Source organism: Promicromonospora sp. NPDC050880, assembly GCF_044456525.1.
Taxonomy (GTDB): domain Bacteria; phylum Actinomycetota; class Actinomycetes; order Actinomycetales; family Cellulomonadaceae; genus Promicromonospora.
Window position 1 is genome coordinate 1 of record NZ_JBITFV010000024.1, and the last position, 57,671, is coordinate 57,671.

Sequence of the window (57,671 nt, forward strand, 5' to 3'; positions counted from 1 at the left end):
AACGGGCGCGTGATGACCACCCCCACCACCCCCACCACCCGCTACCCCACCGCACGCCTCACCCTCGCCCAGATGCGCCGCAGCACCGGACGCCTGATGTCCGCGGGGGTGGCGATCACGATCGGCACCGCCTTCGTCGCGGCCACGCTGCTGGTCGGCAACGTCATCACGGGCACCACCTACGACCAGGTCGCGGCCCAGTACGCCGACTCCGACCTCGTCGTGTCCGACGACTCCGGCAGCCTCACGCCTGACGACGTCGACGCCGCGCGCGCCGTCGCGGGCGTCGCGGCGGCCGACGCGGTCCGGTCCGCCTTCACGGAGCTCAACCACGGCGGCCGGTCGATCTACCAGTCGCTCGTGGCCCAGCCCTCCGACCCGCGGCTCTCGCCGCTGGAGCTCGCGGACGGCGCGTGGCCGGCGGCCCCGGCCGACATCGCCCTGCCGGTGGACGCCGCCGAACGCCTCGGCCTCGCCGTGGGCGACACCGTCTCCTCCACCCGCTGGGTCACCGACGACGAGCCGACCGCCGCCCAGGACGGCACCGAGTACCACGACAGCCGTGAGGTCACGCAGGAGCTGACGGTCTCCGGCCTCGTCGACGACCCCCACCAGGCCTACGCCCTGAGCGGCGGGATGGGTGTCATCACCCCCGCGGCCATGGACCAGCGTCTCGCCGACGAGCTGGAGCCCGGAGCGACCGAGGCGTACCCGGCGATCGTCGTCGCGCTCGACGAGCCCGGCGACCGGGACGCGCTCGAGGCGACGCGCGACGCGCTGGCCGCGGCCGTGCCGGCGGCCGGCGACGTCATGACGACGCAGGAGTACGCCGAGGACGCCGTCGCGGGCATGTCGGGCGGCCAGAACATCGTCTTCCTCGTGTTCGTGCTGGCCTTCGCGGGTGTCGCCCTCGTGGTCGCGGGACTCGTCATCGCCAACACGTTCCAGGTGCTGGTCGCGCAGCGGTCCCGCACCCTGGCGCTGCTGCGCTGCATCGGGGCCGGCACCGGTCAGCTCTACCGCAGCGTGCTCCTGGAGGCCGTGCTCCTCGGTGTCCTGGCCTCGCTGGCCGGAGTGCTGCTCGGGAGCCTGCTGGTCCAGGCCGGGCTGCTGGTCGCGCCGTCGTTCGACCTCGGCGTGCCGCTGCCGGAGACCATCACCCCGAGCGCGTCCGTCGTGCTCCTGCCGCTCGCCGTGGGCGTGCTCGTGACCCTGGTCGCGGCGCTCACCCCGGCGCGGGCCGCCGCCCAGGTCGCCCCGCTCGCCGCGCTGCGCCCGTCGGACGCGCCGTCGCTGCGCGGCGCCGGCCGGTTCCGGGCGGTGGTGTCCGGGCTCGCCACGTTCGGCGGGCTCGCCGTCCTGGCCGGCGGCGTGGCCCTCGGCGCGGCCGGCCGCGCCGACATCGGCGTGCTCGCGGCCGTGCTGGGCGGCTCCGTGTCGCTGATCGGCGTCATCGTCGGTGCGGTGTTCTGGCTGCCCCGGGTCGCCGGCGGCATCGGCCGCCTCGTCGCCTCGGCCGGGCCCGCCGCCCGGCTCGCGGCGGCCAACACCCAGCGCAACCCGCGCCGGACGGCGGCGACGGCCACCGCGCTGCTGATCGGCGTCACGCTGGTCTCGATGATGACCACGGGCGCCGCGAGCGCCCGCGTCACCATGGACGACGAGCTCGACGCGCAGTACCCCGTCGACCTCCAGGTCGCAGCCACGTCCACCGACGACGCCGGGAACCCCGCCGTCGTGCCCGGTGCCGTGACCGACGCCGTCGAGGGCGTGGCCGGCCTGCGCGCCGTGGCCGAGGTGACCACGCTCGTCGCCGACGTCGCCGGTGACACCGGGTCCTCCGTGCTGCCGGTCGTCGCCGCGACCCCCGAGGCGTTGTCGTCGGTGCTGAGCACGCCGGACGCCGTCGCCCCGCTGCGGGGCGGCACGCTGCTGCTGCCCGAGCAGGTGGCCGAGGACTACGGTCTGGCGGGCCGTGACACGATCACGCTCACGGGCCCGGCCGGCGAGGTGACCCTGGACGTGGTCGGCAGCGACCTGCGGACCCGGCAGGCGTACCTGACGCCGCTCGACCTCGCCGGGTTCACGCCGGACGTGGGCGCGAACGCCCTGTGGGCGGCCGTGGCCGAGGGCAACGACCCCGTCGACGCCCTCGCGGACGTGCAGGACGCCGTCGCCGCGACCGAGGAGCCCGTGGAGGTGACCGGCGCCGCCGTCGAACGGCAGTCGTTCCAGCAGGTGATCGACGTGATCCTGGGCGTCGTGGTGGGGCTGCTCGCCGTGGCCGTGGTGATCGCGCTGATCGGTGTGGCCAACACGTTGTCGCTGTCCGTGATCGAGCGCACGCGGGAGAACGCGATGCTCCGCGCGATCGGGCTGTCGAAGGGGCAGCTGCGGGCGACGCTCGCGGTCGAGGGGATGCTCATCGCCGGGGTGGGTGCGGTGCTCGGCGTCGTGCTGGGCCTGGTCTACGGGTGGGCGGGCGCCACGGCGGCCCTGGGCAGCCTCGGCGAGGTGCCGGTCGTGGTGCCCTGGGCCGAGGTGGCGGTGATGCTCGGCGTCGCTCTCGTCGCGGGCCTGATCGCCTCGGTGGTACCGGCTCGCGCGGCGGTCCGTACCCGCCCCGTCGCGGCGCTGGCGGCGGAGTAGGCCGACCATGGCCACCGGCACGGCCACCTCTCCGTCCGTCCGCCTCGCCCTCGGGCAGATGCGCCGCAGCGTGGGCCGTCTGGCCGCCGCGGGCACCGCCGTCGTCATCGGCACCGCGTTCGTGACCGCCACGTTGCTGGCGGGCGGGATCGTCACCCGCACCACGTACGAGCAGGTGGCCGCGCAGTACGCCGACGCCGACCTCGTCGTCTTCGACAGCGCCGGCACCCTGACGCGGGCCGACGTCGAGGCGGTGCGGGCGGTCGACGGCGTGGCGGCGGCGGACGGGCTGCGCGGTACCTACGCGGAGCTCAACCACGACGGGCGGACGGTGTACCAGTCGTTGCTGGCGGCGCCGTCCGACCCGCGGCTCTCGCCGCTCGTGCTCGCCCGCGGGACGTGGCCCGACCGGGCGGACCGCATCGCGCTGCCCGTGGACGTCGCGCGGCTCTTCGGCGTCGGTGTCGGTGACACGGTCTCCTCGACCCGCTGGCTGCCGGGCGCCAAGCCGGCCATGGACGAGAACGGTCCGGAGCACGACGGCGGCCGGGCGGGTGCCGAGCGGCTGACGGTGTCCGGCCTGGTGGAGGACCCGCTGCGGGCCTACGCGGCGAGCGGCGGTGTCGCCGTCGTCTCGCCGGCCGCGCTGGAGCGGAGGCTCGCGGGCGAGGCGGGCGGGACGGTGCCGGGCCTGCGGACCGTGGTGGTCGCCCTCGCCGAGCCGGCCGGGGCAGCGGCCGTCGCGGCCGCGCGGGACGCGCTCGCGGCGGCGGTGCCGTCGGCGACCGGCGTGACCACGCCCGAGGCCTATGCCGAGGACGTGGTCGCGGGGATCTCGGACGGTCAGAACATCATCTTCCTCGTCTTCGTCCTGGCGCTGGCGGGCGTGTCCCTCGTGGTCTCGGGCCTGGTCATCGCCAACACGTTCCAGGTGCTGGTCGCCCAGCGTGCGCGGACCCTGGCGCTGCTGCGGTGCGTCGGCGCGAGCACCGGTCAGGTCTACCGCACGGTGCTGCTGGAGGCGGCGGTGGTCGGCGTCGTCGCATCGGTCGTGGGGCTGGCCGCCGGGTCCCTGTTCGTGCAGGCGGGTCTGCTGGTCGCGCCGGCCTTCGACCTCGGCGTGGCGCTGCCCCGGACGATCTCCCTGAGCGCGCCCGTGCTGCTCCTGCCGTTCGCCGTGGGCCTGCTGGTCACCCTCCTGGCGGCGCTGGCGCCCGCGCGCGCCGCCTCCCGGGTGGCCCCGCTCGCGGCGCTGTCCCCGGACGTCCGGCCCGACCCCCGCGGGGTCGGCCGCGCCCGGTCGGCGTTCGCGGGGATCGCGGGCGTGGGCGGGCTGGCGCTGCTGGTCGCCGGGGTCGCCCTCGGGATGTCGGGCCGGATCGACGTCGGGCTGTTCGCCGCGGTGCTCGGCGGTTCCATGTCGCTCGTGGGCGTCGTCGCGGGCTCGGTCTTCTGGCTGCCGCGGGTCGCGGCCGGGCTCGGCCGCCTGGTGGACGTCGCCGGGCCTGCGGCCCGCCTGGCCTCGGCCAACGCGCTGCGCAACCCGCGTCGCACGGCGGCGACCTCCACCGCGCTGCTCGTCGGCGTCACCCTGGTCTCGATGATGACCACGGGCGCCGCGAGTGCCCGCGTCACCATGGACCACCAGCTCGACTCGCGGTTCCCGGTCGACCTCCAGGTCGCGGGCATGACGCCGGCCCTCGGCGTGGGCGCGCCGGTGCGGACCGCCCTGGACGGCGTCGACGGCGTGCGGTCCACGGCCGAGGTCACCACCCTGTCCGCCCGGCGGGCCGACGGCGGGGCGCGCGTCCCGGTCGCCGCCGTCGACCCGGAGGCGCTGCGGTCGGTGCTGAACACGCCGGGCGACGCCACCCGGCTCCGGCCCGGTGTCGTCGTGGTGCCGGAGCGGGTCGCGACCGCGCACGGGCTGCAGGGCCGGGACACCCTGACGCTGAGGGGAGGCGCGGGCACGGTGACGCTGGACGTCGTGCACACCGGCACGCTCTCGGACCGGGCCTACCTGACGCCGCAGGACCTCGCGGCCTTCGCCCCGGGCCGGGCCGCCGACCAGGTCTGGGCCGGCGTCGACGACGACCACGACGCCGCCGCGGTGGTCGCGGCGGCGCAGCGGGCGGTCTCCGCCACGGGCGAGGCGGTGTCCGTGACCGGGATCGTCGCGGAGCGGGACTCCTACCAGCGGATCGTCGACGTGATCCTCGGGATCGTGGTGGGGCTGCTCGCCGTGGCCGTGGTGATCGCGCTGATCGGCGTGGCCAACACGCTGTCGCTGTCCGTCGTGGAGCGCACGCGGGAGAACGCCGTGCTGCGGGCGATCGGGCTGTCCAAGGCGCAGCTGCGGGCCACCCTCGCCATCGAGGGCATGGTGATCTCCGGGGTGGGTGCCGTGCTCGGCATCGTGCTGGGCCTGGTCTACGGGTGGGCGGGCGCCGCGACCGCGCTGTCGACGCTGGGCGAGGTGCCGTTGGTGGTCCCGTGGCCGGCCGTCGGCACGGTCGCCGTGACCGCGCTGGTGGCAGGCCTGGTCGCGTCGGTGGCCCCGGCCCGCGCGGCCACCCGCACGGCGCCGGTCACGGCGCTGTCGGCCCGCTGAGGGGCGGCCGCCCGGGAGCTGCGCCTCGGGAGGCTGGTTCGGGAGGCTGGTTCGGGACGTCAGGTACCGGGGCGGACCAGGCCGGTCTCGTAGGCCGTGACCACGGCCTGGACGCGGTCGCGGGCGTCGAGCTTGGCCAGGATGCGGCCCACGTGGGTCTTGACCGTCGCCTCGGCCACGAACAGGTCCGCGGCGATCTCCGTGTTCGACCGTCCCCGCGCCATGAGCACCAGGACCTCGCGCTCGCGGCCCGTCAGGCCCGCCAGCGCCTCCTGCGGGCCTGCGGCCTCCTCCGGAGGCAGCGCGGTGACCAGGCGTTCCATGAGCCGCCTCGTGGACGACGGCGCGATCACCGCGTCCCCCTGGTGCACCGTGCGGATCGCGGTGAGCAGCTCCTCCGGCTGGGCGTCCTTGAGCAGGAAGCCGCTGGCCCCGGCCCGGATCGCGTCGAGCACGTACTCGTCCAGGTCGAACGTCGTCAGCACCACCACGCGGGGGTCGCCCGCGGCGGCGCGGCCGCCGTCGGCCAGGAGCGCCCGCGTGGCGGACAGCCCGTCCATCCCCGGCATGCGCACGTCCATCAGCACGACGTCGGACGCCGTCGCGCCGAGCAGGCGCAGCGCGTCCCGGCCGTCGTCGGCCTCGACCACCACCTGGAGGTCGGGCTGCGAGTCGATGACCATGCGCAGGCCCGCGCGGACCAGGGGCTGGTCGTCGACCAGCGCGACGCGCACGGGTCCGTCGGGGGTGCCGGTGGGCTGGGTCATCGTGCTCCTCGTGTGTCGTGCAGGTCGGTGCCGGGGGTGTCAGGGGTCGGGCGGTCGTTCGGGTCGCCGGGGTCGCCGGTAGCGCCGGGGGCAGGGCCGCCGGCCGCGGCGTCCGCCGTGCCCGGGGAGCCCGCCGTGCCCGGGGAGCCCGCCGTGCCCGGGGAGCCCGCGGCGCCCGGGGAGCTTGCGGCGCCCGCGACGTCCGCAGGGTCGGCCGGGGCCGGCCGCTCCGGTGCCGGGTCCCCGGGTGCCGCGTCGCCCGGGGACCCGGGGACGGCCGCCCGCACGTCCCGGCCGGGCTCCTCGCCCGTTCCCGCGGCGAACGAGCTCACGGACGCCCGCGGGATCGGCACCACGAACCGGACCGAGAAGCCGCCGCCCCGGCGGGGCCCCGCCGAGAGCGTGCCACCGAACATCTCGGCGCGCTCGCGCATGCCGAGCAGGCCGTACCCCGGGGCGGGCGCGGGCTCGTCGGGGGCGGCGGAGCCGTCGGCCGCCAGGCCGCGGCCGTCGTCGTCCACGCGCAGCTCCACCTCCTCCTCGCCCCAGCGCACCAGCACGGTGACGGCGGGCCGGGGGCCGGCGTGCTTGCGCACGTTGGTGAGCGACTCCTGGCAGACGCGGTACAGGGTGAGCCCCACGCCGGGCGGCAGCCGGCGCTCCACCCCGACCCGGGCCCAGGAGACCCGCATGCCGTCGTCGCGGGCCTGCTCGACGAGCCGGCCGATGTCGGCGGCGTCGGGCTGCGGGCGCAGCGGGGCGGCCGTGCCAGGGGTCTCGGCGCGGCCGGCTGCCGTGCCGCCCGGGGTGCCGGGACGAGTGCGTGCGCCGGCGTCGGCTGCCGGGAGGCGACCCGGGCCGGCCGCCGGCCCCCCGCTCGCGCGCACCCCGGAACCCCGGGCCGGCGCGCCGTCGGGTGCGACCAGGCCCAGCGGGGTCATGGCGCTCGGCTGGTCGTCGCGCAGCACGCCGAGCAGCCGCCGCATGTCCGCCAGTGCTGCCCGCCCTGTCTCGGCGATGGTGCCCAGCGAGCGCTGCGCGGCCGCGGGGTCCGCGGCGGCGGCGTACCGGCCGCCGTCGGCCTGGGCGATGATGACGGACAGGGAGTGGGCCACGATGTCGTGCATCTCGCGGGCGATGCGGGCGCGCTCGGCGGCGGTCGCGATCTGCGCCTGCTGGTCGCGCTCGATCTCCAGACGTTCGGCGCGGTCGCGCATGGCCAGGAGCATCGTGCGGCGCGAGCGGCGCACCAGGCCGAACGCGAAGGACGCCGCGAGGATCGCCAGCGTGGGGACGGTCAGGAACAGGCTCTCGGGGGCCACCGCGACCGAGAGGCCGAGTGCCACCGCGCCGATCACGGCCAGGCCGGCGGCCGTCAGGTAGGCCCGCCGGGAGCCGTAGACCGTGACGCAGTAGACCGACACGACCACGACGGCGTCGGCGGCGATGACCGGGAGGTCGAACACCCACAGCTGCACCATGCAGGCGACGAAGACGGCGGCGGCCGAGGTGAAGGGGCGCGTGCGGCACCAGGGGAGCGGGGCGAGCACCAGGAGCGAGGCCACGACGATCGACGTGGGGTCGAAACGCTGGGCGTAGAGGGACAGCGCACCCGGTATCGCCACGAGGGCCGCCAGAAGGGTGAGCCCGAGGTCCATGAGGAACCGATACCGTTCCGACCACTGCGCCCACCGCTCGTACCACCCCATGCAGGTCAGCGTAGGTCGAACCGTTGCGCGGGCGCGTCATACCGTGGTAGCACTTGCGCCATGGCCACCTCAGCCGAAAGGATTCGGTGGGCGGTCATCACATCGGTGTCAGGATGGCGCCGTAGCGTCGGTTATGCCCTACGATGGCGAAATGACTCACGTACTCCTAGCCGAGGACGACCCGGCCATTGCCGAGCCGTTGGCACGAGCGCTCTCCCGTGAGGGTTACGACGTCGTCGTGCAAGGAACCGGCAAAGGTGCGATCGAGAGCTCGACCGGTGCGGACATCGTCGTTCTGGACCTGGGCCTTCCCGACATGGACGGGCTCGATGTCGCGCGCGAGATCAGGGCCAACGGCCTCACCGTGCCCGTCCTGGTGCTGACCGCCCGCGCCGACGAGGTCGACCTCGTCGTGGGCCTCGACGCCGGGGCCGACGACTACGTCACCAAGCCGTTCCGCCTGGCCGAGCTCCTCGCGCGCGTGCGGGCGCTGCTGCGCCGCTCGCACGGCGAGACCGGCGAGGAGGAGGAGCTGCACGCGCAGGACGTCCGCGTCGACGTCTCCGCGCACCGCGCGTTCCAGGGCGACCGCGAGCTGCACCTGACCACCAAGGAGTTCGACCTGCTGCGCGTGCTCGTGCAGAACGCCGGCTCCGTGGTGGTCCGGGACACCCTCATGCGCGACGTCTGGGGCTCGGACCCGGTCGGCTCGACCAAGACCCTCGACATGCACGTGTCGTGGCTGCGCCGCAAGCTCGGCGACGACGCGAACGCGCCGCGCTACGTCTCCACGGTGCGCGGTCTCGGCTTCCGCTTCGAGATCGGGGCGAGCTAGCCAGATGCGCGCCCGCGTACTGCAGGCGACCATCGCCGCGGTGGCGGTAGCCGTCCTGCTCCTGGGCATCCCGCTCGCGATCTTCGGTGCCCGGTACATCTACGACCAAGAGGTCCAGCGGGTCGAGACCCGGGCGCAGGACCTGCTGACCTCTGCCGTCAACTCCTACGAGCGCAACCGCTCGGCCGCCGAGGCCGGCTTCGTCGACCAGTCCGTGCTGGACCGGGCCGTCCAGCCGCAGCCCAACGACATCGTCGCGTACGTGACGGTGAACCAGCCGAACGGCGAGCAGCTCGTCTCGGGCGAGCCCGTGGTCGGTGCCACCATCGACCGGGGGCTCGCCTCCGAGGAGCAGCCCGTCATGGGCGTGGTCATCTCCGTGTCGGCCTGGCCCGCGTACATCAAGGCGATCAACGTCGTGGTGCTCGTCGTGTTCGGCAGCGTCGGAGCCTTCGCCGCGGGTGCCGTGACGGCCGCGTGGCAGGCCAACCGGCTGGCACAGCCCTTCGTGTACCTGGCCGCCTCGGCGGAGCAGCTCGGCGCGGGACAGGTGCGCCCACGGCTCGACCCCTCCGGCGTCGAGGAGATCGACCTGGTGGCGGCCGAGCTCGCCCGCAGCTCCGACCGGCTCGCGGCCCGGCTCGCGGTGGAACGGCAGTTCACCTCCGACGCCTCGCACCAGCTCCGCACACCGCTCACCGCGCTGACGATGCGCCTGGAGGAGATCACGCTCACCTCCAGCGAGCCCGAGGTGCAGGAGGAGGCCCGGATCTCGCTCGAGCAGGTCGAGCGGCTGGTCGGCGTGGTCGACGACCTGCTCGCCCGGTCGCGGCGCGCGCAGGGCGGTACCACGGAGTCCGTCGACGTCGCGGTGCTGTTCCTCCAGCAGGAGGAGGAGTGGCGCGAGTCGTTCGAACGGGCCGACCGCCACCTGAACGTCGAGGACTCCGGCGGGGCGCGCGTCCTGGCCACCCCGGGTGCCCTGGCGCAGGTGCTGTCCACCCTGCTGGAGAACTCGCTCAAGCATGGCGGCGGCACCACCACGCTGCGGATCCGCGAGGGCCAGCGGGGCGCCATGGCCATCGAGGTCACGGACGAGGGCGAGGGCGTGCCCGAGGACATGGCGGGCAAGATCTTCGAGCGCGGCGTCACGTCCGGTGCCGGCACGGGCCTGGGGCTCGCCCTGGCGCGGGACCTCGTCGCGGCCGACGGCGGCAACCTCCAGCTCACGCAGCGCACGCCCCCGGTGTTCTCGGTGTTCCTGTCGGGCGTGCCCAAGACGCTCGACCCGCACCAGGTGCTGCCGGTCGGGTCGAAGATCTCGACCCTCGGTCAGAAGAAGGGCCGCGGGCGCCGGTAGGCTTCACCGACGTGAGTGCACCACAGATCCGTGAGTCCGGGCCGCCCGTCGTGGCCGTCGTGGGAGGCGGGCAGCTCGCCCGCATGATGGCGCCGGCCGCCGGGGAGCTCGGCATCCGGCTGCGGGTGCTGGTGGAGGACCCGGCGTCCTCCGCCGCCCAGGTGGTCACCGACGCGCCCGTGGGCATCGCCTCCGACGAGGCCGCGATCCGCTCGCTCATCGCCCCCGCCACCGGGCAAGCGGCGTCCGTGCTGACGTTCGAGCACGAGCACGTGCCGAACGCCCTGCTCACGGACCTGATCGAGCACGGCACGCCCGTACGGCCCGGACCGCACGCGCTGGTGCAGGCCCAGGACAAGATCGTCATGCGGCAGCGGCTCACCGAGCTCGGCGTGCCGTGCCCGCGGTGGGCGCCGCTGCCGGCGTCGTCCCCCGAGGAAGGGCGGGCCGCCCTGGCGGCCTTCCTCGACGAGGTGGGCGGCAGCGCCGTCGTGAAGACCTCGCGCGGCGGGTACGACGGCAAGGGCGTCCGGGTGGTCACGTCCCCCGACGACGTCGCCGACTGGTTCGCTGCAGTGGCCGACGGCGGGCCGCAGCTGCTCGTCGAGGAGAAGGTGCCCTTCACCCGCGAGCTGGCGGCCCTGGTGGCCCGGCGCCCGTCGGGCGAGGTGCGGGCCTGGCCGGTCGTGGAGTCGATCCAGCGCGACGGCGTCTGCTCCGAGGTGATCGCGCCCGCACCCGGCCTGTCCGCCGCGCTCGACGCCCGGGCTCGCGAGATCGCCACCACCGTGGCCGAGGGGCTCGACGTGACCGGCGTGCTGGCCGTCGAGATGTTCGAGGTGCCCGGCCCGGACGGGACGCCGACGGTGCTCGTCAACGAGCTCGCGATGCGCCCCCACAACAGCGGGCACTGGACCATCGACGGTGCCGTGACCAGCCAGTTCGAGCAGCACCTGCGCGCCGTGCTGGACCTGCCGCTGGGTGCCACCGAGCCGACGGCGACCTGGACGGTCATGGCCAACGTGCTGGGATCCACGCTGGACGAGCTCACCGACGCCCTGCCGGGAGTGCTCGCCGCGTACCCCGAGGCGCGCGTCAACCTGTACGGCAAGGGCGTGCGGCCGGGCCGCAAGCTGGGCCACGTGAACGTGAGCGGCGCCGACCTGGAGTCGGTGCGGGCTCGTGCCGCGGCGGCCGCCGCGCTGCTGCGCGGCGAGGAGACGCCCGCGGGGAGCGCGGGCAGCACCTCGGCGGGCGGCGCGACCGGCACCGAGTCGGACGAGACCACCGGCGGCGAGGCCGCAGGTACCACCGAGGAGAGGGCGAACGCATGAGCACCACCCCGCAGGTCGGCATCGTCATGGGATCGGACTCCGACTGGCCCGTCATGCGGGCCGCCGCCGAGGTGCTGGGCGAGTTCGGGGTGCCGGTCGAGGTCGACGTCGTCTCGGCACACCGCATGCCCACCGAGATGATCGACTACGGCCGCGACGCCGCGGGCCGCGGGCTGCGGGCGATCATCGCGGGCGCGGGCGGCGCGGCGCACCTGCCCGGCATGCTGGCGTCCGTGACGCCGCTGCCCGTGATCGGGGTGCCGGTGCCGCTGAAGTACCTCGACGGCATGGACTCGCTGCTGTCGATCGTGCAGATGCCGGCGGGCGTGCCGGTGGCGACGGTGTCGATCGGCGGGGCGCGCAACGCGGGCCTGCTGGCGGCGCGGATCCTGGCCTCGGGCACGGACGCCGAGGCGAAGGTGCTGCGGGAGCGCATGGAGGCGTTCCAGGCGGAGCTGAGCGAGGCCGCGCACGCCAAGGGCGCCAACCTCCGCGCCCAGCTCTGACACTGGTCAGAACGCCTGCGCCTGCGTCTACGAGTTCGGTTCGCTGCGGCGCCTGCGTCTACGAGTTCGGTCTGCTGCGGCGCCTGCGTCTACGAGTTCGGTCCGCTGCGATACCCGCACCAACGACTTCGGTCCGTTGTCGGGGGGGGGGGGGGGGGGGGGGGGGGCCGCCCGCCCCCCCCCCCCCCCCCCCCCCCCCCCCCCCCCCGCACCGAAGTGAAAAGGCTCAGTCCATCAAGAGACCGAACGTGCCCGCCGGAGGGCCGTCAGGAGCCCGGCACGCCTCCGACCTTCTCGCCCGGCTGGTACTCGCCGTCCCGGACCTTCGCCCAGAACTCGCCGGTCTTCGTGTCGTCCAGCAGCACGGCAGAGGCGCCGGTGGGCGTCCGGTAGCCGATCGTGGCGATCGGCGGGGTGCCGGTCACGCCGTCGTCGCCGTTGGCGGTCCGGAAGGCCAGGCCGAGCATCGCGATGTCGATGATGCCGCTGTCGGTGTCGGTCACCACGGCCGCCAGGCCGGCGTCGGCGAGGCCCACCTGGTTCACCGGGTTGAGCAGCACCGCGGGGTCCGCGACCTTCTTGCCGATCTGCGCGATGACCTGCTGCTGACGCTCGGCGCGGCCGATGTCGCCCTTCGGGTCGGCGTAGCGCATCCGGGAGAACGCCAGCGCCGTCTTTCCGTCCGCGACGTGGCAGCCCTTGGTCCACTTGAGCTTCGACTTCACGTCGTGCACGTCGTAGTCGAGGCACAGTCGCACGCCGCCGACGGCGTCCACGACGCCCGAGACGCCGCCGAAGCCGACCTCGACGTAGTGGTCCACGGTGAGCCCGGTGAGCGTCTCGACGGCCTTGACCAGCATCGGCGCGCCGCCGTAGGAGTACGCGGCGTTGATCTTGTTGCTTCCCGAGCCGTCGGGCATCTCCGCCCAGGTGTCGCGCGGGATCGAGATGAGCGCCACCGGCCCCGACCGCGGCTTGTGCAGCAGCATGATCGTGTCCGTGCGGGCACCCGACGTGGAGTCGTCGATGCCGCCGCTGCCGCGCGCGTCCGAACCCGCGAGGAGGTACGTCGTACCGGGCGTGCCCTCGGCGCCCGACAGCGCCTCGACGTGCTGGATCTTGCCGTTGGCCCAGATCAGGAGACCGATCGGCCAGGCGAGCACGGCCAGCAGCACCAGCACCGCGATGACGCCGGCCACGCGGCCCTTGCGGATGCGGATGGTGCCGCCGCCCCGGCCGCGACCGCCCGAGGCGAGCGCACCGGCGGGGTAGTTCCCGCCACGGCCGCCGCCACCGCCGACGGCGGGACGCGGCGCGCTGCGCACCGGCGTCGGACGGACGGGGCCTGCGCTCGCGCGGACCGGGCGGCCCGGCGGGATGGACTGCGGGGGCTGACCGCCGCCCCCCGGCGGCACCGCCCGCGGCGGGATGGACCGGGGCGGGGCCCCGGCCTCGTTCCGCGCGGGCATCCCCGACCGCCGCGGCGGGACGGGCGGGGGAGTGTTGCGCTGGCCGGACACCGGTACCTCCCGGGAGGACTGTCTACGGATTCGTGGTTCGCTGCGGCCCCCGTCGGAGCCTTCCGGCCGTCCGATGCGGTGAGCACCACCGACGCCGGGGATCCCGACGCCTGGCGTCTCCGCGTTCGCGGGGCCGCCCTTGCTCGGCGCCGCGCCCGGGAGGGTCCGCGGACGCTCGCCCGTGTCACCCACCGGGATGGCGTCGTCCGCGCCCGGCCGCCCGCTCGCGCCCTGGGGCGTGAAGCTGGGCGGTATCCGGACGCGCGTCACGTCGTCGTCGGCCTCGCGGGCCGAACGGTTCGACGTCCTGGGATCTGACATGGCTAACCGCAGACCTTGGTGGTGTCAGCGCCGGTGAAGGCCTCTTCGCCGGCCTGCTTGATCACGGTGGACGACGGCGAGGGCTCGGGCGTGCCGGCCCCGGCGTCCGTGTCCGTCTCCGTGCCTGTCTCCGTGTCGCTCTCGTCCGCGCCCGCGGCGCCCTCGCCGCCCGTGCCGCCCTCGGACGGGGACGCCGACGGCGATGCCGACGCCGTGTCCGGGTCGTAGTCCAGGGGCCGGTCGTGCTTGACGTTGTCCCACAGGGTCGTGGCCTCGTCCGTCCACACCACGTTCGCCGCGTTGTTCGGGTCGTACACGTTGGGGACGGTCATGAACGTGATCGTGTCAGGCCGCACGTTGCGCATCGAGTAGGCCAACCCGGCGAGTCCGTCGATGCTGGCCAGCTCCTCGTTCATGGTGAGAGAGCCCGTCACCGCGTTGAGGAACCCGAGCGTCTTGGAGGGGTTGGTCAGCACCTCCTGGCTCAGCACCTTGCGGGCGAGCGACGCCATGACCTCCTGCTGCCGGCCGATGCGGCCCAGGTCGGACCCGTCACCGAGGCCCTGGCCGGTCCGGGCGCGTGCGTAGTCGAGTGCCTTCACACCCTTGAGGAGGTGCGTACCGGGCTCCAGGGACAGGTGGTTGGCCTTCTCCGAGTAGATGGCCTCCTCGACGCACACCTCGACGCCGCCCACGGCGTCGATCATCGAGGAGAAGCCGGCGAAGTCGACCACGATGAAACCGTCCATGAAGACGCCGGTGAGCGACTCGATCGTCTTGACGGTGCACAGGGCGCCGTCGGCGACGCCGCCACCGGCCTGCACGCCCTGGGAGAACGCGGCGTTGAACTTGGTGCCGTACAGCTCGGCGGTGGTCGCGCCCTCCTGGGTGGTGCACGACGGGACGTCCACGGTCGAGTCGCGCGGGATCGAGACCATCTCGACCCGGGAGCGGTCGCCCGAGATGTGCATGACCAGCGTGGTGTCCGAGCGGGCGCCCATCTCCCCGCCGCCGGCGAGGCCGCCGTTGTCGCCGTCGCGCGAGTCGCTGCCCATGACCACGATGTTCAGCGGCGTCCCCGCGTTCGGGTCCTGCGGCAGTACCACCTCGGGGCGGTCCGAGCCCAGCGCCGTCATCCCGGCGGTGTCGATGTTTCCCGTCAGCCGGGTCACGGCCGTCGCGCCGCCGACCACGCCGAGCACGAGCACCCCGACGAGGACCAGACCGACCGTGCGAGCAGCGCCGCCCGACGCGTTCAGCACGCGGGCATGCGACGGCCCCTTGGTGGGATTCGTCGCACCCGGGGCGCTGAGGTCAGGAAATGTCACGGCCATTGATCCTAGGGGTTGGGTGTTGCACGGCGGCGCACCGCCGGGGGGCGGACCGTAGAGGGTTCGTGGAGAAGCCCTCTAACCACGCCGCCACTCGGCCTGTTCGCTGCTCAGCAGCCGGGTTCGGCGTGATTCGTCCCCGTCCAGCTCCGTCGCGGTGGCCGCGGACACGAGGACGGCGGAGCCGCCGCCCGCCCAGATCCTCAGCAGGTCGCGCAGCACGTCCGCCACGGCCCCGCGCCCGTCCACGACCACGCGTGCGCCGTCCCCGGCCTCGGGGACGAGCTCCTTGTGCCCGACGGCGCCCGCCGCGGTCACCAGTGCCTCCCGGCCCGGGTCGACCTCCTGCACCCAGCCGATCACGTCGCCGTACGTCATCACGGCCGACGCCGCGTCGATCGCGCCGGCCGGCAGGTCGCCGTCGTACCGCCGGGCGAGCGCGGGCAGGGAGACGACGACGAGGTCGGCCCCGGCGTCCGCCCAGCGGTGCGGGGCGTCGGTGACCACGACGTCCGGGTCGGTCCCGGCGTCGGGCAGCGCCACCGTCGCGCCCGTGCGCCAGGCGGCCAGTGCCCACACGGCCGTGCGCCAGTGCACCGGCAGGTCGACGACGACGCCGGTACCGGGGGCGGCGTCGAACTCCTCGACGAGGAGGTTGACGGTCTTGCTCGCCCAGTTGGCCAGGACGGCGCCGGACAGCTCGACCCGTTCACCGTCGTCGCCGTACCAGGTGAGACGCGGGCGGCCGCCGTCTGCGGCGAGGCGGGCCAGGAGCGAGGCGACGTCGGGCACAGGGCCGCCGCTGCGGGACGCGATCTGCATGCGGCCACCCTACGAGGGCTCCGGGCGTGTCGACGCGCCGGAGGGTGAAAAGACTGGGGAGGGGTGAGACGTACGCCACGACCTGCGGAAGGACTCGTGAATTACTCGTGGAACGGCCGGGCGATAGCACAATTCCGCTTGACGACTCCAGGCGACACGCGTGTAATTCCATGTATGCAGTTTTCGTAGCGCATACGCAACGGGGCCTGGAAGCTGCAGGTCCGGCGAGGCCCCGGAGCACGGAACACGGCATGAAGGGGCACGTCATGTGGAACATTCTGGAATCGGACGTGGAGTTCCCGACTGACGCCGAGAACAAGCCGGCGCCGGTGGCCCCGGTGCTCCCGCTCTTCGGCGAGCTGTTCGAGCTGACCGAGCCGGACGAGTCGTTGCTCGGCTGGCAGGAGCGCGCCCTGTGCGCGCAGACCGACCCTGAGGCCTTCTTCCCGGAGAAGGGCGGGTCCACCCGCGAGGCGAAGAAGGTCTGCTCCGGCTGCGAGGTCCGGGCAGAGTGCCTCGACTACGCGCTGGAGAACGACGAGCGGTTCGGTATCTGGGGCGGTCTCTCGGAGCGCGAGCGCCGCAAGCTCAAGCGCCGGGCTGTCTAGGAGCTGATACCTCGGGCTGGTGGGCCCGGGGGCCTGGTGGGTCTCATGGGTCTGGTAAGCCTGGTGGGCCTGGTGGGCGGGCGCCCTGGGTGGCTGGGCGCCCTCATTCGGTCCGTTGCACCGCTCCGGACGCCGTCTTCGGTCCGCTGCCGCCAGATCGGTCCATCGCCGGACCGATGTCGAGGCGACCGACCGAACTCGTAGGGCTGCCAGGTGCAGGGGACCGATGTCATCGGCCTGGCGCCTCGCGCCGCAGCCCCGCGCCCCCAGCCGCCTGCCTCGCGCTACAGCCCGCAGCCAGCAGCCAGCAGCCAGCAGCCAGCAGCTGGCGCCGGCCGCCGGCACTCTGACGCCCGGCACTCTGACGCCCGGCACTCTGACGCCCGGCACTCTGACGCCCGGCACTCTGACGCCCGGCACCCTGACGCCCGCGGTGGAGCTGTTCCTCCTGCCGCCGGCCGCGAGTGCACCAGGCGCTGCGCCCGTACAGGTGCGGAGCCTGCCTGGTGTCGGCGCCGACCGGGCCGTGCACCCGCGCAGACCTGGACCCGCGTCCGGCGCGTCTGCGGCGTGTCGGCGGCGACGCGCCGCATGATGTGAAGCGAGATGAGCGCTCCACGTACCGACAGCCTGTCGGCTCCCAGCCCCGACCGTGGCCCCGACGAGGCCGCGGCAGCGCCGGTGTGGGCCAAGGTCCCGGCGCGGACCGCCGCCCCTGCGCCGGTGGCCGTCACGGTGACGGCCGTCGTCGTGACACGCGGCAGCAGCCCCTACCTCGGTGCCACGCTGGCCGCGCTGCGCGCGCAGTCCCGCACGCCGGACGACGTGGTGGTGGTCGACGTCGACACCGCCCCGGCCACGTCGGGCCACCAGGACCTGCAGCTCGGCGGCGCGCGCTACGTGGCGGGTGCCGGCGCCCGCACCTTCGGTGAGGCGGTCGAGGCGGCGCTGGCCGCGACCGGCGCCCCCGAGCACGGCTGGCTGTGGCTGCTGCACGACGACTCCGCCCCCGCGCCCGGTGCGCTCGCCGCGCTGACCCGCGCCGTCGAGCACTCGAACGTCGTGGCCGTCGCGGGCTGCAAGCAGCGCCGGTGGGAGACGGGGCCGGACGGTGCCCCGCTCGACCCCGGACTCTCCGACCGCGGGGTGCTCGTCGAGGTGGGGCACACGGTGTCGCCGCTGGGCCGCCGCATGACCGGGATCGACGACACCGAGATCGACCAGGGCCAGCACGACGCGCGCGAGGACGTGCTCGCCGTCGGGCTCGCGGGCGCGCTGGTGCGTGCCTCGGTGTGGCGTCAGGTCGGGGGTACCGACCCGGCGTACGGCCAGCTCGGTGACTCCACCGACTTCTGCCTGCGGGTGCGGCTCGCAGGGCACCGTGTCGTGGTGGTGCCCGACGCCGTGGTGCGGCACGCCCAGGTCTCCCTGCACGCTCCCGGGTCGTCCGGCGCGCGCCGACGCAGCCAGCTCTACCTGCGCCTGACGTCGGTGGCGCCCTGGATCCTGCCGTTCGCCATGCTGGCGATGGTCGCGTGGGCGCCGTTCGCCGCGGGCTACCGGCTCGCGATGAAGCGGCCCGACCGGGCCCGGGACGAGCTGCTCGCCCCGCTGTGGGCGGTCTTCCGGCTGGGGCCGCTGCTGCGGGCCCGGCGCCGGATCGCGCGGACGTCGACGGTGCCGCGGAGCGTGCTGCGCCCGCTGCTCGGCACCTGGCGCGAGGTGGCTGCGGAGCGCCGCGACCGGCGGCTCGCGCGCGGCGAGGCCCACCGCGTGGAGGATGCGCTGTCCGACCTGGAGCAGGCCGAGCTGCGGGCCCTGGCGGTCCGGCGCCGTGCCGGGCTGGCCGTGGTCGTGGTGGGCGCCCTGGGCCTGGCCGCGACGCTGTTCGGTCCCGCGCTCGGTGCTCTCGCCTCCGGCGGACGGCTGGTCGGCGGGGCCCTGCTCCCGGCCGGCGGCACGACGGCGACCACCTGGTGGGCCGCCACGTCCGGCTGGGTGCGCGACGGGCTCGGCGCGGCCGCCCCGGCGGACCCCCTGCTGCTCGTGCTGTCCGGGCTCTCGGTGCTCACGGGCGGCTCCCTGCAGGACGCCGTGGACGGCGTGCTGCTGTTCGCCCTCCCGCTGGCCGCCGTGGGCGCCTGGGCCGCCGCGGGCACCGTGACCCGCTCGGTGTGGCTGCGGGTGCTGGCGGCGCTCGCGTGGACCGTCGCCCCGGCGTTCCTCGGTGCGCTGGACGGCGGGCTGCTGGGCGCGGTGCTGGCGCACGCGTTGCTGCCGTGGACCGCCGTGGCGCTCGTCCGGGCCGTCGGCGTGCAGGCCGTCGACCGGCTCACACCCCCCGAGGGAGCGCTGTCGGCTCCCCGGTCGTCGCGGGCCGCCGGCTCGCTGGGTGCGGCCGGTGCGGGCGGACTGCTGCTGGCCTGCGTCGTCGCGGGCGCGCCCGCGCTGCTGCCCGCCGCCGTGCTCGTGCTCGCCGGGGCGGTGCTCGTGGCCCCCCGCCGCCGGACCTGGTTGGCGCTCACGCCGGTGCCGGCCCTCGTGGTGGGTGCGCCGCTGTGGTGGACGGCACTGCGGGACGGCAACCGGGGACTCCTGACGGCCGAGCCGCTGGCCGGCTCGGGCGTTCCCGCGCCCGGCGACGCGTCGGGCCTGGAGCTGCTGCTCGGTCTGCCGTCCGCACCGGCGCCCTGGTTCGACGTGCCCGACGGCGACGGCCCGGCCCTCGTCGCGCTCCGCGCGGTGGTGGCGGCGGGCCCCTGGGTGGCGGGCGGACTGGTGCTGGCCCTGGCGCTGCTCGGCCTGCTGGCCGCGCTGCTGGGCATCGGCCGCCGGCGGGCCGGCCCGACGGCGCGCCGCGTCACGGGCACGACCCTGATGGGCTGGCTGGTCGCGGCGGCGGGCCTCGCCGTCGCGGTGCTCGCGCAGGGCGACGGCCGGTGGTCCGGACCCGGGCTGTCCCTGCTGCTCCTCGGCCTCGGCGGTGCGGCCCTCGCGGGGGCGACGGCGGTCGTGGCACAGCGCACCCGCCTGAGCGGATTCCCCGGGGCGGCGGTCCGCGTGGGGGTGACGGTGCTGGCAGTGACCGGGCTCGTGCTCCCCGTGACGCAGGCGGCCGCGTGGCTGGTCGGTTCGGGCAGCGTCGCGGCAGGCGGCCGCAGCGCGCTGCTGCACGTCTCGACCGAGCCGGTGGTGCCCGCCGTCGGACAGCAGATGCAGGCGCCGCCGCGGCAGGCCCGCGTGCTGGAGATCGGCTTCTCCCCTGAAAGCGACGGCACGGTCCGGTACGCGCTCCTGCGGGCCGACGGGTCACAGCTCGCCGACGCCGCCGTCGCGGCGCGGGCCGCCGCAGACGGTGCGTCGGACGGCGCCGCGGCCGAGGCCCTCGACGCCGCAGTCGCGGAGCTGGTGTCCGGCACGACCGACGGGGTGCCGGAGCAGCTGGCCGGCCTCGGCGTCGGTGCGGTGCAGGTGCGGTCGGGCGACGCGGCCGAGGAGCGGGACGCCGCCGTCGGCGACCTCGTGGCCACGCTCGACATGGTGCCCGGCATGAGCCGGGTGACCGAGGGGCAGGCCGTGTCGGTGTGGCGGGTGTCGCCCGCGGACGAGCCCGCGCCCGGCTGGGCCCGGCTGGCCGAGGGCGGCGTGACCCGGCAGGTGCTGGAGTCGGCCGGCACGGAGGTCCGCACGGACGTCGCGCCGGGCGGCGCGGACCGGACCGTCGTGCTCGCGGAGGCCGCGGGCTCCGGCTGGCACGCGACCCTCGACGGGCGCCGGCTCGAACCGGTGCCCCCGGAGGACACGGCGGGGAGGCAGGCGTTCGACCTCGGGCCGGACGCCGGGCACCTCGTGGTCCGCTACGAGGCACCGCACCGCACGGCCTGGCTCGTGCTCACGACGTTCACACTGGTGGTCTTCGCCCTGCTGGCCCTGCCGGTGGGACGCAGGAGGGTCCGATGACGCGCAGGACGACGAAGCGCAGGAAGCTGACCGTGCCGCCCGCGGCCCGGCGTGCGGCGGCCGCGACGGGCGCCCTGCTGTGCGCGATGGCCGTCGCCGCGCTCGCGGTGACCGACGGCACGGTCGGGCCGGGTCCGGCCGTGGCCGACCCGGGCGACGGTGCGCGTGCCGTCCCCGTGGCGGCCGCGGAGACCGGGCTGGTCTGCCCGCAGCCGGCGGAGCTGGAGCAGCCCGACGTGGGCGACGACCAGTTCAGCGCGACCCCGGTGGAGACCAGCACGTCGCTGGCCGCCGTCGCGCTGGACGGCGCCGACCCCGCGCTGACCACGCTCGACGGGGCGGAGACCGGGGACCTCACCGGCCCGCTGGAGGTCGGCGACGCCGCTGCGGTGCGTACGGGCCAGGTGCCCGACGCGCGCCTGCTGCGCGTCACCCCGGGCGGCGCGACCTACGCCACGGGCACCGTGGCGTCCGTGACGACCGACGGTGACCTGCGCGGCATGGTCGCCGGACCGTGCGCGGAGCCCGCCGTCGAGCACTGGCTCGTGGGTGGCAGCACCGCGGTCGGCTCGAGCGGGCGGCTGGTGCTGCAGAACCCCGGCCGCACCCCCGCCACCGTGGCCCTGGAGGCCTGGGGCGCCTCCGGGCCCGTGGCGCTCGGTGGCCAGGCGCTCGTCGTCGTGCCGCCGGGGGAGCAGGTCGTGACCATGCTGGAGGCCGTCGCGCCCGACCAGAGCCGGCTCGCGCTGCACGTCACCGCGGAGGGCGGGCGCGTGGGCGCGTACGTGCAGCACCACCGGATCGACGGGCTGCTGCCCGCGGGGGCGGACCTCGTCGTGGGCGGGGGCGCGCCGGCCGCGACGACCGCGGTGTCCGGCGTCGTCAGCACGGGCGAGGCCGTCGACGACCCGCACGCCCCGCGGCTCGACCTGCTGGCGCCCGGGGACCGGTCCGGTACGGCACGCCTCGCGGTGCTCGGCGCCGACGGCCCCGTCCGCCTGCGCGGCGGCGAGGAGGTGGCCCTGGAGCCCGGCAAGATCACCACCCTGCCGCTGGGCGGGCTGCCCGAGGGCGCGTACACGGTGGTCGTGGACGCGGACGTGCCGGTGGTGGCCGGTGCCGCCGTCGACCGCCGGGGCATGCCCGCACGCGACGCGGTCGTCGACGGCGACCCGTACGACCGCGCCTGGCTCCCCGGTCAGGCGGTGCCGTCCGACGGCGTCGTGGCCGACGGTGTCGTCGCCGTCCCGCAGGACGCCGCGTACGAGCTGGCGCTGGCCGGCGTGCCCGGCGAGCGTGACCCGGACCGTATCGACGACGTCGAGGGCAGCACGGAGGTCGGGCTGCGTGGCATCGGGCCGGACGGCGCCGAGGCGTGGTCGCAGACCGTCGAGGTGCCCACGGGGCAGACGGTCACGCTGGACGGTGCGGACCTGGGCGACCTTGGCGAGACGGTGGCGGTGGTCGCGGAGCAGCCCGCGGACCAGCCGGGCGTGGTCTGGTCGGTGACGCTGTCGGACGCCGGGGCGCCGTCGCTGTTCTCGGTGCTGAACCCGGCCGCGCCGCTCGCCTCGGGCGACGAGGTGCGGGTGCGGCGCGTGGACGCGGTGGGCTGACGCGGTGGGCTAGGACCGGTCGCCGAAGTTCGGGTCGATCTCCTCCGGGGTGCGCGCCAGCATGTGCGCCACCTGTTCCACCACGACGTCGCGGACCAGGTCGGCGAGGTCCTCCTGGTCGAAGGCGCGCACCTCGACGGGACGGCGGTAGACCACCACGCGCCCGGGGCGGCCCGCCTCGGCGGGGAAGAAGCGGCCGAGCAGCACGCCGCCGTCCTCCCACGGGGCCGGGTCCGACGGCGGCACGTCCTCGACCGCGAACTCCGTGCCGCGCAGGTGCGCGGCCCAGGTGCGGTCGAGGTCCTCGACGACGTCGAGCACGAGGTCGTCGAACCGCTGCGCGCGCGTGCGGTGCGCCGGTGCGCCGGGCGGGAGCAGCGGGCCGCGCAGCCCCCGGCCGCGCCGGTCACGACGCCGGGGCCGGACGGCGTCGCCCTCGCCGTCGGGCCGGGTGGCGGCCAGCCGCAGCAGGTCCGCCTGCGAGGCCTTGGGGATGCCGGCCGCCGGGCCACCGGGCGTGCTCGCGGCGCTGCCGGAGGAACCAGACGAACCGCCCGAGGCGGGGCCGCGACCGGACCGTCGGTTGCGGCCGCGAGGTGAGAACGGAGGCACGTACCGACGATACGTCGAATCCGCCCCGCTCCGGCTCACCTCTCGCGCGCCGCGCGGACAGGAGCCCATATCCTGAGGCGGTGCGCGACGACACCGCCGAGGCGACGTACCGCCGGGCGCTCGCCCTGATCACCGTGCTCGTCGCCCTGGTGGGCGCGGTGTGGGCGGTGCTGACGCCCGCGTTCCGCGCACCCGACGAGCCGCAGCACGTCAACAGCGTGCTCCGGCTGGCGTACGGGGGCGGCTGGCCCGCCGCCGGCGAGGCGCTCGTGGGCCCCGCCGTCGACGCGGCGCGGGAGCAGGCGGCGCTGGCCACGGACGTACCCGGCCGGCACCTCGACCGCGCCGAGCTGCCGCCGTTCGTCGACGTGCCGCCCGTCCCCGACGCGCAGCGCGGCACGGTGACCGCGGAAAACGCCCTCGCCGACCCGTTGCCGCCCGGCACCGGGACGCGGCACCTGCCCACCGACGTCGTCGACCAGATGACCCAGCACCCGCCGCTCTACTACGCGCTCGCCGCGGGGGTGCTGCACGTGACCGGCACGGCCGAGGCCCGCTGGGACCTCCAGCTCCTGACGCTTCGGCTGTTCGACGTCGTGCTCCTGCTTCCCCTGCCGCTGCTGACCGCCGGGGCCGCCCGCCGTCTGCTGGCCCGGCGTGCGGACGGCGGGCGCGCGGCCGCGCTGGTGGCGGCGTCGTTCACGCTGTTCGTGCCGCAGGTGGGGCACATCCTGGGCAGCGTCACCAACGACGCGCTCGTGACGCTCAGCGGTGCGGCAACGGCCTACCTGTGCGCCCGGGTGGTGACGGGCGACGTGCGGTGGCGCACGGCGGCGGGGCTCGGGACGGTGGTCGGGGTCGGGCTGCTGACCAAGGTCATGGCGGCCTTCGCACTGCCGATGGTGGTGGCCGCCTTCGCGCTGGCGGCCGGCCCCCGCGGACGCCGGGCAGCGGGCGTGCTCGTCGCGGGCGCCGTCGCGCTCGCCGTCGGCGGCTGGTGGTGGGTGCGCAACCTGGTCGTGCTGGGGACGGTGCAACCCGTCGGCATCCCGGACCGGTTCCCCGACGACGCGGAGCCGAACGGCCCCTGGTACTTCGTGCGGACCGTGGTGACGAGCCTGACCCGGTCGTTCTTCGGCAACTTCGGCTGGCTGGAGGTCCGGCTGCCCGACGCCGTGTTCTGGACCGCCGCCGTCGTGGTCGCGGTTCTGTGCGCGCTGGCCGTGGCCCGCGGCCCGGCACGGCGGGGAACGGCCGTGCTGCTGCTGCAGCCGGTGGCGCTCTGGTGCGGCGTCGTGGCCAACGCGTGGCCTGACTACGCGGCACACGGCTGGATCTCCGCCGTGCAGGGCCGCTACCTGTTCGCCGGCCTCCTGGCGCTCGGCGTGGCGACGGCCCTCGGTCTGGGCACGCTGCTCGGCCCGCGGCTGCGCGCCGCGGTGCCCTCGGTCGTCGGCACGGGCGCGGTCGCGGCGTCAGCCGGCCTGGCCTACGGGTTCTGGGGCTTCTACCAGGGACCGGACCGGACGGTGGCCGACGCCGCGGTCCGCTGGGCCGGGTGGAGCCCCCTGACCTGGCCTCAGCTCGTGCTGGTCGGCGCCGTGGGCGTGGTCGTCGCGGTCGCGGCCGTGCTGGCGGCGGTGCGGTTCTCCCGGGTGGTGCCGGACGTGCCGGACCATCCGCGCCCGCCGGCGGTCCGCGTGACCGAGACGGTGACGGCCACGCCGAGCACCAGTCCGGCGACCAGCAGCACGACGAGCGTGCCCGCCGGGAAGGCGTACCAGTAGCCGACGGCGGCGACGGCCCGGCCGAGCGCGTCCAGGCCGCCGTCCTCCGGCATCCAGTACAGGCGCCAGGTGTCGATCTGGTAGGTCAGGTGCAGGGCGGCGGCCAGCACCAGCAGGGCCAGGGGCACGGTCCGGCGCAGCCGCGGGCGCAGCACGGCCGCGCCCGCCACGGCGACGACCCCCAGCCCCACGAGGCCGGTGAACAGGTACCGGCCCTGCATGGCCGCCCCGAAGTCGGCGAAGGCCGCGAACTGCTCCCACGAACCGCGTGCGACGATCGCCGCGAGGGCGGGCACGGGGAACAGGAGCACGAGGGCATCGAGGCGTGGGAGCGTCCGGCGGGCGAGCGCGGCGACGAGACCGGCCAGCAGCACCACGAGCGCCACGCGGGCCATCCACCAGGACGCGTCCAGATCGGGCCGCCACGACTCGTCGTGGATGGGCCCGGGTGCGTGGTCCTGCATGAAAAACAGGGTGACCATGCGCTCGGCGAACCGGCCGAGCCAGATGACGCCGCCGTCGGACCAGCCGTGGACGGGCGTGAGGTCGGGCGGGGTGGCGTGCGTGCCGTGCGGCTGGAGCATGCCGTGGACCACCACGTTCCGCACCCACCAGGCCGCACCGGGGACGGCCGCGACGGCGACCAGCAGCAGCCCGACCACGGCCTCCCGCACCCGCGCACGGTACCGCCAGGCGGCAACCGCGTACGCCAGGAGGATCCAGGCGGGGAACATCAGCGCGAACCCCTTGGTCAGCAGTGCCAGCGTGGTGACGAGCCCCAGCAGCAGGGCCGTGCGGCGCGTGAGGTCGCCGGTCAGCACCCGGACCACCAGATATGTGGCGCAGGCGCCGAGCAGCACCAGGAGGTTGTCGTTGTTCACCGCCGACTCCAGGTGCGTCAGCTCCGGGACCGCGAGCGGCACCAGGGCGGCCGCGACGGGCAGCGGCTCGGGCAGGCGCAGCCTGCGCGCGGTGGCGAACAGGAGGAGCGGGAGGGGGAGCGCGAGCAGTGCGTTCCACCAGCGCAGCATCAGCCAGATCTGGTCCAGCGGGACGTCCTGCCAGTCGGGCACCAGGGCGACGACTCCGGCGCCCAGCAGGTAGTACAGCGGCGGGTGCTGCACGAGCTGGTTGAACACCGGCGTCCGCGGGCCCTCGCCGCGTTTGACGGTCAAGGTCGCCGAGCCGCCGGCCTCCGAGTACGTGGGTCGTTCGCCGCGCGGCGGGACGTCCTGCCGGTCGGCCAGGTGCTGCGGCCCGCCGATCCGGTCCGCCCGGACGAAGCCGCCCGCCGCCACGCCCTGCGTGACGAACGACGTGCCGGGTGCAGGCCACGGCCAGGCGTCACCCTGCCGCACCTGGAGGATCAGGTCCACGTGCTGACGCTCGTCGGGCGAGCGGACGTTGGGGAAGACGGCCGTCTGGCCGAGCATCACCACGAGATGCAGGAGCACGATCAGCCACACGACGACAGGGACCGTTCGGGGACTGGTCACGCGAGCAGGATATCGCCGGCGGCACCGGTTCACGCCGGATCTCACCCGGGTGAAGGGAGTTCCATGACGAGTGATGTTCACCCCTCGTTCGTCTGGCGTGCCGTAGGGTTGAAAGCGCACTCGCTGCTTGATCATCGGCTCGGCCGTCGGCCGGACGCGAGCCCGTAACCGAAGGCAACAGGGCCATGAAGTTGTTCGTGCAGATTCCTTGCCTGAACGAGGAAGAGACTCTTCCTCTGGTGCTAGCCACGATCCCCCGCGACATCCCGGGCATCGACGAGGTCGAGATCCTGGTGGTCGACGACGGCTCCACGGACGGCACCGTCGAGGTGGCCCGCCGCCTCGGCGTGCGGCACTTCGTCCACCACACCCGGAACATGGGCCTGGCCCGTTCGTTCCGCGACGGCGTCGACTACGCGCTGCGGCACGGCGCCGACATCGTGGTGAACACCGACGGCGACAACCAGTACCCGCAGGAGCGGATCGGCGACCTGGTGATGCCGGTGGTGCTCGGCGACGCGGACATCGTGATCGCCGACCGGCAGACCGGCACCATCGACCACTTCTCCCCGCTGAAGAAGACGCTGCAGAAGGTGGGCAGCGAGGTGGTCAACTTCGCCGCGGGGACCGACCTGCCGGACGCCGCGAGCGGGTTCCGCGCCTACTCGCGCGGCGCGCTGCTGCGGCTCAACGTCGTCACGCAGTTCAGCTACTGCATGGAGACCATCATCCAGGCCGGTCACCAGCGGCTGCGCATCCAGAGCGTGCCGGTCACCACCAACCCCAAGACGCGGGAGTCGCGGCTCTTCACGAGCATGTGGCAGCACATCGCCAAGTCGGGTCAGGCCATCAGCCGGTCCTACGTGATGGACAAGCCGCACGTCGTGTTCGTGACGCTCGGCATCGTCTTCGCGCTCGGCGCCGCCGTGCCGTTCGGCCGGTACGCCCTGCTCCTGGCCACGGGAACCCCGGGCCAGCACCTCCAGTCGATCGTGCTCGGCGCCACCTCGATGGTCGGAGCGCTGCTCAGCTTCGCCCTGCTCGTGCTGGCCGACCTGCAGCGCACCAACCGCGTGCTGCTCGAGGACACGCTGGAGCGCCTCAAGGAGATGCAGTACGGCATGGTCGCCGTCACGGACCCGACGGTGGCCGCCGCACGGGAGAACCCGCAGGTGCCCGGCAACGGCCGGCCCTCCGGGGACCGGGCCCGCCCGGCAGGCCCCGGCGACCCCGGCCTGGCGGACGTGCCCGCGAGCGTGCAGTGATCGCGTTCGGCACCTACGACGCCGCACGACACCCGCGCATCGCCGTCCTCGTCGCCGGGCTGCGCGCCCACGGGACCAAGGTCACCGAGCTCAACCGGCCCCTCGGCCTGTCCACCGCCGAACGGGTACGCATGCTCCAGCAGCCGTGGCGGCTGCCCGTGCTCGCCGGGCGCCTGGTGCGGTGCTGGGCCGGCCTCGTGACCGACGCCGTGCGGCTGCGCCGGGCCGAAGGGCGGCCCCCGGCGGTGCTCGTCGGCTACCTCGGCCACTTCGACGTGATCCTGGCCCGGCTGCTGTACCCGCGGTCCGTGGTGGTGCTCGACCACCTCGTGTTCGCCGGGGACACCGCCGCCGACCGCGGGGCCGCCGGGCTCCGGGTGCGGCTCCTGACCGGTCTGGACCGGCTGGCCGTCGCGTGCGCCGACGTGGTGGTCACCGACACCGAGGAGCACCGGCGGATGCTGCCCGACCCGGGCAAGGGCGTCGTCGTCCCGGTCGGCGCACCGGACGCGTGGCGGACGGCGGCCGCCTCCGCGGCGCCGGGCGAGGCCACGGCCGGCGCCGGGAGGCTCTCGGTCGTCTTCTTCGGGCTCTACACCCCGCTCCAGGGCGCGCCCGTCATCGCGGAGGCGGTGCGCGACGCCGTCGCCGCCGGGGCCGCCCTGGACGTGACGATGGTCGGCACCGGCCAGGACCTGCCCCGCGCCCGCGAGATCCTGGCCGGGACACCCGGCGTGACCTGGCGCGACTGGGTCGAGCCCGACGAGCTGCCCGCGCTCGTCGCCCGGCACCAGGTCTGCCTCGGCATCTTCAGCGACACTCCCAAGGGGGTGCGTGTGGTGCCGAACAAGGTGTACCAGGGGCTCGCCGCGGGCTGCGTCGTCGTCACCTCGGACACCCCGCCGCAGCGCCGGGTCGTGGGGGAGCACGCCGAGCTCGTACCGCCCGCCGACCCCGGGGCGCTCGCGGCCCGGCTCGTCGCCCTCTGCGACCCCGCCACGCTCGCCGCCGCCCGCGAGCGCGCGGCTCGGGGCCGGGACCGCACCCGCCCGCAGACGGTCACGGAACCCCTGATCGCAGCCCTGGCAGCCAGGACCGCCCTGTGAGCACCCCGGGCGGGCCGGCGACCGGCGGGGGCGTGGTGGCGCGGGCCGGCCGGGTGGTGCGGTCCCGGTGGGTGCGGTGGGGGTTTCTCGTCGTCGCGCTCGGGCTGGCGGTCTGGTACGTGGTCGGCAACCGCGCCGAGCTGGCCCGGGCGGCCGCAGGACTCTCGGTGGCCGAGGCCGCGTCCGTCGTCGTGCTCGGTGTGGTGTACGTGTGGTGCACGCTGCTGGCCTGGCGCGCGGTGCTCGCCGATCTGGGCTCGCCGCTGCGGCTCGGGCCCGCGGTGACGGTGTTCGGGGTCAGCCAGCTCGGCAAGTACGTGCCGGGCGGCGTGTGGAACGTCGTCGCCGCCGCGGAGGTGGGCGCGGGCAACGGCGTGCCGCGCAGCCGGGCGGCGACGTCGATGCTGGTCGCCGTGGCCGTGTCGGTCGCGTCGGGTGCCGCGGTGGGCGCCGTCGCGCTGCCGTTCGTCTCGTCGACGGCCTGGGGTGCCTGGTCCTGGGTGGTGTGGGCGGCGCCCGCCGTCGTGGTCGTGCTCGCCCCGCCCGTGCTCAACCGGCTGATCGGGCTGGCCCTGCGGGTCGCCGGGCGGCCCGCGCCGGAGCACCCGATGACCTGGGGCGGCCTCGGGCGCGCCGCCGTCTGGTCGGTGGCCGGGTGGCTCGTCGCCGGGCTGCAGCTCTGGGTGCTGTGCACCGGCCTGGGGATGACGCCGTCCGCCCGGACGTTCGCGCTGGCGACCGGTGGCTGGGCGCTCGCCTGGACCGCAGGGTTCCTGTTCGTGCTGGCGCCGGCCGGGGCGGGCGTGCGCGAGGTGGTGCTCGCGGCGGTGCTCGCCGGGGCGCTGTCCGGGCCGGCGACGGGACTCGCGGTGCTGGTCAGCCGGGTTGCGCTGACGCTCGTCGACCTGGCCTTCGCGGGTGCGGGGCTGCTGCTGGCGCGGGGTGCGCGGCGCGCCGTCGTCGGGCGGGCGTCCTCACCCCCGTGAGCATCCGGCGTGTTCGCCGCGTCGTGCCCGGTCAGGGCGTAGTCTCGGCGCGTGAGATCGGTGAGACAGTGTTCGCGCTCGGCCTGCACCAATGCGGCCGTGGCGACGCTCACGTACGTGTACGCGGACTCGACGGCGGTTCTGGGTCCGCTTGCGCACCTGGCCGAGCCCCACAGCTACGACCTGTGCGCGGAGCACGCCGAACGGCTGACCGCGCCGCGCGGGTGGGAGGTGGTCCGCCTCATGCCCGAGTTCGAGGACGCCGGGCCGAGCCCCGACGACCTGTCCGCCCTGGCCGACGCCGTCCGTGAGGCGGGCCGGGTGCGCCGCCCGGCCGAGCCGCCCACGGTCACGGAGACGGCCCGCCGGGGCCACCTCCGCGTCCTGCGCGCGGACGACGACACCTCGGCCTGAAACGGCCTACGGGACCCAGGCGCAGACCGCGTGGCCTGCGCCCGAGAGGGTCAGGTTGCCCGCGTCGTGCGGGACGAAGACCGAGTCGCCCTGGGTCAGGCGCTGCGCGCCGGTCTCGGCGCGGTCGGCGTCGAGCGTCAGCTCACCGTCCAGGCAGAGCAGGATGCGGGGGCCGGTGGCGGGCAGGCAGACCGACTCGGTGGGGTCGACGTCCGCGGTCGTGAGCGCGAACTCCGTGACCGGCACGCGGTAGGTGTGCACCTGGCCGCGGCTGCCCGCCGTGCTCACCTCGGGGGTGAACGGCTGCTGCGGTGCGAACGTGGTGCAGGCGACCAGGTTCTCCTCGTCCACGAGCTTGGTGGTGAGGCCCGCGCGCAGCACGTTGTCGGAGGAGGCCATGATCTCGACGCCCAGCCCCGACAGGTAGGCGTGCACCACGCCCGCCGGCGTGAAGGCCGCCTCGCCCGGCTCCAGCGAGAAGCGGTTGAGCATCAGGGACGCGATGGCGCCCGGGTCGCCGGGGTGCTGGTCGGCGAGGTCGATGACCGTGCGGTCGGCGCGCTCGAACGGCGACCCGCCCGCCAGGCGGGCGCGCACGGAGTCGAGGGTCGCCTCGATGTCGGCGGCGCAGGCCTCGTCGGCCCGCGCGGACAGCAGGTGGTTGAACGCGTCCCGCATGCCGTCGTGGCCGCGGTCGCGCAGCAGGGCCGCGCGGACGCCCTCGACCAGGTCACCGGCCAGACCGTCCAGCACGTCCAGGATGGTGCGCGGCGTGCGGAAGCCGGCCAGGCCCTCGAACTGCGACAGGGCGACGATCATCTCCGGCTTGTGCTGGTCGTCCTTGAAGGACCGCTTCGGCGACGAGAGGGCCATCCCGGCCTTGTTCTCGCGCGCGAAGCCCTCCCGGGCCTGCCGCGGCGAGGGGTGCACCTGGAGCGACAGCGCCTTGCCCGCGGCCAGCACCTTCAGCAGGTACGGCAGGCGCGGCCCGAACTGCTCGGCCACGCGGTGGCCCAGCGTCTGCACGGGCGCCTCGCGGACCAGGCGGTCGAGCGTGACGTCGTCGTCCTCGATCACCGTGACCGACGGCGCACTCGTGTGCGCGCCGAGCCAGAGCTCGGCCTGCGGCTGCCCGTCCGGCTCGGCGCCGAGCAGGTGGGGGATGGCGTCGACCGACCCCCAGTCGTACCGCTGGATCGTGTTGGTCAGCGGCAGGGGGGCGTGGAACTGGGCTACGGCAAGCACCGCGCAAGGATAGCCCGCCGGACCGGCCGGATCTGGGGGCACCGGTGCGGCCCCGCCGTCTGCAAGAATCTGGGGGCGTCCGTGACGCCGCTGTCGCGGAGCCGTGCACCCCAGCAGAAAGCAGCCGTCCGATGCCCTCCAGCACGCCCCGCGTCTCGGTCGTCATGCCGGTCCGCGACACCGAGCTCTACCTCGACGACGCGATGACCAGCCTCACCCGGCAGTTCGACGACCCGCACGACCTGGAGGTCGTGGTGGTCGACGACGGCTCCGGCGACGCCACCCCGGACATCGCCGAGAGCTATGCCGACCGCCTGCCGAACCTGACGGTGCTGCGCAACAGGGAGCCGGTGGGGGCCGCCACGGCACGCAACCAGGGCCTGGCCGGGTCGAACGGCCGGTACATCACCTATCTCGACGGCGACGACTGGTACGCGCCGCACCACCTGCGCGACGTGACGGACGCGATCGAGGCGTTCGGCGTGCCGATCCTGCGGCACGACCACGTCACCGTCCAGGACGGTCAGCGCCGGGTCGTCCGTGCGATGGAGCCGGTGCGCGAGCAGGTGCTCGACCCCAGGGAGTCCATCCTGCCCACCGACCGTCCCACGATGGTCGACTACCCCTACGGCTGGGCCGGCGTCTACGACCGGGCGATCGCCGACGACGGCCTGCTGACCTTCTCGGACGGCATGCGCACGGCGACGGACCGGGCCTGGGTGTGGCGCCTGCACCTGCAGGGCACCGGCTACGTCGTCACCAACCACAGCGGCGTGTGCTACCGGCGGGGCGTGACGACCTCGCTCACCCAGATCTACGACGAGCGCCGCCTCGACTTCACCCGGGCCTTCGCCGAGATCCACGGGATCCTCGACGAGGACCGGGAGACCGACCGGTTCCTGCCCAAGCTCGCCCGGACGGTGCTCGCGATCGTGGACCACCACCTCGGCTTCGCGGAGCACATGCCCGCCGAGCTGCTCGCCGAGCTGAACCGGCGCTCCGCCGAGCTGATCCGGACGTTCCCGGCGGAGATGGTCCGGGTCCAGCTCGAGCAGTCCGGGCCGCGGCGCTGGGTGACGCTGCGGGACGTGCTCCCGCCGGAGCTCGCGCCGAGTCCCGAGATGCTCGCCGCCGAGCTCGCGGTGTCAGCGCCCGCGTAGGCCCTTCGCTCGTTACGCTCTCGACGTGGCACTCGACCCGAGCAGGATCAGCAAGGCGTCCAGACGCCGCCTCGGCCGGATCGTCCGGGCGGTCCGGCGCCGTCTCGGCCCGGGCGCGGACGAGAAGGGCGCCGCTGAGGCGGGTACGCCCGAACCCGCGGCCCCCGCCGACCCGGCACTGCACCGGGTGCTGGACGCCGGGGTGTTCGACGTCGAGTGGTACGGGGCGCAGGCGGGCACGACGTTCGCCGACCCCGCCGACGCCGCGCGGCACTACCTCGCGCAGGGCCGGCGGAAGGGCTGGTGGCCGCACCCGCTGTTCGTGCCGGCCCGGTACCGGCCGAAGGCATGGCAGCGGGACGACACCGACCCGCTCGTCATCTACCTCAAGGGCGTGGGCGACTCGTGGAAGGCGTCCCCGTCGCCGCTCTTCGACCCGGGCCGGCTCGACCGGCCCGCTGCGGACGGGCGCAGCCCCCTGGCGGCCTTCCTCGCGGACGACGCCGACGCCCCGCTCCCGCTGGCCCCGGACGCGCGATGGATGCGCGACGGCGTGACGCTGGCCGACGTGCGCGAGGCGCTCCGCGCCGAGCTGCGTGACCAGGCGGACCACGCGGACCAGGCGGATGCCGCTGCGCCCTGGCGGGAGTCCCCGGCGGCGAGGACCCTGCCGGGCCTGACCAGCCTGGTGGTCGTCGACTGCGACACCACCGCCGACGTGCTGACCGTCCTCACCGCGATCGACCGCGCCGTGCCGGCGGACGACACAGCGGCCGCGCCGTCCGCGGAGATCCTGCTGGTCACCGGTGATCGTCGTCGCGCCGTCGCCGGGCTCGCGCTGGCCCGGCTCGCCCGGTTCGACGTGCGGGTGGTGCTGTCCGGGCAGGGTGCGTCGTCCGCCGTCGACCAGGCGGTGCACGGGGCCCGGGGCGAGCACGTGCTGCTGCTGTCGGGGCGGCAGGCCTTCCGCGAGGGGACGCTGCAGGACCTCCGAGCGGTGCTGACGGAGTCGGGCGCCGCCGTGGTGCACCCGGTCGTGCTCGGTGGCGAGCTGCTGCTGCGGGACGTGGGCGTGGTCTACCCGCCGCGCGGGACGGATCCGGTGCCCTTCCTCGACGGCGTGCACCCGGACAGCGTGCCCTGGCCCCGGCCGTGGTTCGAGGTGCCGGGAGCGCCGGTGCCGCTCCTGGCCCGCACGGAGTCCGTGCGGGCCGTCCGGGACGAGGCGCGGGTACGCACCCTGTGGGCCGACGTCGACCTGGCGCAACGCCTGGCCCGGCACGAGGAGCGCCCCGTCGTGGTGGCCCGCGACGTGGTCGTGACACGCTCCGGGGACGGGACGTTCGACGACACCGCGGAGCCGGAGGACGACCTGGCGGTGTTCCGCGCGGCGTGGCAGACGGTCCCGGAGGGATCCGCGGACCTCTTCGCGACCTTCGGCGTGGCACCCGTGTTCACCGGGACGGTCGCGCTCACCGCCCCCGGGCGACCGGGGACCTGGACCCGCGCGCTGTGGCCCTCCGTGCCGGACACCGCCCGGGTACGGGAGGCGCCGCCCGCACTGCGCTGGGCGATCAAGACGGCGATGCCCGCCGGCGACCAGGCCCGGCAGTGGGGCGACTTCCACTTCGCGCACTCGCTGGCGGCCGCACTGCGCGACCTGGGCCAGCACGTGGTGGTCGACTACGCGCCCAACGACGCCCGTGAGACCTCCTACCGGGACGACGTCGTCCTGATGCTCCGGGGACTGCACCCGGCCCGGCTCCCGGGCGACGTGACGAGCGTCGTGTGGGTCATCAGCCACCCGGAGGACGTCACGGCGCGGGAGCTGGCGGGCTACGACCTCCGGTTCGCCGCGAGCCTCACCTGGGCGCGCGACGTCGCGCAGCGGTGGGAGCTGCCCGTGGCCCCGCTGCTGCAGTGCACCGATCCCAGCCGGTTCTACATCGACGACGAGCCGGTCGAGGACGTCGTCGGCAAGGCCGTCCTGGTCGGCAACACCCGGGGCAAGGCACGTCCGGTCGCCGTGGAGGCCGTGCGGTCGGGTGTGCCGGTCGCCGTCTACGGGTCGGGCTGGCAACGGTTCCTGCCGCCCGAGGCGATCGCCGGCGCGTACGTGCCGAACGAGGTGCTCCGCCGCTACTACCGGTCGGCCGCCTGGGCGCTGAACGACCACTGGCCCGACATGCGTGACCTGGGCTTCGTCTCCAACCGTGTCTTCGACGTGCTCGCGTCGGGCGGCCGGCTCCTGACCGACGACGTGTACGGGCTCGACGAGATCGTGCGCCCCGTTCTGCCCGAGGGCCGCCTGGCCCGGTTCACGACGCCCGAGGAGCTGCACGCGCTCCTGGCCGAGGGCAGTGCCGCACGGTACGACGAGGAGATGCTCCGCTCGCTGTCCGAGCACGTCCGCACCGAGCACGGGTTCGGGGCACGCGCCGCCGTCCTGCTCGAGGCGGTGCTCACGCACCGGGCGGACAACACCTCCGGCACCTGAGACCCGTACGCCGGGTGAGGTGCGCCCGGCGCGCCCCGGTGCGCCCCGGTGCTCGCGTACGCTGACGACGTGGCTCTCGACCTCAACAGGATCATCAAGGCGTACGACGTCCGGGGACTGGTGCCCGAGGAGCTGTCGCCCGAGGTGGCGCGCGCGATCGGCACGGCCTTCGCCCGGGTGGTGGTGCGCCCGGAGGCGTCGGACGACGCCCGCCCGGCCGTCGTCGTCGGACGGGACATGCGGGACTCCGGGCCCGACCTCGTGGACGCCTTCGCGGCCGGCCTCGCCGCCGAGGGCGTGGACGTGGTCCGCATCGGGCTGTGCTCGACCGACGGGCTGTACCACGCCTCCGGCGTCCTGGGCCTGCCGGGCGCCATGTTCACGGCCAGCCACAACCCGGCCGCGTACAACGGGATCAAGCTCTGCCGCGCGGGCGCGCGGCCCGTCGGCGAGGCCACAGGCCTCGCCGGGATCCGGGAGGCCGCGCAGGCGCTCCTGGACGACGCCGACGCCGAGGCCGGCACCTCGGCCCCGGCCCCCGGGCAGGTGACCGACCGCGAGATGCTGGGCGAGTACGCCGCGTTCCTGCGGGGCCTGGTGGACCTCTCGGGCATCCGGCCGCTCAAGGTCGTCGTCGACGCCGGGAACGGCATGGCGGGCCTCACGGCGCCGGCCGTGCTCGGTACCGCCGCGGGACTGCCGGAGCTGCCGCTGGACGTCGTGCCGATGTACTTCGAGCTGGACGGCACCTTCCCGAATCACGAGGCCAACCCCTTGGAGCCCGCCAACCTGCTGGACCTGCAGACGGCGGTCGTGGCCAACGGCGCCGACATCGGGCTGGCCTTCGACGGGGACGCCGACCGCTGCTTCGTCGTGGACGAGAAGGGCGTACCGGTTTCGCCGTCGGCGATCACCGCCCTGGTGGGGCTGCGCGAGGTCGAGAAGGAGAAGGCGGCCGGGCGGGCGCCGGTGGTCATCCACAACCTGATCACGTCGCGCGCGGTGCCCGACCTGCTCTCGGCCGCCGGCGCCCGGGTGGTGCGCACCCGCGTGGGGCACTCGTTCATCAAGGCCGAGATGGCCTCGAACGAGGCGGTGTTCGGCGGCGAGCACAGCGCCCACTACTACTTCCGGGACTTCTTCTTCGCGGACACCGGCATGCTGGCCGCCCTGCACGTGCTGGCGGCACTGGGCACGCAGCGCAACCCGCTGTCCGAGGTCGCCGAGATGTACGAGCCCTACGTCGCCTCCGGCGAGATCAACTCGCGGGTCCCGGACGCCGCCGAGGCCACGAACCGCGTGCTGGACGCCTACCGGGTCGCCTACCCCGGGATCGAGGTCGACACGCTCGACGGTGTCACCGTGTCCCACTGGGACGGGCACCCGCAGTGGTGGTTCAACCTGCGGGCGTCCAACACCGAGCCGCTGCTGCGGCTCAACGTCGAGGCCGCCGACCACGACATCATGGAGAAGGTCCGCGACGACGTGCTCTCGCTGGTGCGCGTCGGGACCGACGAGCCGGACGGGTCCGGGACAGGAGAGACCGAATGAGCATCGAGCTGGAGCCCTGGGTACGCGAGATCCTGCGCTGCCCCGTGACGGGCGCGACCCTCGTGGACGGCACCGGGCCGGACGGCGAGCCCGAGCTGCACTCGACCGACCCGGAGCGGCCGCTGGCCTACCCGGTCCGGGACGGGATCCCGGTGCTGCTGGAGTCGGACGCGCGCGAGCTCTGAGCGATACCGGACCGTGATGCGTCGCGTCGGCCCACGGTCCGGGCATCTGCCACAATCGGGTGCCCCCGCAGGACGACGCCGTCCGTGGATGCCGCAGCCCCTCGGAGAAAGCAGCAACCGACACGATGAGCACAACACAGCTTGTCCTGGTCTCCTCGGCCGAGTCCCTGCTCGCAGCAGCGGCCGCCGTGGACGCCGGGCTGCTCGACCGACCGCGCCGCAGGGTGCTCGTCCTGTTCGGGCGTGCGCCGGCGCCGGAGACGGCACCCCTGCCGCACGAGCGTCCGGGCATGTCGGCGGCCACGGCACGGTTCGACGACGTCGTCGTGCTCGACGAGCTCGTCCGGCCCGCGGACCCGGGACGCTGGTCGCCGCGGGGTGACGACCGCCCTGTCCTGGCCCGCCTGCTGCGGCAGGCCTGGGGCATCGGGGACGACACCGTGGAGCTCGTCTGTGACCGTCCCCAGTCCGAGCAGCCGGTCGAGTGGCTGATGTCGGCGTTCTACGGGTGCGAGGTGGTCCGCCTCGTCACGGACATCGCCGGGTACGGCCCGGCGCGCGAGCCGATCGGGTGGCCGCAGGCCCGGCGGACCAGCCGGCACCTGTACCGGGAGCACGTCGCAGGACTTGCGCCCTGGCCCGACGGCGACGAGCACCGGGCCGGGCAGGGCGTCGCTGCGGTCGCGATCCCCGCCGACGCGGTCGGCAAGCTGGCGCAGGACGTCGCGTCCGCCGCGGACCTGCCGGTCCCGGCGGAGGGTGTCGCGCTGGTGCTCGCGGAGTCGTTCGTCGCGGGCGGCATCCTGACCCGGGACCAGGAGACGGCGCTCTGGCGCGACGCCGTCCGCACGGCGGCCGCGGTGGACGGCGTGACAGAGGTGCTTGTTCTCGCCGACCCGGTCGTCCCCGCGAACCTGGCGGTGCGCCTGGGCGACCTGGCGCCGGAGGGAGTCCGGCTCACGCCGGTCGAGCAGCCGGCCCTCGCGGAGGTCTATCTCGCGGCCGTGCGCCCCGTGGTCGTGGTCGGGACCATGTCGCCGGCACTCCTGCGGGCGCGGGCCGACGGCGTCCCCGTGGTCGCGGTGGGTGCCAAGACCGTCAAGGAACGGCTCCGGCCCTATGCGAACCCGGCGCGGCTCCCGTGGGCCGTCGTCGACGCCGCGCTCCGGGAGGACGGGCGCTGGTCGGACACCGGGGACCTCGCGCACCTGATCGGCGCGGTGGCGTTCTGCATGTACCCGGAGCGGCTCGCCGAGCGGAGGACCGAGGTCGCGGCGTTCCTGGACAGGCTGGAGCCGGCCGAGATCGGGCGGTACACGACGGCGAACCGGGCACAGAAGCTCGGTCTGCTGCCCGTGCCCGAACCCGAGCCGGCTCCCGAGCCCGCCCTGGAACCGACGCCCGAACCGACGCCTGAACCAGAGCCCGAGGCGCCCGCCCCGGCCCGTGGCGAGAAGTGGTTCCGCGGGCTGGTCCGCAAGTCACACTGAGTCAGGCCCCTGAGTCAGGGCGCACCCGGTCGACCGGTGCCCCCGGAGCCTGCGCCGGCAGCCTGGGCCTCCGCCGCGTACAGCCGCCCCAGCACGCTCCGCGGCCCGGTGTTCTCGGAGCCTGCCTTGTACGACAGCTTGTGGACGGTCGCCCGCGACAGCGCCCGCTCGAAGTCCTCGTCGGTCATGTCACGGCTCATCCAGTGCCGCAGCCGGAGCGACGGCGCCGTCGAGAGCCGGGGAGTGGCCGCGAAGAGCTCGCCGAACCTCGGGTCGGTGAGCACGAGCGCCTCGAAGAGGTGGTGGAACGTGAAGTAGTGCGGCAGCTTGCCGTCCTTGCGCCAGTAGGCGTAGAGCGCCTCGAGCGTCATGGTCACGAGGTAGTGGCCGGGCTGGGCGGTGATGCTCCACGTGCCGATCGAGGTCCGCTCCTTGGCGGGCGCGAAGAACCCGGTGGGCCGCGCGTGGTCCGCCAGCTCGGCGCCCGCATCACCACGCAGGTAGCAGGTGGCGTCGAGCCACGTGCCGCCGTACCGCGCGAGGAGCTCCAGGCGCAATAGGTCGGACCGGGCGGTGCGGTCGGTGACCAGGGCGTCGATGTCGTCCGGCAGCGTCACGAAGCTGCCGACGTTGTCGTCGTCCAGCTCGACCACCGGGCGCGTGAGGTGCCGGGCCATCGTCGACCGGCACATCCGCACGACGTCGGGTGCCTGGTCGAAGCCCTGCGCCCAGTAGGTCCAGACGGTGTCCGACCGGTCCTCGACGACCTGCCGCGCCCCGGCGGCCGCACGGAGCTCGGCCAGCCGGTCGAGCACGAAGCGGACCGCGTCGCGCCGGGGCACGAACTGCAGGACGCCACGGTCGAGCAGCACGGCGTCCAGGCCCCGCGGGAGCGGATCGTGCGCGGTCCACCGCCGGTAGGCGGCGTCGGCGTCCTCCATCCGCCCGGCGAGCTCGGAGGCGCGGCCCAGCTCGTAGTACCAGCGGGGCGGGGCGTCAGCGCGCCGGTCGATGGCGCGGGCCAGCGCGTCCGCGGCCCCGGCGTGGTCGTTCGCACGCCGGCGGGCCGTGGCCAGCCGGTGCAGCCAGCCCGGGTCGGCCGCCGGACCGGAGGTCGCCCGCGTCAGCGCTCGCTCGGCTCGTCCGGGGTGCCCGAGCCGGCCGTGCACGCGGGAGAGGAAGAAGTGGTATCGCTGGGTGAGCGTAGCCAATGATGTGCCGTTCAACTGGAGGAGTTCACGGCAAATTTAAGCCGGGGTCCCGGCCTTGTCGCGGTAAACAGCGGGTGAGAAAAGGGGCAGCCCCGCCCCCTGGTCAGTTCGCCCGGATTCGGGCGATCCAGGAGGACGGCAGGGTTCCTGCGCGGGTGTGCTTGCCGACGACGGAGCGGATCCGGTCGGCCGATCCGCGCACCGTGGCGGTCTCCCCGGACGGCGACGTCGCGACCAGCGCGGCGGCCTGTCCGCTCCGGTACCGGTCGGTGACCTCGATCGACGCGACGGCGGGCAGGCCGAACAGCCGCTGGGCGGACTCCTGGGTGAGCAGGCGGCCCCAGGACCGGTAGTCGTTGCCGGGCGCCCGCTTGCTGTACGGGTCGGCCACGGAGCGCTCGTAGGGCACCTCGGACGACCACACGTCCTCCGAGTGCGCGGTGCGCCCTCCGCTCGACGAGAAGTAGTGGGCCTCCACGGGCCGTCCCGACCACGTCAGCACCCGCGCGCGGGTCAGCGAGGCGTTCGTGGCCCGGACGGCGTCGGCCCAGTAGCGGGCGTACGACGAGACCTCGTTGTCGTAGCCGGTGAAGTGCTGGTCACGGACGTCGTCGACCACGTGGCAGCGGCATCGCGCCTTCCAGTCGCCGCTGCGCAGCAGCGCGAACGAGCGGGCCACGACCGCCTGCGCCTCCAGCGCGGCACGTCCGCCGTGCGCGCCCCACGACGCCGGCATCTCCGCGAGCCCGTACAGGTAGGCGCCGTTGAGGGGTATCCGGTTGACCACGTTCGGCACGCCCGCCGAGGCGCTGAGCTGCAGCCTGCCCCACCGGTAGGCGCCATGGGCGCCCCGGACGTGCGCCACCGCCGGCGCGGCGTCCTGCCGGTAGTAGGGCGAGCCGGACCACACGAGCCACATCCGGTCGTACCGGTGGGTGCGTCCCTCGGCCCGCACGACGAGGTCGCCCCGCGACACCGAGACGTCGAGGGGGCCGCTGCCGCGGGCGACGGCACGGCCCTGGGCCTGCAGCAGCCACGAGCCGCCCTTGACGTCGATCCGGGTGGCGCCCGTGTCGCCGTAGCCCGAGAACCCGTACGGGTCGGGCCCGTAGACCTGCACGTCGATGTCCCGTGGCGTGGTGGCCACGGTGTTCTGCGCGCCCTGGTAGTAGTGGCCGAGGATCTGGCCCTGGGTGCGGCCCTCGCGGGCCATCTGGTAGGCGCCGTACTGCGCCATGCCCACGCCGTGCCCGAAGCCCGAGCCGTCGACCGTGAACGACTCCGGGACGCCCGCGGCGGAGGCCGGGGCGACGGGCCCGGCCACCAGCGCGGCGGCTGCTGCGGCGGCCGCCACCAGACGGCTGACCCTGCCGCCGGACGTGCGGTGACTGCTGTGATCCCGGTGCGACATCTTCGTACCCCCGTGTGCCACTGTGCCTCAGGGGACCGGGTCCGGCATCCGCGGGGTCGATCCTCGGGTCCGTCCGCGCGGTCCATGAGGCGGCCGTCTTTCGCCATGCGGTGCCCGAGGGTGACTTCCGGCGCGGCCCCGCCCCCGCAGGGCTACTTTCGGTCCATGAGCGGCGACGGACGGACGTTCGGACGGTACGTGACCTCGGCTGCGCTGACCGCGGGCCTCGCCCTGGGCGGCCTCGTGCTTCCCGTGGTGCCACTCCCGGTCCAGGCGGCGAGCCCGGTCTCGCCCGAGATCGAGAGCGTGCGGCTCACCCGCGTCGACCCGGCGGCCCGGGCCGAGCCCAGCGCGGACGACCCGCCCGCCGGCCACGCGGACGACGAGTCCGGCGACGTCGCACCGCGTGCCGCGGAGCGTTCCACGGGCACGGAGGCCACGCGCCCCGAAACCACCAACCCGGACGCCGCCGACCCTGCCCCGCCCGGCCACCTGGCCGCCCTCACCCCTCGCACGGCCACGGGCGACTTCCTGGTCGCCGGCGTCACGTGGGACGGCGCCACGGGCGAGACCGTGACCGACGTCGCGCTGCGCGTGCGGGAGGCCGGTCGGTGGAGCGCATGGCAGGAGCTCGGCGTCGAGGAGGCGCAGGTACCGGGGTCCCGTGCCGGCACGGAGCCGTTCGTCACGTCGGGGGCGGACGCCGTGCAGGCCCGGGCGGCGACGGTGAGCGGGCGTCCGCCGTCGGGCATGCGCGTGGACGTGATCGATCCCGGCAGCTCGCCCGCCGACCGGAACGTGGGCGCGGCGGCGGGGCCCGCGGCCTCGGCCGCCGCGGCCACGGGGTGGGAGCCCAAGCCGCCCGTGGTGTCGCGCAAGATGTGGGGCGCCGACGAGTCCCTCGGCTCGCCGTGGCCCGAGACGTCGGGCACGCTCAAGGCGATCTACGTGCACCACACGGCCGGGACCAACACGTACTCGTCCGACCAGTCGGCGGCGATCGTGCGGGGGATCCACGCCTACCACACGCGCTCGAACGGCTGGCCGGACATCGGCTACCAGTTCCTCGTGGACCGGTACGGACGTGTCTTCGAGGGGCGCCGCGAGGCGCAGCTGCACAACCCGATCGGCGCGCAGGCGGGTGGCTACAACACCGGGACCATCGGCGTCTCGGCCATGGGCAACTTCGTGACGGCGGAGCCGACGGCGGCGCTCGTGCGCGGCCTGGAGCGGGTGCTGGCCTGGAAGTCGTTCGAGTACGGGGTGCACCCCACCCAGACCACGCAGCTCCGCACGGGGCAGGGGACCAGCACGGCCAAGACCGCGCCCGGCACGGTGGTGACGGTCCCGACGATCCTCGGGCACCGGCACACCAACCGGACGGCGTGCCCCGGTGACCGGCTGAACGCCAGGCTGCCCGCGCTGCGCTCGGCCGTGCACGACCGGGTGCTCGCGGAGTACCGGCGGCACGGCGCGGTGCGGCTGCCCGCGTCCCCGCGGCCGCACGCCGTGAGCCCGCTGCGCACGCCCGTGCAGTGGCGCCCCGAGACGGCGTTCGCCTGGGACGCCGTGCGCGGCGCCGTGCGGTACGAGGTGCTGCGCCGCAGCGGGCACTTCACGTCGACCCGGCCCTACGACCCGTACTGGTACGAGTTCGCCTCCACGACCCGCACGGCCACGACCGTGTACACGCCGCCGGGGGAGAACGCGGTCTACGGGGTCCGGGCCGTCATGGCGAACGGGCGGCGCAGCCCGGTGCGCGTCATCACCACCACGACGCGCGACGTCCTGCACGACGACTGGGACGTGTACGGGTGGCAGCGGATCAGCCGCTCCGGCTACTACAACGGGCACGCCTACCGGACCACGGCGGCGGGCCAGGACATCAAGGTCTACGCCGCCCGGAACATCACCCGGGTGCACGTCATGGCGCCCACGGGGCGCGGCTGGGGGCGGGTGGCCGTCTACGTCGGGGGCACGCGGTACGGCGTGCTCGACCTGTCCTCGGCGACGCACCGGGACCAGCGGGTGTTCCAGGTCGACCTCGGCGGAACGCGGTCGGGCCGCGTCGTGCTCCGGTCGCTGGACAGCGGCAAGGAGGTTCGCGTGAGCGGGATCGGCGTCGTCCGGCCCTGAGACAGCCTGCGGTGCCCGGCCTGCGTGCCCGGCCTGCGGTGGCAGGCCGGGCACGGGCGTCAGCCGCGGATCTTGCGGACGACCTTCTTGCGCAGCTGGGACCGGCGGGTCCGCTCGTCGACCCAGCTCATGGCCGGGTGCCGCAGCGCCGTGCGCGCCGTGTCGAGGGTCGCCTTGACCATCGGGTTCTGCCGGGGCGCGCCCGGCAGGCCGAGCATGGTCAGCCGCTGGTTCGCGATGTAGCGGGCGCGGTCGTGCGGGTTCGCCTGGCTGAGCCACGCCACGGCGGCAGCACGCCGGTCCGAGAGCGACTTCGGCTGCATGCAGTACGACACCGTGTCCAGGAGCTGCTGCAGCTTCTCGGGCGAGTCGAACGCCCCGTCCGTGCGGTGCAGGGCGTCGACGACGGTCACCGGGATGCGGTTGCTGTTCTCGTAGGGCTTGAGGCGCTTCAGCAGCTCCCCGGTGTCCACCGCGACCGAGCGCACGCCGAAGATCGACCGCGCGGTGACGAGCGCCGTCGAGAAGCAGCCCACGATGGCGGTGACGTCGGACGAGGCCAGCATGACCTCGACCGGCAGCGGGTCGGTGACCACCTCGAGCGTCACGCCCGCGTCCTTCGCGGCCCGCTCGACGGGGGCGAGGAACCCGGGCGGCGCGGACGGGTGCGGCTTGAACCGCACGACCTGCGCCCCGGCGTCGGCCGCCGCGCGGATCATGCGGGCGTGCATGTCCGCCTCTTCCTGCATCGTGACCAGGCTGAGCGCCGCGAGGTACTGGCCCACGACGATCGCGGCGGGCGGCTGGGCCTCGTCCGCGGTGGGGGCGGACTTGGCGGCGATCTCCTCGACGACCTTGCGGAACGCCTCGCTCGGGATGACGGTCGGCTGCACGCCGTACTCGCTCAGCAGGACCGGACGCAGGCCAGGGACCAGGTCGAGGTGCAGCAGGCCGTCGAGCCGCTGGACGATGTCGAGCGGCAGGTCGTTGCGCGTCGGTCCGTAGCTCATCAGGCCGTCGGCGTACACCGTGATGCCGCCGTTGTGGAAGATGCGGGCCAGCGACTGGGCGGGGTTCACCCACACGGACTCGGCGACGATGTCGACCTGCCCGTCACCGAGGCCCCAGTAGTTCCGCAGCAGCCGCTCCAGCAGCGGACGCTCGCGCGGCCCCGGCTTCCAGTCGGCCGGGTGGATGGGCGCGATCAGGTCCGTCAGGTGCACCACGCGGTCGAACCGGGCGAGCACCGGGGCGGAGCCCTCGATCTCGTCGGCGGCGGGCGTGAGCTCCGGGGCGAACGCGTTGTTCACCACGAGCAGCACGCGCTCGCCGTCGGGCTCCCCGAGGAGGCCCGCGTCGGCGGCGGCGGCCGCGGTGGCGGCGCCGAACAGCGTCGAGGCGACGACCAGCTGGGTCATGACTGCACCTCCTGCTGTGCCTTGAGCGTCTTGTCGTGGGGGAGGTCGGCGGGCAGGAGCCCGTGCAGCAGCCGTTCGCGCTTGCGCGACATCTGGCTGGCCTCCTGGGCGAGCACGTCCTGCCGCAGGCCGGCGAACAGGTCGCGGGCCCCGCGCCGCAGGTCCCGGCGCACGTCGTGCGACATGTTGGCGCGGCGGCTCATGTGGTGCGCGATCAGGGCCAGCGCCGTCCGGGTCAGCTTCGGCAGGAACTTCTCGGCCTCTCGGTCCGCCTCGACGATGTCGAACGTCTGGCGCAGCGCGGGCATGATGTCGAGCTGCCGGCGGTCGAACGTCGCGGTGAGCGACGTCGACACGGTGCGGCGGTAGCAGAGGGTCGGCGCGTCGATGGTGGCGTACGCCCGGGAGCGGAGGAACAGGTCCCAGATCCAGGGCCGGTCCTCGGCCGTGTGCAGGCCCTCGGGGAACGTGAGCAGGCCGTCCTTGCTGATCGACCGGTCGAAGATGCCGGCCCAGCTGTACGGGTAGTCGACCATGGTCGAGTAGTTGACCGGGAGGATCGAGTCCCGCGGGTCCAGGACGATGCCGCGCCGCGCCTGCGGGGCCCACGTCACGTCCCGGCGGCGGGCGCGGACCGCCGTGTGGTCGGTCCGGATGAAGTCGACCTTCAGCGTGTCCATCGCGTCCATGAGGTGCGCGAGGCGTCGCGGGGCCAGCCAGTCGTCGGCGTCCGCGAACGCGACGTACGGGGCCGACGTCGCGGCGATGCCCTGGTTGCGCGCGCTCGCCGCACCGACCGGGACCTTGTTCTCGACGACCTCCAGGTTGGGGAGGCGGTCCGAGAAGGACCGCGCGATCGCCGCGGTGTCGTCGGTCGACCCGTCGCTGATGACGACGACCTCCAGCTCGCGGGGATCGTCCACCTGCTTCGTCAGGCTGGTCATCAGGTCGCCGATGTACTCACCTGCGTCCTTGCCGGGCACGATGACGGACACGCGTGGCCGCGTGGTGATGCTCATATAACCGGTTCCCTCGGTCGGGGTGAATCGGGCTGAGGCGCGCGCGGACATCGTCCGGCCAGCGCCGTCCGGCAGTCATTCAAGCACACGGAACGGCGCCGATCCTGGCAAAGCGGGCCGTCCGCCCGGAACCTCGCCCAGCACCCGCAGGATCTTCACCCGCCTTGCCGCCACCGGCGCCATGACGCGTCAGGAACCCGCGACGGGCGCGAGCACCCGCGCGAAGTCCGGTGCGAGGGTCGGCCCGTAGACGTCGGAGATGTGGTTGAGGTCGGCGTACACGCTCACGCCGCCGAGGACGGCGGGGCACGTGGTCTCGTCGCAGAACCGGTCGGTGAGGTCGACGACGGTCACGTCGGCGGCGGCCGCCTCGGCCGCCTCCTCGGTGAGACCGCGGCCCGCGAAGGCCTCGGCCCGCGGCACCGCACAGGCCCCCGGGTCGGAGTAGTGGCTCCCGACGCAGGCGAAGACGTCCTCGCGGGGCAGCGGCGTGTCCTTCATCGCGAACACGCGCGCACCCGTGCCGGCCAGGGCGTCGTACGCGGCGGCCAGGCCGGTCCGCCCGTGCCGGCCCTCGCCGTCGGCCTGGAACTCGGAGCCCTCGTAGTAGGCCGAGACGACGGCGTCCGGCTGGAGCCGGGTGATCTTCTCCAGCGTGCGCTCGTTGGCCGCGACGCAGTCGTCGGCGCCCGGGATGGTCCGCGGCGTGAACGAGAAGGGGCAGGAGTTGCGCAGGAACGTCACGACCTTCCAGCCGTTCGTCTCGGCGGCCTGGATGATCGGCTGGGCGAACATGCGCGCGTGGGAGTCGCCCACCACCGCGATCACGGTCTGGCTGTCCGGGTGGCCGTACTCGCACATGGCCGTGTCGTCCTCGGGCCGGTCCTGGTCGCAGTCCTTGCTGTCGACGAGCCACAGGGGCTTGTCCGCGGCGCCGGGGTTGGGCAGGATCGCCGGCTGGTCCGTGATGAACGGCGCGTAGCTGCCGTCCCGGGTGGCGCCGGCACCGAACCTGTCGTTCCCGGCCGCCCGGGCCTGCTCGACGGCGGCAGCGCCCTGGTCCCACTCCTGCTCCTGGGTGGCGGGCTTGATCCAGAACACCGAGGCGCTCCCGGCCACCAGCAGCATCGCGACCAGCGCCGCCACGAGGGCCCGCGCATCGCTCTTCCGGGCCCATGCCGCCTTGCGGAACGGCTGCTCGACCCAGTTGTAGGACGCCCAGGACAGCGCGAACATCACGGCCAGGAGGGCGATCACCTCGAACTTGTTCGCGTGCCGCCCGGCCCACGCGACGAAGTAGATGGCGACGGGGAAGTGCCACAGGTACAGCGAGTAGGAGACGTTGCCGACCCACTGGACGGGGCGCAGGTCCACGAGCCAGCTGAGCGACCCCACGCCGCTCGTGCGGCCGGCGGCGATCACGGCGGCGGTACCGAGCACGGGCAGGAGCGCGTTGGCCCCCGGGAAGGGGGACGCCGCGGTCAGGGCGAAGGCGCTCCAGGCGATCGCGCCGAGGCCCGCGAGGGCGAGCAGCGCGCGGGGCAGCCGCAGGCGGTCGGTGTAGCGCAGCAGGACGGCGAGCACGCCGCCCACGCCCAGCTCCCAGAGCCGGGTGGTGGTCACGAAGTACGCGGACGGGTCACCCTGCCCGACCAGCACCACGCTCCACACGAACGACGGGATGATGACCAGGGCGAACGCGACCGTCAGGCAGGCGGCCAGCGGGGCGCTGCCCCGCCGCCGGGCGATGCGGGTCGCGGCCAGCGCGGCGAGCGTGACCACCAGGGGCCACAGCAGGTAGAACTGCTCCTCCACGGCGAGCGACCAGAAGTGCTGGAACGGCGTCGCGGCGTTCTCCGAGGCCGAGTAGTCGACCGAGTCGGCCGCGAGGATCCAGTTCTGCACGTAGAAGATCGAGCCGAGGGCCTGGCGCCCCAGGGTGCGCAGCTCGGCCAGCGGGAGCACGAACGGCGCGGTGACCACGACGGCGAGGATCGCGAGCAGGCTCGCCGGCAGGATGCGCCGGGCGCGGTTCGCCCAGAAGTGCCCCAGGCGCAGCCGGCCGGTGGCCCGCACCTCCTTGACCATGTGCCCGGTGATGAGGAAGCCCGAGATGACGAAGAACACGTCGACGCCGACGTAACCGCCCGGCATCAGGTCCGGGCGTAGATGGTTCGCCACCACCAGGAGCACGGCGAGCGCGCGCAGCGCCTGCACCTCGGGAAGGAACGTACGGGTCGAGGAGGCGGCGGGGGCCGCGGGCGCGGGGAGCGGTGCAGGCCCGGGGCGTGTCTCGGTCGCGGTCGTGTTCACAGGGTTCCTGATCGTGCGGGGCGGGCTTGCTCGGGTGAAAACTTCGGTGAAAGCCAGAGGATACAAGGACCGTCACCCACCGGGACGGCCGTGAGGGCTGGTGCACTACCCTGAGGTCAGCAGAGGGCCGGGACCGTGCCGGTCCCGGAACCCGCACTCCCGAGACTACGAGGAATCCGCTGCACATGTCAGTCAAGGCCGACCCGTCGGCGATCGTCATCATCCCCGCCCGTGGCGGCTCGCAGGGCGTCCCGCTGAAGAACCTCGCCCGGGTCGACGGCATCACGCTGGTCGGCCGCGCGGTCCAGGCGTCGCTGGCCGCGCCGTCGGTGGCGCAGGTCATCGTCTCGACCGACCACGACGAGATCGCCGCCGAGGCCCGGTCGCACGGGGCGCGCGTCGTGGCGCGTCCCGCGGAGATCGCCGGCGGCACGGCGTCGTCGGAGTCGGCGCTGCTGCACGTGCTGGACCGGGTCGAGGCCGGTGACGGCGGCCTCCCGCCGCAGGAGATCCCGCCCGTGACGGTGCTGGTGCAGTGCACCTCGCCCTTCATCGACCCCGAGGACCTCGACACCGCGATCCGCCGCGTGGCCGGCGGCGAGAAGGACGTCGTGGTGGCCGTCGCGGAGACGCACGACTTCCAGTGGCGCATCGACGACGGCGTCGCGAGCCCGGTGGGACACACCACGGACTACCGCCCCCGCCGGCAGGAGCGCGCGCCGCACTTCCGCGAGACCGGTGCCTTCTATGTGATGAGGACCGACGGGTTCCGTGCAGGAAGCACCCGCTTCTTCGGCGACGTCGGCATCCAGCCGGTCGCCTCGGAGTGGGCCATCGAGATCGACGAGCCGCGCGACCTCTGGCTCGCCCGCCAGCTCGTCGACCAGGACGTCGACGCCGCGCCCGGCCCGCTGGACGTCGACGCGCTCGTCACCGACTTCGACGGCGTGCACACGGACGACCACGCCTACGTGGACCAGGACGGCACCGAGCAGGTGCGCGTGAGCCGCGGCGACGGCATGGGCGTGTCCCGCCTGCGCCGCACGGGCCTGCCGATCCTGATCCTGTCGACCGAGACCAACAAGGTGGTCGCGTCCCGCGCCGACAAGCTCAAGGTGCAGGTCATGCATGGTGTGGAGGACAAGGCGTCCGCCCTGCGTGCCTGGATCGCCGAGCAGAACCTGGACCCCGCACGCGTCGCCTACGTCGGCAACGACGTGAACGACCTGGCCGCCATGGCCGTCGTCGGCTGGCCGGTCGCGGTCGCCGACGCCCGCCCGGAAGTGAAGGCTCAGGCCCGCCTCGTGCTGTCGCGCGAGGGCGGGAACGGCGCGGTTCGCGAGATCTGTGACCGTATACTCGCTGCGCGTCCGGGTGAAGTCGCCGCGAGTTCGGCAGCCGCCCAGACCCCCGTCGTCACCGGTTAGTCCCGACGACACGTAACAGCACTACCCTGTGCTCGACCCCTTCGGAAGGACCCTGTTATGAGCGCGACGAACGCGCAGCCCGCGCCGGTCACGATCGGCGACCTGCAGGTCGGCGCCGACCAGCCCGTGTACGTGATCGGTGAGATCGGCATCAACCACAACGGTGACGTCGAGATCGCCAAGAAGCTGATCGACGTCGCGGTCGAGGCCGGATGCCAGGCCGTGAAGTTCCAGAAGCGCACGCCGGAGATCAGCACGCCGAAGGACCAGCGCGACAAGATCCGTCAGACGCCCTGGGGCGAGATGACGTACCTCGAGTACAAGTACAAGGTCGAGTTCGAGGAGCCGGAGTACACGGAGATCGACGCGTACGCCAAGGAGAAGGGCATCCAGTGGTTCGCCTCTCCGTGGGACGCCCCGTCGGTCGAGTTCCTCGAGAAGATGAACGTGCCGACCCACAAGGTCGCCTCGGCCTCGGTGACGGACCACGAGATGCTGCGCGCGCTGGCCGACACCGGTAAGCCGATCATCCTGTCGACCGGTATGTCGACGCTGGAGCAGATCGACGCCGCCGTGGAGATCCTGGACACGAGCAAGCTCGTGATCCTGCACGCCACGTCGACCTACCCGCTTCCCCCCGAGGAGGCGAACCTGCGCACCATCACGACGCTGCAGGAGCGCTACGGCGTGCCCGTCGGCTACTCGGGCCACGAGACCGGCCTGCAGATCTCGCTCGCGGCCGTGGCGCTGGGCGCCGTCGCCGTGGAGCGGCACATCACGCTGGACCGTGCCATGTGGGGTTCGGACCACGCCTCCTCGCTCGAGCCCAAGGGGCTGGAGAACCTGGTGCGCGACATCCGCATCCTCGAGAAGGCTCTCGGTGACGGCCAGAAGCGCGTCATGCCGGGCGAGTTCTCGCCGATGTCGCGTCTGCGCCGCGTCGACGCCTGAGCGTCGGCACCAGACAGCACCAGCTAGGAGAAGGCGGGCACCCCACGCCGGGTGCCCGCCTTCGCCGTACGGAGAGGAAAGCTGTGAGCGAGCGGGACGAGTCGTCCAACCTGCCGCGGGCGACCGTGGTCGCCGTCGTGCGTGACGAGGAGCCGTACCTCGAGTCGATGGTTCGTTCGGTCCTGGGCCAGGACTACCCCCATCCGCTGCACCTGGTGCTGGCGGTGGGCCCGTCGAAGGACCGGACCCGGGAGATCGCGGACAAGCTCGCGGTCGAGACCGGCCGGGTCACCGTCGTGGACAACCCGACCGGCTCCAAGCCGCTCGGCCTGAACGCCGGCCTGGCCCTCATGCCGGAGGGCCACACGATCTTCGTCCGCGTGGACGGCCACACCGTGGTGGAGCCCACGTACGTCCGCCGTGCGGTGGAGGCCCTCCTGGCGTCGGGCGCCGACGGCGTGGGCGGGCAGATGCTGCCCGTCGGCGACACCCCCACGCAGCGGGCCGTGGCCCGGGCGATGAGCCACCCGGCGGGCCTGGGCGCGGCGTCGTTCCACACGGGCGGCGAGGCGGGTCCGGCCGAGACCGTGTACCTGGGCACCTTCCGCCGCGAGGCGCTGGAGCGGGTGGGCGGGTACTCGCCGATCTACGTGCGCGCGCAGGACTGGGAGCTGTGCCTGCGCCTGCGTACCAGCGGCAGCCTGCTGTGGTTCGACCCGTCGCTGGTGGTCGACTACAAGCCGCGGCGCACCCTGCGGGAGGTCGCCAAGCAGTTCTGGCGCACCGGCATGTGGCGCCGCGAGGTGATCCGCAACAACCCCGACACGGCCAGCATCCGCTACCTGGCGCCCCCGACGGTGGTCGTGGTGCTCGGCGTCTCCGTCGCGGCGGCCGTCGTCGGCGCGTTCGCGGGCCTCACCGGGCTGGTCGTCGCCGGCCTGGTGCCGCCCGTCGCGTACGCGCTGGGCGTCTGCGTGGCCTCGGTGCACGCCGCGACCCGCAGCCCGCGCCTGGACGCGGCCGCGGCGCTGCGCCTGCCCGCGACCATCGCCGTCATGCACATGGCGTGGGGTGCGGGGTTCCTGCGCGGCCTGACCGAGCGGGTCCGGGTCGACGACGGCTCCTGAACCCCGCCGTCGGGCGCGGTCCTGCGGTCGGACGTGAGCCCCGCTGTCGGACGACAGCGGGGCTCCGGGCACCTCGGCGCAGGACGCCTCAGCTGGTGCCCGTGACCTTGTCCAGGGCGCGCTTGACCGGGCGGCCCGTCGCGAGGATCGCTCCGTAGACCGACGGCGGCAGCACCGACTGCGCCACGACCTTGGCGTGCCGGCGGGCGGACCACGGCTCGACGTCCGGCAGCGGGTTCAGGTCGCCCGCGGCGCGCAGCCGGGCGAGCTCGGCGATCGCGTCCGGCAGCTCCGACTCGGCCGCGTGGAGGTAGTTCTCGTCCAGCCAGCCGGCGTCGGGGACCGGGCCGCCCTCGTGGAAGGCCTTGCCCACGTCCGCGAGCGAGATCATGCAGCCGCTGCCGGCGAACGGTTCGTTGAGCAGCGTGGCGTCCACGCCGAAGTCGTCGACGAGCGCGGTCGGCAGGTGCAGGGCCAGCGACTCCAGGGCCGCCGTCGAGCTCACGGTCACCAGCGCCGTGCCGGGCTGCAGCCACTCGGCCATCGGGCCGTCCACGAACCGCACCGCGTCGCTGCGGTGGCCCAGGCGCTCGTGCTCGGCGTCCCAGAGCTCGTCGTAGGGGTGCGCCTCGTTGTGCGTCTGTCGCTCACCCTTGCGGGCGCGCAGCTTCACGATCACCTCGAAGCCCTCGTTCGTCAGGTGCGCGAGGCCGTCGAGCAGCCGGACGCGGTCGTCCCGGTCGTTCGGCACCTTCGCCTGCGCGGCGAACACGACGCGCTCGGTGGGCCGGGAGGGGATGGCCGTGAGCCGCTCCAGGAACGGCAGGTGCCCCAGGACGACGCGCGGAGCGGCGTCGTGCGCGGCGAACGCGTCGCGGTAGGCGGCGATCTCACGGCGGCTGTGCACGACGAACGCGTCGCACCAGCGCCGCCAGGCCGTCCCGCGGGGAGTCGCGGGCAGCGCCATCCCCGGCAGGCCCGTGACCAGGGCGGGACGGTTCGCCGGGTCCGCCCGGACCACGATCCGCGCGACCATCTCGGCGACGGGGCCGGTGGCGGCGACCAGCACGACGTCGGGCCGGGCCTCGCGGACGTGCTCCTTGAGCTCGCGCAGGCTGAGCACCGGGGGTCGCACCACGGACGACCCGGCCACGGCGGCCGCGATCTGGTTCGTGGTGGGGACGATCGGGGTGCGGACCAGGACCGCCGAGCGGGCCAGCCCCTCGTCCTCGGGCGCGCCGATGCGATCGAGCGTGGCGCAGGCCCACTTGAGGTACGAGTCGCTGTCCGCGACGGCGAGCACGCGGATGGTCATCCGTGGTCCTCCGGGTTGTTCTGGTCGATGAGGGGCGAGTCGGTGAGGGGCGAGGTGGCGCCGGGGTGCGGCGTGCCGCCGGGCCGGTGGAGCGCGGCCGCGTCGGCGGCGAGGCGGAGCACGCCCGAGAGGTGGGCGCGCAGGCCGGGTGTGGCGCGGGACGTCCACCAGCCGTCCTCGACGGCCTGCGGCGTCACCGCCACGCCGCGAGGGCTGAGGATCGAGGTGAGCAGCACCGCCGCCGTCGACGGCAGGCTGACGACCCGCTGGGGTGCCGTCATGCCGCGCAAGCGTAGCTCCACCGGCGCCTGCGCCGAGTCGAGCGTGACGCCCGGCAGAGCGCCGATGCGGTCCAGGAGCTCCGGCACCTGGCGCCGGTGCGGCAGGTAGCGCAGGGGACCGTCGGCCGCGAGGCCGCCGACCCAGGCGACATAGGCGTCGGGGTCGACCAGCCCGTCCGCGGCCAGCGCGGAGCCGATCACCACCGTGGGCTCGGCGGGGGCGTCGCCGACGGGCACGCCGGCGAGCCACGCGAAGTCGTTGCGCACGACACCGAAACCCTGGGCCACGAGCTGTGCGCGGACCGCGGGGTCCAGGGGGAGCGAGGTGAACAGGGTGACCCGTCCCTCGGCGGCGAGCCGCCGCAGACGGCGGGCGGCTGCGGCGCCGAGCTGCCGCCGGGGTCCGCCGGTCTCGGCCCGCATGCGCACCAGCGGCTCGCGGGCGGCGAGCCGGCGGGCCAGGTCGAGGGTGGCGAGACCGTCGTCGGCCAGTACCACGCGCTCCAGGCCGCGCCGCAGCAGCGCGGTGGCCTGGAACAGGCCCGAGAAGGCATCGCCCACCAGCCAGACGGGCTCGTGGGCGGACAGGGCGGCGCGGCGTCCGGCGAGGTCGGTCTCCAGCCCGTCCGGCAGCCCGAAACCGCGCACGGCCTCCAGGGCGACGTCGAGGGCGGGCACGTCGTCACGCACGTGGACCCGGGTCGGGGCGCCGCCGTATCCCGCGGCGTGGGCCTCGATGGTGCACAGGAGCTGGAGCGGCGACTCCACCAGTGCCCCGGCGGGCCGCGCCGGCCGGGCAGGCAGATCGGCCGGGACTGGGCGGGCGGTCAGCACGCCGTGCAGTCTCTCACGCGCTCGCGCGCGCGGCGCACGCCCGGTGCGGAGCGCGGACGCGGCCCGTCGGGGCCGTGCGGGGCACCCGGCGTGGAGCGCGCGTGGGGCCCGCGTGCGACACGCGTGGGGAAGGTGTGCGCGCGCCGCGCGGCCCGGACCAGGGTGAGCCCAGACACGGGCCTCTCACCTGCGCGAAGACCGGCTGGAGACGAATCCGATGGATGCAGTAGGGTTTCGGTGCGGGCCGATAGCATCCCTGGTCCGACTAGGATTTGAGGTGGCCGTGCGCTCCCGGCCCCACCACAGAGACAGGAATCCCTGCGCATCGTGAGCAATCCGACTACCGATGTGGCTGCGCCCAAGGCGCCGCCCGCCAAGGGTGGCAAGAAGCAGCCCCCGCCGCCGATCGTGCCGAGCACGACATCGGCCGAGCGGCTCGCGCTCGCCGCGAAGTACGGTCTGAAGCCCCTGAACGTCCGCCCGTCGCTGGGCGAGTACATCCGGGACGTCGCACGACGCTGGCCGTTCATCCGGGTCATGGCGTCGTCCACCGCCTACGCGAAGAACCAGAACAACTACCTGGGCCAGCTCTGGGCGGTCCTCAACCCCATCCTGAACGCCGCCGTGTACGTGCTGATCTTCGGCGTCATCCTCGGTGTGAGCCGCGGCGTGGACAACACCGTGGCGTACATCGTCATCGGCGTGTTCATGTTCCGGTTCGTCGAGGCGTCGGTCACCGGCGGTGCCAAGTCGATCAGCAGCAAGTCCCAGCTCCTGCGCTCCCTGCACTTCCCGCGCGCGGTGCTGCCCCTGTCGTCCGTGCTCTCGCAGCTCGCCACGCTGATCCCCGCGATCGTGGTGATGTGCGCGATCGTGCTGCTCAGCGGCCTGATCCCGGGATACGAGCCGGAGCGGATCACGTGGTGGTGGCTCCTGCTGCCCGCGGCCGTGGCGCTGCTGTGCCTGTTCAACATGGGTGTCGCGTTCATCATGGCCCGGCTCGTGGCCACCACGCCGGACCTCGACAACATCATCAGCTTCGTGATGCGCCTGGTGATGTACGCGTCCGGCGTCATCTTCCCGGTCACGAACTACGTGCACGACCAGCTCGACCTGGGCGGCTGGCGGCAGACCGCCGTCGAGCTGCTGTTCGACTACCAGCCCGTCTCCGTGTACCTGTACCTGGTGCGGTCCACGCTGATGAGCGAGGAGACCATCCCGCAGGACGGCACGATGTGGATCATGGGCGGCGTCTGGGCGGTGCTGTTCTTCGTCATCGGCTTCATCGTCTTCTGGCGCGCCGAGGAGAGGTACGGACGTGACTGAGGCCGAGGCACACATGGACTTCGACCTCGAGCTGGAGCCCGAGGACCTGGACGAGGAGGCGCCCGAGACGAAGCTCGGGGACCCGTGCCTCGTCGTCGACGACCTGCACATCGTCTACCGCGTGATCGGCGCCCGGGGCAAGAAGGCCGCCGGCGACGCCCACATCACCGAGGTGAACGAGAAGCAGTCGTTCCTGCGCCGCCTGATCAGCTCGGGCCGCCAGCACGTCGGCGCGGTGAGCGAGGTGCACGCGGTGCGCGGCATCTCCTTCACGGTGCGGCACGGTGAGTCGGTGGGCATCGTGGGCGTCAACGGCTCGGGCAAGAGCACCCTGCTGCGGGCCATCGCGGGGCTGATGCCCGCCAAGTCGGGCAGCGTGCACGTCTCGGGCGAGCCGTCGCTGCTCGGTGTGAACGCCGCGCTGATGCCGCAGCTGTCGGGCGAGCGGAACATCATGATCGGCGGCCTCGCGCTGGGCCTGACGCCCAAGCAGGTCGAGGAGCGGTTCGACGACGTCGTGGAGTTCGCCGGGATCGGCGACTTCGTGTACATGCCGATGCGCACGTACTCCTCCGGCATGGGCGCGCGCCTGCGGTTCGCCATCTCGTCGTCGGCCCAGCCCGACATCCTGATGATCGACGAGGCCCTGGCCACCGGCGACGCCGCGTTCAAGGCGAAGTCCAAGGCGCGCATCGAGCAGGTGCGGGAGAACGCGGGCACGGTCTTCCTGGTGAGCCACTCGATCTCGACCATCGAGGCGATGTGCAACCGGGTCCTGTGGATCCACCAGGGGCAGCTCGTCATGGACGGCCCCGCGCACGTCGTCGCGGAGGAGTACAAGGAGTTCGTCCGCGCCCAGCGTCCTGCGGGCAAGGGGCCGGGCCGCGGCTGACGCGACAGGCCCGACAGCGCGAGGGCCCGGTGACCGACTCGGTCACCGGGCCCTCGCGCGTTCCCCGGGGGTCAGGCGCTCTCGACGGCCTGGACCCGCTCGACCGCGTCGATCAGGGCGTCGTGCTCCTTCTCGAACCGGGCCGTGTACTCCTCGTACAGGAGCTGGTCGACGGCGTTCGCCTCGCGCAGGCGGACGATGGACGCCGGCTCCTCGACCCGTTCCTTGGGCTGACCCGACTTGCCCTGGTGGCCCACGCGCTCCGCCACCGGGACACCCACGCTCGCGACGGCCGCGAGGTGGCTGGCCGCCAGGTGCTTCATGGTGCCGACGAGGTGGAACTGCTCGTCGAGGGTCTCCCGGCACAGGCGCTCGAGCCGGGCCTCGCCGAGGTCCGCCGTCGCCTCCAGCCAGTACATGTCCTCCTCGTCGGCGATCGGGCGGTACGCGCCCGGCCCGCGGTACTCGGCGGCGTATCGCGCGCGGATCTCCGGGTGCGTCGTGACGAGCTGGCGGGACAGCATGTTGGTCAGACCGTTCTCGACCGTGTAGGCGATGTGGTCGTCGAACGTCGGCGAGTTGTCGCGCGTGCCGATGATGTGCTCCGACGCCTGCCGCTTGAAGTATCCCGAGCGGATCTGGGACACCGGGTCGCGCAGCACCGTGAAGTACGACAGCCGGCGGCCCGGCAGCGTGAAGCCGAACGGGTGGTGCTGGTGCACCATCTGGAACGGGGCCAGGTCCTGCGCGGAGTACTGGAGCGCACGCTCGACCTGGAGCTCGCCGAAGCGCCGGTTGATCTCGATCATCCGGGCCCAGGGGATGGTCCGCTTGAGCGAGACGATCATGCTGGTGCCGCCCGAGAACGGCAGGTGGAAGAAGACCGGCAGGACCTCCGGGTCCGCGGCGCGGCGCAGGGCCCGGAACTGGTCGGCCCGCGCGTCGGTGCCCCAGGCGCTGATGAACCGCTCGTCGAGGTCCGGGAACGCCGCCACGAGCTGCGTCATCCGGTCACGGGCCTCGTCCTCGCGGCCCAGCGCCCAGAGCGCGGTCGCCACGACCGGTTCGGCGAAGGCCGGCGGGCCGCCCGCCACGCGACGCCGGGGGAGGGCCGCGGCGTCCTCGAACCGGCCGGCCTCGGCGAGCATGACGGGGAGCCACGCGCCGGAGGCGGCGTCGCCGAACTCGTGCCAGAGGGTGGCCACGGCCCCGAGCGAGACGCCCGCCCAGTCGTGGGTGCGGTTGCGCACGGCCAGGCCGCGCACCTCCTCGATGGCCTCGGTCGTGGGCCGGGAGCCGCGCGCGTTCGACACGAGCAGGTCGGTGAGCCTGCTCTGCAGGTCGTCGATGCCGGTGCGGTGCGCGGTGACGGGCCCGAACTGGCCGCGGAACCGGGCGCCGATGCCCTTGCCCTCGCCGTAGCCGCGACGCCGGTCGGGCGTGCGCTTGTCATTCATCTGCTGGTTCCTCACATGCGTTGGTGCTGCTCCCGTGACGCGGTGCGCCACGGCGTCTCCTGGCCGGGTGGTTCGTTCCCGGGTCACACACCTCCCTGCGCGGTCGGCGCGTCCACGTCCTGCTCGCCGTCCTGCTCGCCGAGCCGCGCCGCGAGGGCCGCGCGGACGATCCGCACGGCCTCCTCGACGGGCACGTGGGAGGTGTCGATGACCACGTCGGCGTCCGTCGGCTCCTCGTACGGGGACGAGATCCCGGTGAACTCCGCGATCTCGCCGGCCCGTGCCCTGGCGTAGAAGCCCTTGCGGTCGCGCGCCTCGCACACCTCCAGGGGCGTGCTCACGTGCACGAGCAGGTAGTGCGCGCCCTCGCGCTCGGCCAGGCCGCGCACGCGTGCGCGGCCCGAGGCGAACGGGGCGATGGGCGCGGCGACGGCGATGCCGCCGTGCCCCGCCACGAGCGAGGCCACGTACCCGATGCGCTCCACGTTGAGCTCCCGGGACTCCCGGTCGAAGCCGAGCCCCTTGGAGAGGTGGTGGCGCACCGCGTCGCCGTCGAGCAGGGTGGTCCGCAGGCCGTCGTCGTCCAGCTCGGCGGCCAGCGCCCGGGCGACCGTGGACTTGCCCGAGCCCGACAGGCCCGTGAAGAAGACGACGGCGCCGCGCCGGTGCGCGCCGGCGGCGGCGCGGTTCACCTCGGCGGCCGACGCGGCGGGGTACAGCGCCCGCACCGCCTCGTCGTGCACGCGGGGCAGGTCGGCCACGGCCCGGGCCGTGGCGGGCGAGCGGTGCGCGGCGAGCGTCTCGACGCGT

At 74.3% G+C, this 57,671-nt stretch carries 41 protein-coding genes and 1 pseudogene (1 of these 42 running past the window's edge); 25 read left to right on the forward strand and 17 right to left on the reverse strand.

Annotated features, from left to right (window positions below):
• Positions 1-12 precede the first annotated feature (12 nt).
• Both ACIBBF_RS23900 and ACIBBF_RS23905 read left to right on the forward strand, forming a co-directional pair.
• On the forward strand, positions 13-2,649 hold the full coding sequence (locus tag ACIBBF_RS23900; RefSeq protein WP_397418454.1) for an ABC transporter permease: 2,637 nt from the start codon (positions 13-15) through the stop codon (positions 2,647-2,649).
• A gap of 7 nt (positions 2,650-2,656) precedes the next feature.
• Entirely contained in the window at positions 2,657-5,260 is a 2,604-nt protein-coding gene (locus tag ACIBBF_RS23905; protein ID WP_397418456.1) for an FtsX-like permease family protein, read from the forward strand.
• 59 nt (positions 5,261-5,319) lie between these two features.
• Here the strand turns inward: ACIBBF_RS23905 and ACIBBF_RS23910 are convergent, their stop codons facing one another.
• Together ACIBBF_RS23910 and ACIBBF_RS23915 are read right to left on the reverse strand one after the other, a co-directional pair.
• Entirely contained in the window at positions 5,320-6,027 is a 708-nt protein-coding gene (locus ACIBBF_RS23910) for a response regulator (RefSeq protein WP_397418458.1), read from the reverse strand.
• Positions 6,024-7,736 carry a sensor histidine kinase gene (locus tag ACIBBF_RS23915; RefSeq protein ID WP_397418460.1) on the reverse strand — a complete coding sequence of 571 codons (1,713 nt, stop codon included), beginning with the start codon at positions 7,734-7,736 and terminating at the stop codon, positions 6,024-6,026. The genes ACIBBF_RS23910 and ACIBBF_RS23915 overlap by 4 nt, the downstream gene beginning before the upstream one ends.
• Positions 7,737-7,887: 151 nt before the next feature.
• Between ACIBBF_RS23915 and ACIBBF_RS23920 the strand changes: the two genes are divergently transcribed.
• The 4 genes from ACIBBF_RS23920 to purE are packed head-to-tail and all read left to right on the forward strand — an operon-like array spanning position 7,888 to position 11,771.
• Complete coding sequence (locus ACIBBF_RS23920; RefSeq protein ID WP_026366105.1) at positions 7,888-8,571, forward strand: response regulator transcription factor; 684 nt, start codon at positions 7,888-7,890, stop codon at positions 8,569-8,571.
• A 4-nt stretch (positions 8,572-8,575) separates the two neighbouring features.
• On the forward strand, positions 8,576-9,931 hold the full coding sequence (locus ACIBBF_RS23925) for a sensor histidine kinase (RefSeq protein ID WP_397418462.1): 1,356 nt from the start codon (positions 8,576-8,578) through the stop codon (positions 9,929-9,931).
• An 11-nt stretch (positions 9,932-9,942) separates the two neighbouring features.
• Positions 9,943-11,265, forward strand: coding sequence for a 5-(carboxyamino)imidazole ribonucleotide synthase (locus tag ACIBBF_RS23930; RefSeq protein ID WP_397418464.1), 1,323 nt, complete (start codon positions 9,943-9,945; stop codon positions 11,263-11,265).
• Positions 11,262-11,771 (forward strand): 5-(carboxyamino)imidazole ribonucleotide mutase, encoded by a 510-nt coding sequence (purE, locus tag ACIBBF_RS23935; RefSeq protein WP_397418466.1) that lies wholly within the window; start codon positions 11,262-11,264, stop codon positions 11,769-11,771. The genes ACIBBF_RS23930 and purE overlap by 4 nt, the downstream gene beginning before the upstream one ends.
• 266 nt (positions 11,772-12,037) lie before the next feature.
• On the opposite strand, the gene ACIBBF_RS23940 is transcribed toward purE, so the two are convergent.
• The 3 genes from ACIBBF_RS23940 to ACIBBF_RS23950 all read right to left on the reverse strand — a co-directional run bounded on the left by ACIBBF_RS23940 (position 12,038) and on the right by ACIBBF_RS23950 (position 15,765).
• Entirely contained in the window at positions 12,038-13,612 is a 1,575-nt protein-coding gene (locus tag ACIBBF_RS23940) for an LCP family protein (RefSeq protein ID WP_397418468.1), read from the reverse strand.
• Positions 13,613-13,614: 2 nt separating this feature from the next.
• Positions 13,615-14,946: an LCP family protein gene (locus ACIBBF_RS23945; protein WP_397418470.1), complete on the reverse strand. Its 1,332-nt coding sequence runs from the start codon at positions 14,944-14,946 to the stop codon at positions 13,615-13,617.
• Positions 14,947-15,021: 75 nt separating this feature from the next.
• Positions 15,022-15,765 carry a TIGR03089 family protein gene (locus ACIBBF_RS23950; RefSeq protein WP_397418472.1) on the reverse strand — a complete coding sequence of 248 codons (744 nt, stop codon included), beginning with the start codon at positions 15,763-15,765 and terminating at the stop codon, positions 15,022-15,024.
• Between the two features lie 266 nt (positions 15,766-16,031).
• On the opposite strand from ACIBBF_RS23950, the gene ACIBBF_RS23955 reads away from it, so the two are divergent.
• From ACIBBF_RS23955 to ACIBBF_RS23965, 3 genes are all read left to right on the forward strand, one after another.
• Positions 16,032-16,373 (forward strand): WhiB family transcriptional regulator, encoded by a 342-nt coding sequence (locus ACIBBF_RS23955; RefSeq protein WP_397418474.1) that lies wholly within the window; start codon positions 16,032-16,034, stop codon positions 16,371-16,373.
• 606 nt (positions 16,374-16,979) lie between these two features.
• Positions 16,980-20,333, forward strand: a complete 3,354-nt coding sequence (locus ACIBBF_RS23960) for a glycosyltransferase family 2 protein (RefSeq protein ID WP_397418476.1) — start codon at positions 16,980-16,982, stop codon at positions 20,331-20,333.
• A complete protein-coding gene (locus ACIBBF_RS23965; RefSeq protein WP_397418478.1) occupies positions 20,330-21,949 on the forward strand; it encodes a DUF5719 family protein in 1,620 nt (539 codons plus the stop codon). The genes ACIBBF_RS23960 and ACIBBF_RS23965 overlap by 4 nt, the downstream gene beginning before the upstream one ends.
• 9 nt (positions 21,950-21,958) lie before the next feature.
• On the opposite strand, the gene ACIBBF_RS23970 is transcribed toward ACIBBF_RS23965, so the two are convergent.
• Complete coding sequence (locus ACIBBF_RS23970) at positions 21,959-22,561, reverse strand: metallopeptidase family protein (RefSeq protein ID WP_397418480.1); 603 nt, start codon at positions 22,559-22,561, stop codon at positions 21,959-21,961.
• 80 nt (positions 22,562-22,641) lie between these two features.
• Here ACIBBF_RS23970 and ACIBBF_RS23975 point away from each other — a divergent pair, with 80 nt between their 5' ends.
• Positions 22,642-24,348: a DUF2142 domain-containing protein gene (locus ACIBBF_RS23975; protein ID WP_397418482.1), complete on the forward strand. Its 1,707-nt coding sequence runs from the start codon at positions 22,642-22,644 to the stop codon at positions 24,346-24,348.
• A gap of 623 nt (positions 24,349-24,971) precedes the next feature.
• Here the strand turns inward: ACIBBF_RS23975 and ACIBBF_RS23980 are convergent.
• Positions 24,972-25,979, reverse strand: a pseudogene (locus ACIBBF_RS23980) (glycosyltransferase family 39 protein); the annotation flags it as partial.
• 50 nt (positions 25,980-26,029) lie between these two features.
• On the opposite strand from ACIBBF_RS23980, the gene ACIBBF_RS23985 reads away from it, so the two are divergent.
• Genes ACIBBF_RS23985 through ACIBBF_RS24000 form a run of 4 tightly spaced genes read left to right on the forward strand, consistent with a single transcriptional unit; the run spans position 26,030 to position 29,615 of the window.
• Complete coding sequence (locus tag ACIBBF_RS23985; protein ID WP_397418484.1) at positions 26,030-27,109, forward strand: glycosyltransferase family 2 protein; 1,080 nt, start codon at positions 26,030-26,032, stop codon at positions 27,107-27,109.
• Entirely contained in the window at positions 27,106-28,215 is a 1,110-nt protein-coding gene (locus ACIBBF_RS23990; RefSeq protein WP_397418486.1) for a glycosyltransferase, read from the forward strand. The genes ACIBBF_RS23985 and ACIBBF_RS23990 overlap by 4 nt, the downstream gene beginning before the upstream one ends.
• Entirely contained in the window at positions 28,212-29,201 is a 990-nt protein-coding gene (locus tag ACIBBF_RS23995) for a lysylphosphatidylglycerol synthase domain-containing protein (RefSeq protein ID WP_397418488.1), read from the forward strand. The genes ACIBBF_RS23990 and ACIBBF_RS23995 overlap by 4 nt, the downstream gene beginning before the upstream one ends.
• A gap of 51 nt (positions 29,202-29,252) precedes the next feature.
• Positions 29,253-29,615 (forward strand): DUF3499 domain-containing protein, encoded by a 363-nt coding sequence (locus ACIBBF_RS24000; RefSeq protein ID WP_397418490.1) that lies wholly within the window; start codon positions 29,253-29,255, stop codon positions 29,613-29,615.
• Positions 29,616-29,621: 6 nt separating this feature from the next.
• Here the strand turns inward: ACIBBF_RS24000 and manA are convergent, their stop codons facing one another.
• Complete coding sequence (gene manA, locus ACIBBF_RS24005) at positions 29,622-30,860, reverse strand: mannose-6-phosphate isomerase, class I (RefSeq protein WP_397418492.1); 1,239 nt, start codon at positions 30,858-30,860, stop codon at positions 29,622-29,624.
• A gap of 131 nt (positions 30,861-30,991) precedes the next feature.
• Between manA and ACIBBF_RS24010 the strand changes: the two genes are divergently transcribed.
• The 5 genes from ACIBBF_RS24010 to ACIBBF_RS24030 all read left to right on the forward strand — a co-directional run bounded on the left by ACIBBF_RS24010 (position 30,992) and on the right by ACIBBF_RS24030 (position 37,743).
• Positions 30,992-32,020, forward strand: coding sequence for a glycosyltransferase family 2 protein (locus ACIBBF_RS24010; protein ID WP_397418494.1), 1,029 nt, complete (start codon positions 30,992-30,994; stop codon positions 32,018-32,020).
• 25 nt (positions 32,021-32,045) lie between these two features.
• A complete protein-coding gene (locus tag ACIBBF_RS24015; RefSeq protein ID WP_397418496.1) occupies positions 32,046-34,517 on the forward strand; it encodes a hypothetical protein in 2,472 nt (823 codons plus the stop codon).
• A 69-nt stretch (positions 34,518-34,586) separates the two neighbouring features.
• Positions 34,587-36,068 carry a phosphomannomutase/phosphoglucomutase gene (locus ACIBBF_RS24020; protein ID WP_397418498.1) on the forward strand — a complete coding sequence of 494 codons (1,482 nt, stop codon included), beginning with the start codon at positions 34,587-34,589 and terminating at the stop codon, positions 36,066-36,068.
• Complete coding sequence (locus ACIBBF_RS24025) at positions 36,065-36,253, forward strand: Trm112 family protein (RefSeq protein WP_397418500.1); 189 nt, start codon at positions 36,065-36,067, stop codon at positions 36,251-36,253. The genes ACIBBF_RS24020 and ACIBBF_RS24025 overlap by 4 nt, the downstream gene beginning before the upstream one ends.
• A gap of 125 nt (positions 36,254-36,378) precedes the next feature.
• Positions 36,379-37,743 carry a hypothetical protein gene (locus ACIBBF_RS24030; RefSeq protein WP_397418502.1) on the forward strand — a complete coding sequence of 455 codons (1,365 nt, stop codon included), beginning with the start codon at positions 36,379-36,381 and terminating at the stop codon, positions 37,741-37,743.
• Positions 37,744-37,757: 14 nt separating this feature from the next.
• Here ACIBBF_RS24030 and ACIBBF_RS24035 read toward each other — a convergent pair whose 3' ends face one another.
• Together ACIBBF_RS24035 and ACIBBF_RS24040 are read right to left on the reverse strand one after the other, a co-directional pair.
• Complete coding sequence (locus ACIBBF_RS24035; RefSeq protein ID WP_397418504.1) at positions 37,758-38,954, reverse strand: capsular polysaccharide synthesis protein; 1,197 nt, start codon at positions 38,952-38,954, stop codon at positions 37,758-37,760.
• Positions 38,955-39,057: 103 nt separating this feature from the next.
• On the reverse strand, positions 39,058-40,308 hold the full coding sequence (locus ACIBBF_RS24040) for a SpoIID/LytB domain-containing protein (RefSeq protein ID WP_397418506.1): 1,251 nt from the start codon (positions 40,306-40,308) through the stop codon (positions 39,058-39,060).
• A 222-nt stretch (positions 40,309-40,530) separates the two neighbouring features.
• Here ACIBBF_RS24040 and ACIBBF_RS24045 point away from each other — a divergent pair, with 222 nt between their 5' ends.
• Positions 40,531-42,501, forward strand: coding sequence for an N-acetylmuramoyl-L-alanine amidase (locus ACIBBF_RS24045; RefSeq protein WP_397418508.1), 1,971 nt, complete (start codon positions 40,531-40,533; stop codon positions 42,499-42,501).
• 59 nt (positions 42,502-42,560) lie between these two features.
• On the opposite strand, the gene ACIBBF_RS24050 is transcribed toward ACIBBF_RS24045, so the two are convergent.
• The 3 genes from ACIBBF_RS24050 to ACIBBF_RS24060 form a co-directional block, all read right to left on the reverse strand.
• Positions 42,561-43,919 carry a polysialyltransferase family glycosyltransferase gene (locus tag ACIBBF_RS24050; RefSeq protein ID WP_397418510.1) on the reverse strand — a complete coding sequence of 453 codons (1,359 nt, stop codon included), beginning with the start codon at positions 43,917-43,919 and terminating at the stop codon, positions 42,561-42,563.
• Complete coding sequence (locus ACIBBF_RS24055) at positions 43,916-44,938, reverse strand: glycosyltransferase family 2 protein (RefSeq protein WP_397418512.1); 1,023 nt, start codon at positions 44,936-44,938, stop codon at positions 43,916-43,918. The genes ACIBBF_RS24050 and ACIBBF_RS24055 overlap by 4 nt, the downstream gene beginning before the upstream one ends.
• Positions 44,939-45,127: 189 nt before the next feature.
• Positions 45,128-47,251: an acyltransferase family protein gene (locus tag ACIBBF_RS24060; protein WP_397418514.1), complete on the reverse strand. Its 2,124-nt coding sequence runs from the start codon at positions 47,249-47,251 to the stop codon at positions 45,128-45,130.
• 185 nt (positions 47,252-47,436) lie between these two features.
• Here ACIBBF_RS24060 and ACIBBF_RS24065 point away from each other — a divergent pair, with 185 nt between their 5' ends.
• The 3 genes from ACIBBF_RS24065 (at position 47,437) to ACIBBF_RS24075 (ending at position 50,756) form a co-directional block, all read left to right on the forward strand.
• A complete protein-coding gene (locus ACIBBF_RS24065) occupies positions 47,437-48,678 on the forward strand; it encodes a cytidylyltransferase domain-containing protein (RefSeq protein ID WP_397418516.1) in 1,242 nt (413 codons plus the stop codon).
• A 57-nt stretch (positions 48,679-48,735) separates the two neighbouring features.
• Positions 48,736-49,629 (forward strand): N-acetylneuraminate synthase family protein, encoded by an 894-nt coding sequence (locus tag ACIBBF_RS24070; RefSeq protein ID WP_397418518.1) that lies wholly within the window; start codon positions 48,736-48,738, stop codon positions 49,627-49,629.
• An 83-nt stretch (positions 49,630-49,712) separates the two neighbouring features.
• Complete coding sequence (locus ACIBBF_RS24075) at positions 49,713-50,756, forward strand: glycosyltransferase family 2 protein (RefSeq protein WP_397418520.1); 1,044 nt, start codon at positions 49,713-49,715, stop codon at positions 50,754-50,756.
• An 88-nt stretch (positions 50,757-50,844) separates the two neighbouring features.
• Here the strand turns inward: ACIBBF_RS24075 and ACIBBF_RS24080 are convergent, their stop codons facing one another.
• A complete protein-coding gene (locus ACIBBF_RS24080) occupies positions 50,845-52,071 on the reverse strand; it encodes a DUF6716 putative glycosyltransferase (RefSeq protein WP_397418522.1) in 1,227 nt (408 codons plus the stop codon).
• Entirely contained in the window at positions 52,068-53,186 is a 1,119-nt protein-coding gene (locus ACIBBF_RS24085) for a hypothetical protein (RefSeq protein ID WP_397418524.1), read from the reverse strand. The genes ACIBBF_RS24080 and ACIBBF_RS24085 overlap by 4 nt, the downstream gene beginning before the upstream one ends.
• A gap of 327 nt (positions 53,187-53,513) precedes the next feature.
• On the opposite strand from ACIBBF_RS24085, the gene ACIBBF_RS24090 reads away from it, so the two are divergent.
• Together ACIBBF_RS24090 and ACIBBF_RS24095 are read left to right on the forward strand one after the other, a co-directional pair.
• Entirely contained in the window at positions 53,514-54,512 is a 999-nt protein-coding gene (locus tag ACIBBF_RS24090) for an ABC transporter permease (protein ID WP_397418526.1), read from the forward strand.
• Positions 54,505-55,404 carry an ABC transporter ATP-binding protein gene (locus ACIBBF_RS24095; protein ID WP_397418528.1) on the forward strand — a complete coding sequence of 300 codons (900 nt, stop codon included), beginning with the start codon at positions 54,505-54,507 and terminating at the stop codon, positions 55,402-55,404. Before ACIBBF_RS24090 ends, ACIBBF_RS24095 begins: the two co-directional genes overlap by 8 nt.
• A 71-nt stretch (positions 55,405-55,475) precedes the next feature.
• Here the strand turns inward: ACIBBF_RS24095 and ACIBBF_RS24100 are convergent, their stop codons facing one another.
• Entirely contained in the window at positions 55,476-56,861 is a 1,386-nt protein-coding gene (locus ACIBBF_RS24100; RefSeq protein ID WP_397418530.1) for a hypothetical protein, read from the reverse strand.
• 83 nt (positions 56,862-56,944) lie between these two features.
• Positions 56,945-57,671: the 3' portion of an adenylyl-sulfate kinase gene (cysC, locus tag ACIBBF_RS24105; RefSeq protein ID WP_397418532.1), read on the reverse strand. It continues 575 nt past the right edge of the window; the window shows 727 of its 1,302 coding nt (coding positions 576-1,302); the start codon falls outside the window, past its right edge; the stop codon is at positions 56,945-56,947.

Bases quoted from the DNA above. Each gene is read 5' to 3' on its own strand.
- ACIBBF_RS24030 (WP_397418502.1), top strand. From the start codon at position 36,379: ATGAGCACAACACAGCTTGTCCTGGTCTCCTCGGCCGAGTCCCTGCTC.
- ACIBBF_RS23945 (WP_397418470.1), bottom strand. From the start codon at position 14,946: ATGGCCGTGACATTTCCTGACCTCAGCGCCCCGGGTGCGACGAATCCC.
- purE (WP_397418466.1), top strand. From the start codon at position 11,262: ATGAGCACCACCCCGCAGGTCGGCATCGTCATGGGATCGGACTCCGAC.
- ACIBBF_RS24070 (WP_397418518.1), top strand. From the start codon at position 48,736: ATGAGCGCGACGAACGCGCAGCCCGCGCCGGTCACGATCGGCGACCTG.
- ACIBBF_RS24045 (WP_397418508.1), top strand. From the start codon at position 40,531: ATGAGCGGCGACGGACGGACGTTCGGACGGTACGTGACCTCGGCTGCG.
- ACIBBF_RS23950 (WP_397418472.1), bottom strand. From the start codon at position 15,765: ATGCAGATCGCGTCCCGCAGCGGCGGCCCTGTGCCCGACGTCGCCTCG.
- ACIBBF_RS23955 (WP_397418474.1), top strand. From the start codon at position 16,032: ATGTGGAACATTCTGGAATCGGACGTGGAGTTCCCGACTGACGCCGAG.
- ACIBBF_RS23985 (WP_397418484.1), top strand. From the start codon at position 26,030: ATGAAGTTGTTCGTGCAGATTCCTTGCCTGAACGAGGAAGAGACTCTT.
- ACIBBF_RS23900 (WP_397418454.1), top strand. From the start codon at position 13: ATGACCACCCCCACCACCCCCACCACCCGCTACCCCACCGCACGCCTC.
- ACIBBF_RS24080 (WP_397418522.1), bottom strand. From the start codon at position 52,071: ATGACCATCCGCGTGCTCGCCGTCGCGGACAGCGACTCGTACCTCAAG.
- ACIBBF_RS23920 (WP_026366105.1), top strand. From the start codon at position 7,888: ATGACTCACGTACTCCTAGCCGAGGACGACCCGGCCATTGCCGAGCCG.
- ACIBBF_RS24025 (WP_397418500.1), top strand. From the start codon at position 36,065: ATGAGCATCGAGCTGGAGCCCTGGGTACGCGAGATCCTGCGCTGCCCC.
- ACIBBF_RS23925 (WP_397418462.1), top strand. From the start codon at position 8,576: ATGCGCGCCCGCGTACTGCAGGCGACCATCGCCGCGGTGGCGGTAGCC.
- ACIBBF_RS24050 (WP_397418510.1), bottom strand. From the start codon at position 43,919: ATGACCCAGCTGGTCGTCGCCTCGACGCTGTTCGGCGCCGCCACCGCG.
- ACIBBF_RS23915 (WP_397418460.1), bottom strand. From the start codon at position 7,736: ATGGGGTGGTACGAGCGGTGGGCGCAGTGGTCGGAACGGTATCGGTTC.
- ACIBBF_RS24010 (WP_397418494.1), top strand. From the start codon at position 30,992: ATGCCCTCCAGCACGCCCCGCGTCTCGGTCGTCATGCCGGTCCGCGAC.
- ACIBBF_RS24055 (WP_397418512.1), bottom strand. From the start codon at position 44,938: ATGAGCATCACCACGCGGCCACGCGTGTCCGTCATCGTGCCCGGCAAG.
- ACIBBF_RS24100 (WP_397418530.1), bottom strand. From the start codon at position 56,861: ATGAATGACAAGCGCACGCCCGACCGGCGTCGCGGCTACGGCGAGGGC.
- ACIBBF_RS23960 (WP_397418476.1), top strand. From the start codon at position 16,980: ATGAGCGCTCCACGTACCGACAGCCTGTCGGCTCCCAGCCCCGACCGT.
- ACIBBF_RS23965 (WP_397418478.1), top strand. From the start codon at position 20,330: ATGACGCGCAGGACGACGAAGCGCAGGAAGCTGACCGTGCCGCCCGCG.
- ACIBBF_RS23910 (WP_397418458.1), bottom strand. From the start codon at position 6,027: ATGACCCAGCCCACCGGCACCCCCGACGGACCCGTGCGCGTCGCGCTG.
- ACIBBF_RS23905 (WP_397418456.1), top strand. From the start codon at position 2,657: ATGGCCACCGGCACGGCCACCTCTCCGTCCGTCCGCCTCGCCCTCGGG.
- ACIBBF_RS24065 (WP_397418516.1), top strand. From the start codon at position 47,437: ATGTCAGTCAAGGCCGACCCGTCGGCGATCGTCATCATCCCCGCCCGT.
- ACIBBF_RS23940 (WP_397418468.1), bottom strand. From the start codon at position 13,612: ATGTCAGATCCCAGGACGTCGAACCGTTCGGCCCGCGAGGCCGACGAC.